A 56,813-nucleotide genomic window follows, 5' to 3' on the forward strand; every position below is an offset into this window, starting at 1 on the left:
AGCCGGTGACCGCGACGCCGACGCCAAGCAGCAGCAGCGACAGGTAGGCCAGAGTCTGTTCCCGCATCACCAGAAGCAGATAGACCGCCAGGAAGCTCAGAAATCCCGGGATCTCGCGGATCGACTGCTGGATGCCGATCTCGCGGCCGGTGAAGTCGAGCTCCTGGACGGCGAAATTGTTCATCAGGTTCCACCAGGCAGCAAAGGACAGCTGCATGGCGCCTGCCATGATCATCAGGAGAACCACCGGCGACCGCCAGCCTGTGGCTTCGCTCGGGTGGGCATTTTGGGTGAAGTAAGTCATTCCGTAGCCGTAGAAAAGTGAAACATACGACAGCGCTGTGGGATGCTTTTACTGCCGAACGAGGTTTGCGTGTTAGCGCTGTTTTGTCAGGAGATGTTTCCGACCCGCCAAATTGCGTGTGCCCGGGGCGTGTGACGGGTCAGCTCTGATTGCGCGATGGCCGCCGATCTGTTGGTGTAAAGGACGCTTTACAAGATCGGATCGCTGTGCAATGTAAAGGAAGCTTTACATTTGTGCGGAGCGATGGAAATGTCCCGGTTTGACCGTTTGTCCTTGAGATACACTGCCGAATGCCTCTCGGCCTCGGCTCTGTTCGTTCTGGTGAGCTACGCCGTCCATCCCTATCTCGACGCGGGCCGGTCCTTGGCCGGGCTGGTTGCGCTGGCGCTGGTCGCGACGCTGCCCATGGGGCTTGTCATGTGGTCCGTCTACCGTTTCTTTCGCGACGTGGACGAACGCGAGCGCCACATTCTGGCATCAGCGGGCGCCATAACGCTGCTCATCGGGGTCATCGCCGCGATATTTCTGGCAAAGCTCGGCGCGGTCGTGACGGTCAATTTCAATTTCTTCGCGGCCTTCCTGATGATCTTCTGGACGCTGGCAACACTGGTCGTGCGCTGGAAAAGCTGATGCACAACCACTTAAAGGAACTGCGGGGCGAGCTTGGCTGGTCCCAGGCCGAGCTTGCCGAAAAGCTGGATGTTTCCCGGCAAACGGTGATCGCGCTGGAAAAGGGCAAATACGATCCGAGCCTGCCGCTGGCCTTCCGGATTTCCAGAGTGTTCGGCAAACCAATCGAGGAGCTTTTCGTTCCTGATGAGAGCTGACGTGGCCGCGACGGAACGGAGCCAAAGACCCCTGTGAATTTCACAGGTGGCGGTATACGATCCGGGCCATGAGCATTCATCCCGAGCTTGCAGAGTTTCCGAAGGAGGCGATTGCCGCGCCGATTATCGGCTATGCGCGCACGCAGCTGCAGGGGCGCAACAACGGCTGGCACGCCCACGATGCGGCGCAGCTCTTTCATGTGATCCGTGGATCGATTGCCATCGACACGGAGATGGGCACCTATTTCGTGCCGCCGGAGCGGGCCGTCTGGCTGCCGCCCCGGGTCGGCCACCAGACCCGATACCTGACCGACACCGAGCTGCGCTACATCTATGTCCAGTACGAGCACACGAAGGATCTGCCGCAAACGCCGCAGGTGATGCAGGTGACGACGCTACTCAGAGCATTGATCCTGGAGTTCATGTCCTATCCGCGTTCGGAGACCGACAAGGGCCCGGCAGCGCGGATCGCCGCGGTGATCCTGGACCAGCTGAAAATGCTTCCCGCAGCTCCCCTGCAACTGCCGATGCCCCAGGAGGCTCGGCTGCGAGACCTTTGCGAAGGCGTCGTGCGCTGTCCAGCGCATATTCCCTCGCTTTCCGAGGCCGCCGAGCGTTGCGCCACCTCCGTGCGCTCCTTCGAACGGCGGATCAAGGCGGAGACCGGCCTCAGCTACCGCACCTGGTGCCGCCAGGTGAAACTGTTCCGGGCCCTGGAACTGCTGGCCTCCGGCCGCAGTGTTTCCGATGTCTCCCACAAGCTCGGCTACGAGGGACCGAGCGCCTTCGTCGCGACTTTCAAGAAGGCCTTCGGAGTAACCCCCGGCCGGTATTTCGGCGGCGCGGACACCGATTGATCCTTGTCATGGCGTCGCGGCGTCCCAAGGACCAAAAGGAAGTATCTACCTTTTGGGGAGACTGAGATGTTCAAGAAAATCCTCGTACCCGTTGATCCCGCGGAAACGGGTTTCGCCGATACCGCCCTGGCGAAAGCGGCACAGTTCGCCCGCGACTATGGTGCCAAGATCCACCTGATGGCGGTCTGCCCGGAAGTGCAGAGCTTTGTCGCCAGCCAGCTGCCCGAGGGCTGGCAGAAGCGCGAGATCGAGGAAACCGGGGTGATCCTCGACAAGATCGCTGCCGGTCTCGACGTGCCGGACGGCACTGTCGACCAGACGGTGCGCATGGGCTCGGTCTATCACGAGATTATCGAGGAAGCTGAGCGCGCCGGCTGCGACCTGGTGCTTATGACCTCGCACAAGCCGGGCCTGTCGACCTATTTCATCGGCTCAAATGCGGCCCATATCGTGCGCCACGCGCCGTGCTCCGTCATGGTGTTGCGCGGATAAGCAAATACCGTCATCCCTTCCGCGTCAGCAGCATGGCAACAGCGGCGTAGCGGAAGGGGTAGAGGCCGGTATCGGCCTTGAGGAGGTCTTCGGCGCGGGCATAGATCCGGCTGAGGAGATCCTCTCGTCCGGCATCGGCGGGAAGGGCCGCCCGCAGCACGGCTTCCGTGAAGGCGCGGAAGAAGTTGACATAGTCGCGGGCATAGCGGTCGAGATCGCGGTCCAGCTTGAATTGCTCGACGAACGGAACCCTGATCTCGTAATCCATGGCGCGGTCGAGCGAAAAAAGGCCGGCAGCGCTGTAGGCGGCGTCGGTGACCGGCCTGGTGAGTTCGTCGAGGTCGCGCATATAAACCGGCTGGTAATAGCGGTCATAGACGTCCTGGCCAATCTCACCAGACGCGACGAACTCCAGCACTGCGTCGTTCAATAGATCGTAGAGACCGTCACAGGTCCGGGCCGGGCCTTTAGAGCCGAAGACTTGCATCAGCAGCTTGCCGCCCGAAACGAGTTCCCTTGAGCGAACGCGCAGGAAACGGGCTATGTCGTGCCTGGCCAGTTCCGAAAAGGCATTCCGGTCTTCCTCTGCGACATAACCGTTTGCCCGGATGGCGCTCGGTCCGTTGGGAAGAATATAGCCCGGCAGCCTGTCGACCGGGCGGCAGGACAGAAAACCGATCGCGTTGAAGGTGGTGGCAAAGTGGAGGCTCTCCGGCGGGCAGAGCTGGTCGAACATCGAGCCGCCGATTGCCGAAGAGAAGACCCGGTCAGATCCAAAAACGGAACTCCCGTCCGGACGCAGGCTCCGGAAGAGGTTCGAGAAATCATTGGTCGGCAGGTCCGAATGGATCGTCCGGACCGGTCTCTCGGTCCGATCCAGAAGGGCCGGCAGGGCATGTTGCATCACCGCGATGGAATTGCGGCCCTCCGAGCAGCCATAGTCGGCGAGGCTGATTGAACCGGCGCCCTCGACCGGCAAGGTTGCGATCGCCTCGTCGATCAGTGGCAGCACTTTCTCGATGGCGTTCCACTGGGTGGCCGAATTGGCGTTGTAGAAGCCGCCGCCTGTCATGCCGGTGGTGGTCGCATGGGAGATGGAGGGAGGGGAGGCAAGACCGGGTTCCGTAGCTTGTTCCATGTGATCCCTTAAAGCTCACGCCGCTCGGGCAGATCTACCGCGCCAGTTCCTTCATCGCTTCGGTAAGGCCTTCCACTGTCATCGGGAACATGCGGCCTTCCATCAGTTCGTTCAGCATCTGGATGGAATGCGTGTAGTGCCAGTGTTCCGGACGGACGGGGTTGAGCCAGACGGCGCTTTTGTAGAGCCCGGTGATCCGCTGCATCCAGGCAGCACCGGCTTCCTCGTTCCAGTGCTCGACGGAACCACCCGGATAGGCGATCTCGTAGGGGCTCATGGACGCATCGCCGACGAAGATGATCTTGTAGTCGGCCGGATACTTGTGCAGCACATCCATGGTCGCCAGCCGTTCGGTGTGACGGCGCCTGTTTTCCTTCCAGACATACTCGTAAAGACAGTTGTGGAAGTAGAAGTGCTCCATGACCTTGAACTCGGAGCGGGCGGCGGAGAACAGTTCCTCGCAGACGCGAATATGATCGTCCATCGAGCCGCCGATATCGAAGAAGAGCAGCACCTTGACGGCGTTGTGCCGTTCCGGCCGCATCTTGATGTCGAGCAGGCCCTTGTGGGCAGTCGCGCGGATGGTGTTGTCGAGATCCAGCTCTTCCGCGGCGCCCGTGCGGGCGAAGTTCCGCAGCCGTTTCAGCGCGACCTGGATGTTGCGGGTGCCGAGGAGCTGGGTATCGTCGAGATCCTTGAACTCGCGTTTGTCCCAGACCTTGACCGCACGCCGGTGCCGGCTCTCGTGCTGGCCGATGCGCACGCCTTCCGGATTAAAGCCGTAGGCGCCGAAGGGGGAGGTGCCGGCCGTGCCGATCCACTTGTTTCCACCCTGGTGACGCTTCTGCTGTTCCTTCAACCGCTCGCGCAGGGTCTCCATCAGCTTTTCGAAACCGCCCAGGGCCTCGATCTGCGCCTTTTCCTCGTCCGTCAGATGTTTTTCCGCCAGCCGGCGCAGCCATTCTTCAGGGATGTCCGTCGCAGGGACCTCGCTCATCAGGTCGAGGCCTTTGAAAACATGGCCGAAAACCCGGTCGAACTTGTCGAGATTGCTCTCGTCTTTCACCAGCGACAGGCGGGCAAGATAGTAAAAGTCCTCGACGCTCTTTTCCGCCAGATCCTTGTCAAGCGCTTCCATGAGCGTCAGGTACTCCCGCAGCGAAACGGGAATGCCGGCGGATTTCAGTTCGGTGAAGAAGGTGATGAACATGGCAGGAAGGTAGCTGTGCGGCCGGGGGCTGTCGAGATGTCAAATCAGGATCCGAGGCTTCGCTCTGTTTGACGAGCGCACTGTCTCAGGATCGCCTGCCTGTCTGACCTGTTCGGAACTTGGATCCCGGTCAGATCTACCGAGGGGCAGCGGGCGCGGATGCCGGGCCGCTCAGAAATTGATCTTCGCACCAAGCCTGAGGGCAGCGGAAAGCGTGTCCTCGCTGTCATAACCGCCCTCGATGCCGGCCAGGAACTTCAGGCCGTTTTCCGCCTGCCAGACCGCATTGGCGGATGCAAAGCCGCGCACGACCGTGTCGGAGTCGGTCGAAAGATTGAGCGCGGTACCGGTGAAGCTCGCATCAAGTTTGTCATCCAGCGTGAAGATGCCGTCGACACCGGCATTCATGCTCACGAACAGCGTGCCGGTTTCGTGGACCTTCGGAGCGAAGTCATAGCTTGTCTCCGCACGCACTTCCAGAATGTGCAGGGATCTGCCGGAGACAGCGAAACCGGTGGTGTTCTCATTGGCATCGCCGGTCTGCCAGAGGCCGGAATAGCGGATGCGGGCGCTCGATGTCAGCGTGCCGCCCGCAAGCGGGATGGCATGGCCCAGCCGGGCGCTGGGGCTGAGATAGAGGTAATCGTAGTCGATCGAGAGGTCCTGCAGACCGCCTACCACCATGTTGTTGAGGATGGTGACGTCCTCGTCGCTTTTCAAATAACCGCCGAGGAGGCTGACCTGTGCAAAGGTCGCTTGCCAGTCCTTGGCGAGATAAGCGCCGCCGAAGATGCTGTAGCTGTCGGCGGTATGGATGTCGTCGTTGCTTTCCGTCCGTCCGAGCGAGAAACCGGCCGTCACGCCTGCGCGAAAGTCCGGTGCCAGGATGCGGTCCGCGCCGGCCATGATGCCGCCATAGGCATGGTTGTAGCCGTCATTGCCCTGCCGGTCGAGGACGCCGCCCATGGGAACGGCCCAGAGTGAATTGCGGTCCGACAGATCGACTGCAGGACCGCCATTCGTCGCGACACTGGCACTCGTTCCCTGCCGGTTCGCGTCCATCTGATCTTCCAGGCTGCCTGTGTAGGATCGTGTCAGCGCGTTGAAGGTGAAACTGGTGGTGCCGAGCTTGAAATCGTCCGGATTGAGGATGGTGATCGTGCTGCCGTTCGTGGACGAGACAAGGCCACCCGTCGACAGGGTTCCCGGAAAACCGCTGAAGGTCAGGATGGCGGTCCGGTTGGCGGAATAATTTAGCGTGGCGGTGGTCGGATCGGTAAACGTCAGGAGACCCTGAAGAACGGTGCCGTCCTGCAGCGTGACAATCGCGTCCGAGCCGTCGATATAGATGGAAGATCCGTTCGAACTGAAGATTTCGCCGGAGTTGATGACGATCGCATCGTTTCCAACGATGGAAATGCCGTGACCGACGTCGTCATCCAAACCTGAGACCGGGCCAGTGTTGTTGATCGTCCCGCTGTTGGTGACCATCGTAGCGGCGCCGGTGGACTCGATACCGTTGCTGTCCTCCCCGGAAACGCGAATGGTTCCGGAGTTGAGAATAGTGGCATTGTCACCGTCATTGTCGATGCCGTCAGCTTCGGTGCCGGAAAGCGAGATGACGCCGCTGTTGATGAGCGTGACATCGTCCCCGTCGCTGTCGAAACCGTCGGCGTCATCGCCAGTTGTCGTGATCGTACCCGAGTTGGTGACGCGGTTACCGTCGCCTTCACTGTCAATCCCGAAAGCCCCGTCGCCACTTGTGACAATGGTCCCGGAATTGATGGCGGTTACATTGTCCGCATTGACAAAAAAGCCGCTTGAGTTATCGGCCGTTGTCGTGATCGCTCCGGAGTTAATAAGGGTCGTATCGTCACCAAGCGAGCCAAGTCCGGCCGAACCTTCACCCGTGGTCGTGATCGAGCCGGAGTTCGACGCGGTCGAACCGGTTCCGGTGATACCAATGCCCGGGGCGACATCCCCCATGGTGACGATTGTTCCGGAGTTTGTAACAGTTGAGTCGTCACCTTCAGACTCGATGCCGAGCGCGCCGTCGCCGGCTACGTTGATCGTGCCGGTGTTGGAAATCGATGTACCGCTGCTGCTGTCTGAATCGATACCAGTGCTGCCGTCTCCCGTTGTGATGATCGTACCGCTGTTGACGACAACAGCGTTGTCGCCGTCGGCATCGATCCCGTGCGCGTCGTCGCCGGTCGTCGTGATCGTTCCGGAGTTGGTGACTGTAGAATCGTCGCCGGACGCATTGATACCGTCGGAATCATCACCCGTTGTCGTGATCGTGCCGGCGTTGGTGATGCTGGTATCGTCGCCGTCAGCGCCGATTCCGAAGCCGCTGTCGCCCGAGGTCGTTATCGTCTGATTGTTGACGAGTGTCGAGGAAGCGCCTTCCGAATAGATACCGAAGGCAAACACTCCACTCGCGTCGAGCGTTCCGTTGTTGGTTACGCTGACATTGTCACCAAAGACGTAGATCGCGTCCGAGACGATGCCGTTAGTAACGACGTTGCCGTTGTTGACGACGGTGGAATTGTCTCCGTCGACTTCGATGCCGCTGCCGAAATCTCCGGTGACTTCGATTGTGCCAGTGTTTAAGACGCTGGAACTGTTGCCCTGTGTGAAAATGCCGACGGATAAATCTCCGACGCCCTGAACGGTGCCGGTATTTACTATCACGGCGCCATCATCGACTGTGACAATTCCGATGATCTCATCCCCTGTCATCGAGATCGTGCCGTTGTTGGTGATGGTGGAATTCGCGCCAAGCGACCCGATGGCCGCGAGGTCCGTGCCACCGGTTCGCTCCACGAAAATATCGCCATTGTTGAGGGTTGTCTGGTCATCGTTGGCGAGAACCAGCCCGTCCTCGTCCGTCACGTCGATCGTGCCGCCGCTATCAACCGTGCCGGTGTCACCGACATCGGTCAGCGTCTGGGTCGTGGTCACGGTCGTACCGGAAGGGATCGTTATGTCGCCGGCCAGGGAGACGGAAGGCGCAAACAGGGTGAGGGCGCATCCTGAAAGGAGCGCCCGCATGAGCGAGGAGCCGGCCGGGCGGCAAAATTTGGTCTCGGTCGCCAAGGACTGTTTGCTGCGCAAGTTAACGTCTCTTAATTCTTATCTGGCTTTGCCGGCAAAAGCATCACTGCGGAGCCGGCAGGATTTGTCTGTGCGTCAGCTTTATGGCGGGTGTTGCGGGATTGCAATTATTTGCGAGGGGAAACCGTATAAACTTCCGGTCTATATTCTTTTATTTCAACAAGTTAGGTGTTTCCGGATGTTTCCTCTTTCTTTGCCAGGGAAACCAGTTCGCCCATGAAATCGGATACCGAGGGACCCCGGTCGGCAACAAAGGGGGCCGGGCGGCAGACGGCGATGGCAGCGATGCCGATCCGTGCGGTCAAAAGACCGTTGACAACGCCTTCACCGAGACGCGCCGAGAGGCGGGCGGCAAGACCATGACCCAGAACCTGGGAGGCCAGGCTGTCACCGGCCGCCATGCCGCCGGTCACGGCCAGATGCGCCAGTACGTGCCGGGCGAGACGGAAGAAACCGAGCGTCCCGGGCCGGCCGCCATAAAGGGCGGAGAGGCGGCGGATGGTTCTCAGGTTCTCGAAGAGGACCGCCAGAAGATCGACAAGGGCACGTGGGCTGACGGCAGTGACGATGGAAACGCGCTTGGCGCTGTTCATGACGATCCGCCTTGCTTCCAGGTCGAGGGAGGCGAGGAGGTCCCGCTCGGCGAGCTTCACGAGATCCCGTCCGTCGATGACCTCGCGCATGTGGCCGGCCAGCACCTTGCGGCCCTGGGCCGTCTCGGGACGATCCCGGTAGAGCGCCATCAGCTCCTTCAGCCCAGCGGAGGCCGCCCTGGCGTCATCGGCTTCGGCGGCCGACTGGAGCCGGTCGCGAAGCTGGTCGATCTTGCCGAGACGCATGAGACCCGCGAGCTCCCGTGCGATCAGGCCGATCAGGCCGAGGGCGGCGAGCGCCGCAAGAGTGACACCCACCCAGCCGAGCCAGTCGGTGCGGGCGAAGAGATCCCGGATCAGGCTGTCGATGGCCAGACCGGCCGCGAGGGAGACCAGGCCGGACAGGCCGATCGTCAGCCATTTGCCGAACCGGAAGCCGGTTCTGGGGGTGCTCGCGGCCCGGGGCAGGCGGGGTTCCTCGTCCTCGTGGAAGGCCTGGGTGATCAGCGCCTCGCCGGCAGTGGGCTGGCGGGTTTCGTCGTCTGTCATCCGCACCTTGGCATCGTCGAGGCGAAAGGCGGTAGGCTTGCGGCCGGTCGGGGTCTCGGGTCCGGTCATGCCAAGCGGTCTCCGATCAGGAATTCAAGGGCGCGGTCAAGGCGGATGTGCGGCAGGGACAGGGTCAGGCCTTCCGCCGTCCTGTCGAGCTCGGGCGGGCGGAACCTCAGGAATTGCAGGTCTGCCTGGGCGGTTTGAAGGCTTGGGCGAAGTCCTTCAGACTTTGATTCAAGACGGGCAAACAGTTTTTCAGGATTGTCCGGCAAGTCACCGGGAAACATGGCGATTTCGGTTTCGCCATCGTAGGTGTCGCCATTCAGCCGCTCGCCTGGAAGCGGCGTCCCGAGGATGGCGGGCAGCTCTTCGCCGCGATGCTTTACGGTTGCTTCCCGCGTCGCACGGACCGCTGCCATGGCGAGCACCTCGACGTCCGCACCCTTGAAACGGGCACGCTCTTCGGCCCGGGCAACGAGCCGCTTCAGGATCGCCTCCAGGCGGTCATGGTCCGACCGGTGCAGATGGTCCGCCTTGGTCGCTGCGAAGAGGATCCTGTCGATCCGGCGCGAGAGGATCGACGATAGCCAGCTGCGGCGGCCCGGCCGGAAGGCGCCGAGCACTTCGGCGAGCGCGATCTCCAGATCCGCGATCGCATGCGGGCCGGCGTTCAGTGCAGGCAGCACGTCCACCAGAACGATCTGACGGTCGAGCCGCGCAAAGTGATTGCGGAAGAAGGGGCGGACCACATGGGCCTTGTAGGCCTCATAGCGCCGCTCCATCATGGCGCGCAAAGTGCCCGTGCGGGCAGCTGCTGCGTCCGCAGGGATATCGAGTGGAGCGAAAGTGAGGGCAGGGGAGCCGTCAAGATCGCCGGGCATCAGGAAGCGGCCGGGTGGCAGCATGGAGAGTGCGTGCGCGTCGGCCCGGCAAGCGGCCAGGTAAGCCTTGAAGCGCGAAGCCAGCTCCTGGGCCACTTGCTCGTTTTCCGGCTTGTCCGGATCGGCGGCGGCAATGGCCTGCAGGAAGGTATCGGAAATAGCGGCCCGGTTGCCGGCCCGCGCACGCTGCATCGCTTCGGCGCTGAAGGTCGCATAATCCTTGGCCAGAAGCGGCAGGTCCAGCAACCACTCGCCGGGATAGTCAATCAGATCGAGATGCAGGCGGCCGGGGCCAAGCTTGCGGTAAAGATAGGACGCGCTTTCATAGGTAATGGTAAGGCGCAGCTCGGACACCTGCCGGGTGGAGTCCGGCCAGACCCGTTCGTTCACCAGCGCGGCGACATGGGTCTCGTAGTCGAAGCGCGGCACGGCATCGTCCGGCTGCGGCTGCAGTCTCGCGCCCGTCATGCGATGACCGGCCGCCGCCTGGAAGAGCGGCAGGCGGCCGCCATGGACGAGATTGTGCACCAGGGCAGTCAGGAACACGGTCTTTCCCGCGCGTGCAAGCCCTGTCACGCCGAGACGCACGCTGGGGACGGCGAGGTCAGTCGCAGCACCGGCAAGATTGACCAGCGTCAGCCGGGTTTCTTCAGTCAGGGCAGTCAATGGGTTCACGAGGCGCCTCCAGCGCGTTCATGTAAGCGCGGGCGGGGCGGAGTGCAATCTTGCAGCGGCTCAGCCAAGCTCTTCCTTGAGGTCCCGTGGCTTGACGAACCGCTCCAGGTGTCCGGTGCCCGGCTGAAGCTCGGCCCAGTCGACGATGTCGAAATCAACCACAGCCAATGCCGCGGTCGGGAATTTCTCCTGAAGATCCGCCATGGCGCCGGCAGCGCTTGTACCGGCCAGGGTCAGGGCCGTGTCTTCCGTCGCCGGATTGTGGCCGATCACCATCAGGTTCTGCGCCCGGCCACCGAACTTGCGGATTGTCCCGAGATAGTCGTCCTCGCTCTGCTGATAGAGATCGGAGATCAGGTGGATCTGGGCTTCCTGCGGCAGATGGAGCAGAAGGCGTGCGAGCGTTTCCCGTGTCCTTTGTGCCGTGGAGCACAGGATCTGGTTCGGCAACAGGCCCTGCTCCTTCATGTATCCGGCCATCCGGATCGCGGCAGCCTTGCCGCGACTGTTCAGCGGGCGGTCTATATCGGCCAGATTGGCATCGCCCCAGTCGGATTTGGCGTGTCGGAATAGCAAGAGCCGCATGTGGTTTCCAGGATCTCCTGTTGGCTGGCGGGCCGGGACCCGGCAGGTCTTGCTACCGGGATCAATTCTGGTTGGCAAGCGCCTGGGTGAAAGCGGTGACGGCGGGGCCGACCTCGATCTCCTGCGTCGGCAGGGAATAGGACAGCCACAGTGTATAGTCTGCCGTGTCACCGGAGAAATACCAGAGCGTCTCGCACAGGCTTGCCGGCGTCCAGTTGCGGGTGCGGAAGGAGATGCCGGTCGCGGCAGCACCGGTCAGCTTGACCGGTTCGAATCCGGCGGCCTTGTAATTGCGTGAAAAGGTCAGCGCCTCGCGGCGCCCCGTTCCCTGGAGGTGCTTGCGCAGCACCGCCGTTATACCGTCCCGGCCGGTATAGATACAGCCGGCCTGGCTGACCGCGTCGCCTTCCATCACCTTGATCCGGTAAAAGACGCCGATCATGTCCGGGCAGCGCAGACCCGTGAAATGGCGCAGCCCTCCGACATCACTCTGCCAGCCGGCATCCTGCTCGGGCGGTACCTGGGCCGGTGCCGTTGTAACGGGCGAGGCCAGCATCAGCGCCACCAGCAGCGGCAGGCAGGCATTTTGGCGAAGTCGCGTCAGGGGCAGTCTCCCGTCAGGTGCGTTCCCGGCGTGCCATGAACGCCAGGCGTTCGAACAGATGCACGTCCTGCTCGTTTTTCAAAAGCGCGCCGTGCAGCGGCGGGATCAGTTTGGAGCTATCTTGTTGACGAAGGGTTTCAGGGTCGATGTCTTCGTTCAACAGCAGCTTGATCCAGTCGATCAGTTCCGAGGTCGACGGCTTCTTCTTCAGGCCCGGCACATCGCGTACATCGTAGAACAGGCGAAGGGCTTCATTCAAAAGGCGCTGCTTGATGCCAGGAAAATGAACCTCGACGATCTCTGTCATCGTTTCCGCATCGGGGAACTTGATGAAATGGAAGAAACAGCGGCGCAGGAAGGCGTCCGGCAGGTCCTTCTCGTTGTTGGAGGTGATGATGACGACGGGTCGCTGGCGTGCCTTGACCGTTTCTCCCGTCTCGTAGACATGGAATTCCATGCGGTCGAGTTCCAGTAGCAGGTCGTTGGGAAATTCGATGTCCGCCTTGTCGATCTCGTCGATCAGGAGAACAGGACGCTCGGGAGCGTCGAAGGCCTCCCAGAGCTTTCCCTTGCGAATATAGTTGTTGATGTCTTTTACGCGCTCGTCGCCCAGTTGGCTGTCGCGCAGGCGTGAGACGGCGTCATATTCGTAAAGACCCTGCTGCGCCTTGGTGGTGGACTTCACATGCCATTCGATCAGCGGCGCCTTCAGGGCCGCGGCTACCTCTTCGGCCAGCACGGTCTTGCCCGTTCCCGGTTCCCCTTTCACGAGGAGGGGGCGTTCCAGGGCAACCGCGGCATTGACCGCGACCCGCAGGTCTTCCGTGGCGATGTAACTTGCAGTTCCTTCAAAGCGCATGGGGCCGTCCGTTTTTTCTCAGTCGGGCGCAAGGTGGCAGGCCCTGCGCGCGGGTGCAAGCCCGTAAAAAGCGGGACCTGTCCCGCACGGCAATTATGAACAGTCCCGAAGGTGCGGGCGGGTAGTTTTTGCCTGCCGCAGCGCGCATTGCCGGGTGGGAAATCTTTTCAATAGTGCTCCATATTTTTCTAAGTAACTGTTTTTAATTGAGAAAGTCTTTTCTTCAGGAAATTGGCACGGCCTTTGCGGAGCAAGCTCGATTTTGGGCGCAAGCCCGCGTCGCAGTGCCCGATCTATCAAGAGGACCGAAAATGGGTATTTATGGGGCTATCAACTCGGCCGTCTCCGGACTGGCTGCGCAGGCCAAGGCGCTGGAAAACATTTCCGGTAACGTCGCCAACTCGCAGACCACCGGCTACAAGCGGCTCGACACGACTTTCTCCGATCTGGTTTCCGGTGGCGGTTCCAAGCAGGCCCAGCAGGTCTCCGGAACCACCTTTGCCACCTCGCGTGCCACCAACACGGTGCAGGGGGATATCAAGTCCGTCGACGTCGACACCTACATGGCCATCAACGGCGCCGGCTATTTCGTCGTGACCAAGGCGTCCGACGTGGTCGACGGCTCGACAACCTTTGCCGATGAGACCTTCTATACGCGCGCCGGCGATTTCGAGCGCGACAAGGAAGGCTACCTGATCAACAGCTCGGGTTATTACCTGAAGGGCTTCCCGCTGGATCCGGACACCGGAAACGCGATCGGCGACAATCCGACGGTCATCCAGATCGAGAATCAGCCGCTGGCTGCTTCCGCTACGACGACGGTCGACTATCAGGCCAACCTGCCACGCGTTCCGGCCACTGACGACTATGACGGAACAGACGAAGACACCGCTCTCCTGAACGCAACCGTCGGTGCAGGCAACGTCGCGGTTGCCGACGAGGCCGACTTCCTCGCCAGCTCCATCTCCGGCGGCTCGGTCACCATCTACAACCAGAACGGCACCGCGATGAACGTCGAGGTCCGTTATGCCAAGACGCTGAACTATGATGCCGGTGTTCCCCAGAACGACACCTGGACGATGTATATCGGGTCGGGCGGTGATGCGACCGATGCCTGGTACGATGTCGGCGATATCGAATTCGACAATACCGGTGCCATGACCAACTTGACCGCCGGTGTGGCTGGCGCGGTCAATGGCACGAGCGACGGCTTCACGCTGGCCTCGCTGACCATCGGCGGCACCACGGCCAGCAATGTGGAATTCTCCTTTGCTGACGGATCGCTGACCCAGTATTCCGACCCGGACGGGACGGCAAGTTCCGTTTCCCTGAATCAGGACGGTTATGCGGCCGGTGAACTGACCGGTGTTGCCGTCGATGCCTCGGGCCGTGTCATAGCCAGCTACTCCAACAACCAGCAGCGCCCGGTCTACCAGATCCCGCTCGCGACGTTCCAGGCCGAGCAGGACCTGCAGCGTGTCGACGGTGCTGCCTTCGCCGCCACCGCCGGCTCGGGCGATGCGGATCTTTCCGGTGGCGGACAGATCCTCGCCAAGAAGCTGGAACTCTCCAACGCCGATATCGCTGACGAGTTCTCCAAGCTGATCATCACCCAGCAGGCTTATTCGGCAAACTCGAAGGTCGTCACGTCTTCCGACCAGATGCTCGACGACGCCCTGAACATGGTCCGGTAACACACATTGGGCCGGCGGGGTCTGACCCGCCGGCCTGAATGGCCAAGTCGCGTTTCACGAAGGAGAAGCCGCCATGGGTCTGACAAGCGCCCTCAATACCGCGGTTTTCGGAATTACCTACAATCAGCGTCAGCTGGACGTCACCGCGTCCAACATCGCGAACGCGGACGCGGCCGGCTATTCCAAAAAGATCATTTCGGCGAACGTCTATTTCGACGGGCTCGGCAATGTCGCGGGGATGAATGCGACGGAAGTCCGCCGCATCGTCAACGAACAGGTTCAGGCCGACTACTTCAACTCGCTCGCCGATACGAATTACTCGAGGCAGATCGCCGACTACACCGATCGGCTGGACGATATTTTCGGCACGATCGACGACAAGAGTTCCCTCTCCGCACTTGCCGGAAACCTCTCCTCCGCGCTTGCAAACCTGGTGAACAACCCCGGCAACTACGCCTCGCAGAAAGATGTTGTTGCGGCCGCGGAAGCCTTCGCCCGGGAAATCAGCTCTTCCTACGACCAGATCGCGGATCTGCGCCAGGAAACAGACGACATTCTCTCGCTGCAGACCAAGGCGGTCAACGATCTGCTCGCCGGCATCGAGGACATTGACGAATCCATAAAGAACGCCGCCCAGTCTGGAATTTCCACGGCGGACATGGAAGATGAGCGCGACCGTCTGATCGAGCAGCTGTCGGGTTATCTCGACATCGATGTGAGGGAGGGGACGAACAGTTCGCTGACCATCCGCACGGCCAATGGCAATCAGCTTTATGCGGACGGTCAGGCTTCCACGGTGACGTTCGATCCGACCCACCTTCTGCAGCCTGGCCAGGCTGGAAATTCGGTGATGGTGAGAACGCCGGGCGGCACGACCTACGATCTTCTGGCCTCGTCCAAATCCGGATCGATGCTTGCGATGGCCGAACTCCGTGACGACATTCTGGCCGAAGCGCAGACCCAGCTCGACACCATTGCCGCGGAAGCGTCCCTGGCCTTTTCCAATGTTACGGTGGACAGCACCGCAACCACCGTCGGTCTCGATAGCGGGTTTGACCTGGATGTTTCAGCACTGCAGCCCGGCAACAAGATTACGCTGGAATACACCGATGCGGGTGGTATTCCGCAAACCGTCACGCTTGTGGCGGTCAGCGATGCGTCGCTGTTGCCCCTGGACAATTCCGCGACCGCGAACCCGAACGACACTGTTTTCGGTATCGACATCTCGAGCGGCGTGCCGGCGACCTACATCACCAACATCACCGCCGCACTTGCCGGCACAGGGCTGCTGGTCAGCAATGACGGTTCGGACAATCTCCGCGTTCTGGGCGATAACACCGCGCCGACAAGTGTGGAAAGCCTCTCAGCCAATGTGACGGTAACCGCCAATTCCGATCAGGGCCTGGGTCTGGCGATATTCGTCGATCAGCGCGCGGGAACGGACCTTTTCACCGACTCCCTGGAAGATGGCGGCCAGCGGGTTGGGTATGCGGCCGGTATCCGCGTCAACCCGGATCTGCTGGCTGACAGCGCGCTTCTGGTGAACTACCAGACCACGCCGACGGCGAACACGACGAACGACCCGGCGCGCGCGCAATACTTGTCCGACGCCTTTAGCGTGGGCACGGGCTATTATTCCCCGTCGAGCGGCATCGGCAGTTCCTCCACTCCCTTCCAGGGATCCGTGATCGACTTCGTCAACCAGACCGTTGCCTATCAGGGCAACCAGGCGGAAGACGCTGCGACCTACGCAGACTCCAAGGAAGCGCTGACGACCAATTTGGCGATCCGATACGAGGAAAGCTACGCGGTCGACCTCGATACCGAACTTGCCTTCATGGTTCAGCTTGAAAATGCCTACGCGGCCAATGCCCGCGTGATGCAGGCCATCAAGGAGCTCTTCGAAGAGCTCCTGAACATCGTCTAAGGTGCGTCATGACCGTCTCTTCCATCACCACGTCCCGGACTTACCTGACACGGCAGCTTGGCGAGCTGAACGACCTTCTGGCGGACAAGACGACCAAGCTTGCCCGGGGCAAGGTGGGAACGACATATGGCGACGTCGGCGACCGGCGGCTACTCGATATCCAGCTGACCCAACGAGTGGGCATGATCGAGAGTTACCAGCAGACGATCACCATCTCGAACCTGCATCTGCAGACCATGACCATGTCACTGGAAAGGCTGGAGGATATCCGCCAGGACGCCAAGGGCGCGCTCGATACGAACGATTTCGTTCTGCAAAACGATGGCCAGACGCAGACGCAATCGCGCGCCAAACTGCTCTTGAGCGAAGCGCTGAACATTCTCAACACCGAGATTGCGGGCTTCTACGCCTTCGGCGGCACTGATGCCGTCCAGGACCCGGTTGCCAAGATCGACGCGATCCTGGACGGGGCAGGTGGGCTTGACGGCCTCAGGACCGTGATGAGCGAATATCAGCAGGCCAATCTCGGCGCCGGCAATACCGGCCGGACGACGACGTCTGCCCTGGTGACCAACTACGCCGGCGCAGTGCCAACGGATTCTACCTTCACCATTTCCGAGGATGGCGCGCACGATTTCGGGTTCGATATCTCCGCAGTCACCTCCACCCTGAGCAACGTTGCCATTACCGGCCCAGGCGGCACGGATCCGGACAGCTTCGACGTGCAGTTCACCGGACAGCCTGAACTTGGGGAAACCATCACGGTCGAATTCACGCTGCCGCCCGATCACACCGAGACGATTTCAATCGAGTTCACCGCGGCTGCCACTGACGAGGGGGACGGCTCCTTTGCAATCGGTGCCGACCTTGAAGAAACGGCGCAGAACCTTCGTGACGCACTGGAGGCGGAAATCCAGCGGCAGGCGGAAACAACGCTCAAGGCCGTTTCGGACGAGTGGGCGGCGGAAGAGTTCTTCAGCACCTATAATGGCGAAGAGCCGCAGCGCGTTGACGGTCCGCCCTTTGATACCGCAACGGCACTTGTCGGTGGCGGATCGACGACGCTCGCCTGGTATACGGGCCGCAACACGACAACCACCGATCCGCGTACCGACAAGAATGCGATCATCGACAGCAATCTGAGCGTCAGCTACGGCGTCAGGGCCAACGAAACCCCTTTGAAGGAATTGGTGCAGTCCCTGGCTGCATTCGTTGCCGCGGACTTTTCCGGCGGTACGACGATAGATGAGGAATATTACAACGCCTTGTCGACCAACCTCAGAACCACGCTGCAGCCCCCAGGGGTCGATCAGTCCGGGATCACCGATATTGCGACGGACATCGCAATCACCCATCGAACCGTATCGCTGACGAAAGACCGTCACGTGCAGACCAAGAGCACCTATGAGGCAACGATCGCGGAAATCGAGGGCATCGACCAGAACCAGATCGCCGCGGAGATCCTGCAGCTGCAGACGAACATAGAGGTCTCTTACCGGGCATCCTCGATCGTCTTCAGCCTGACGTTGTCGGATTATCTGTAAGAGGTCACGAGGGCGGGCACTGTCGCCGGTCCGGCAGGGTAATTTTTTCCGGAACCTTCAATCAGAAAGGCCGGCCGTTTTCACGGCCGGCCTTTCTTTTTGCGTCAGTCCGGTGCGCCGGATCAGGACCTGAGTCCCTCGGCGATCGACCGGTTGATGCTGATAAGGGTGTCCAGCTTGCTGGAATCGTCCGTCGTGATGACGGTCATTGTCTGCTTGAACACGAATACGCCGAGCGTGGCAATGTTGTTCTTGATTTCCTGGGGCAACTGACTTTCCGGGCTCGTCGCCGACGTTACCAGGATCGTCCAGAGCTTGCGGTTATAGACCAGTGCGTCGTCTTTTTCCGCGAGCGAAGACTCTGTCCATTCATCCTTGATCAACTGCAGCCGGGCTGCGGCTTTCATCAGCAGATTCGCTTCCAGCTCCCGCGGTGACACTGCCGCCACCTGGCTTGTTTTCTGGTAAGCCTGCGCTGCCTGCTTGTACATGACTGATCAGCGTCCCTTCATACTCGATGAGCTTGCGTGCTTCTTTCAGTGCTTTATAGAAGGCGCCGGTTAGGATGGCGTTACTAATCCTGGTAACATAAGGGATCGTACTCGGCGCGGCTTTCACGATGTCGTTGACAAGGACGAAGTAACTCTCCTGAATCTTTTCCATGTCAGTTGACAGATACATCAGCTGAACGGCGAGATAGACCCGTTTTGCTGGCGTATCCGCGGTGGCCGGCGTGAGAATGTCCTTTTCTCGCAGAATGGGAGCCTGGCCTTCGATAAAGAGGCGAGTCCGCTGATTGTCATTGGTGATGACACTTTCCCCAATGATAATCCGTTCGCCCGGTTTCAGCTCGACCTTGAGCGCCATTCCGTGACCTCCACGCATAAGTATCGCCGCGAAACGTTAACGAATTCGTTAATGAGTGCTGCTGACACCTTAATGAAAAATGTCATCGGTGTTAACCGAAGAGGCTCAAGACGCTCTGGTCTGCCTGGTTGGCCAGGGACAGGGCAGTGGACGAGAGTTGCTGGCGCGTTTGCAGAGCCAGCATGTTCGCGCCTTCCTCGTTCATGTCCGCGATGGTCAGGTGTCCTGCACCGACTTCGAGCGTATTGATCAGGTTTTGCGTGAAATCGGTCCGGATTTCAACCGTTGAAAGCGCCGTACCCATCGAACGTGCGGCAGACCGCAGTTCGTCCAGGGCCGCATTGATCGCCTGCAGCGTTCGGTCGATATCCGTGTCGGACTTGAATTCCGAAGCCGCGGCCGACAACGAGACGGTTCCAGAGGTTGTTCCGAGCGTCAGCCGATTGAAATCTGTATTGCTGCTCGAAACGTCAAAGGAAACTTCGCCGATAAGACTGATACTGCCGCCGGAGAATGTCGCGTCCAGGCCCTTCACGTTGTTGATGAAGGTCACAAGGTCACTGACAGTGGTTTCTTCATCGATCTCGATGGACGCCGGTTCAAAGCCGTTGCCGTCGGTAATGGTGATTGTGTCACCTGCCTGAAAACCACCCGAAGTGATCAGGGTTGCCGTAGAGCTGAGGGCCGAGACGGAAACAAGAGTTGCCGCACCCGTTGCTGCCCCGCCGCCGGTTGCGGTACTCGGCGCGCCGGCCGCGGCATCCTTGGCAATGCTTACCGAGGCATTCAGCCCGGAGACGATAGTGATCGAATCGGTCGCTTCGTCGAAATACGCATGAACGCCACTCAGTTCGTCGAGTGCATCGACATAGTCTTGAACCGTGACGATATCGGTGCCCACGGTCAGCGTCACGGTACCGGTTGCGCCGGCAATGGTGACATGGTCGCCTGCTTGCCAGTTCACAAGGTCGGTCAGGTTGGAAGAGGCCTGCAGCCCGGTCAGGGTCAGGGTGGCAGAGCCGCCATAAAGGTTGAAGGCCGAGGTGCCCGTGCCTCCCGCGTCGAGGTCGTCGAGGTTGAGACCGTCATCCAGCGTCGTATCGGTGAAATCGACCGGATTGACCGTCAGGTTCGACGTGCTGTCCTCGTTGAAGATGACTTCCAGCTCGTTGCCGGCGCCTGCCAGAAGGTTCTTGCCCTTGTAGCTGGAGTCGCGCGCCATGTCCTCGATCTGCTCCAGCAGATCGTTGTACTGGCTGGTGAACTGCTTGCGTTCGTATTCGCTGGACGTCTGAAGTGCCTGGTTGGCGATCGCCTTGGCCGATTCGACCAGCTTGGTGATCGAGGTGAGGCCCTTGTCGGCTGCCTTGATGGTCTGGACGGCCTGGCCCATGTTGTCCAGAAGGTTGGCGAGATCGCTCGCCCGGTCGTTCAGCGATTGTGCGGTAAAGTAGGAATTCGGATTGTCGAGGGCCGTATTGACCTTAAGCCCTGTTGCCAGGCGCGTCTGCGTAATCGACTGCAAATCCGCCGTCTGTTTCAGCGACAGGAGATTGTCCCGGACAGCACTGGAGAGAACAATATCAGGCATCAGACTTCACCGCTTTTCCTATCAGGGTCTCGCCAAGTGCGTTGTTCGGACTTCTGCAGTCGTTCCAACGGCTTTGACGAAAATCTAAATGGAAAGTTAATCACTGATGCACGAATTAACGTCCTGTAAATAAAAGTTACCAAAAGATTTCTCTTAAGGGACTGAAAAATATACGGAAATTTTTTTAACTGCGAACAGTAGTCGACTTGCAATAGAAAAACGGCGGGCTTTGGACCCGCCGTTTCTTTCGTATTTGCGTGAGTCGCGGCTGCGACTGATTCTCTTTGTTTAGAAGAGGGATAGCACGGTCTGGTCCGCCTGGGAGGCGAAGGACAGAGACGTGGAAGCAAGCTGCTGACGGGTCTGAAGGGCCAGCAGGTTTGCACCTTCTTCGTTGGTATCGGCCAGGGTCAAGAGACCTGCACCTTCCTGCAGAGTATTGATCATCGTCTTGGTGTAATCTTGACGGATCTCAACGGTCGACAGGTTGGTACCGAATTCGGAAGCCTGGGAGCGCAGGTTGCCGAGGGCGGTATTCAGGCGGTCGATCACCCGGTTGATGGCGCTGTCGGTCGCAAAGCCGCTGTCCGAAAGCGCGGAGAGCGTTACACCCGACGTGTTGGCCGTGAAGCCGCTGCTCGCGAAGTCTGAGTTGTCGCTGGTCAGGGACAGATCGACATCGGAGGTGATGTCGAGGCGCCCTGAGGTTGCGTTGAACGAAGCCGTGACACCGTTGAAGTCACCGATGAAGTTGACCAGGTCATCAACAGTGGAGTCGTCCTCGATTTCAAAGGAACCCAATTCGAAGCCGTTGCCATCTGTCAGGGTGAGCGTGTCACCGATCGCAAAGGACCCGGTATCGGCCAGGATAGCACCCGTGCTTGCCAGCGCGGTTGCAGCCACTTCGAAGGTCGACAGAGCTGCGGAGTGGGTATCGACCGTATCAGAGATATGGAAATCCTGATCGCTGTAGATGGTCAGTTCACCCGAGGTTTCGTCGAATTCTGCACGAACGCCAGCAATGCCGTTCAGGCTGTCGACCAGGTCCTGCACGGTCGCACCGGCGGTAACCGTACCGGCACCGGCGATGACTGCATTCGGAGATGCAATCGCGTTCACGAATTCCAGGGTGGTCGTGGTCGAGATCACGTTGGAGTCGGACAGCGAGGAGCTGGAGTTCAGCGTCGTCGTGCCGTCGGTCAGCGTTATCGTCGTCTTGCCGCCCTGAAGGTTGAACGAGGTCGTCGAGCCCTGGCCTTCAGCCAGATCCGACAGGTTCAGACCGGTGGACAGGGTGGTGTCGGTGTAGTCGACAGCCTCGATGGTCAGCTTGGAGGTCGAATCTTCGTTGAAGATCGTGGTCAGGTCGTTGCCGTCGCCTGCGAGCAGGTTCTTGCCCTTATAGGAGCTGTCCTTCGCGACGTCTTCGATCTGCTCGAGCAGGTCGTTGTACTGCTCGGTGAAGCGCTTGCGCTCGTACTGGCTCTGGGTCTGAAGGGCCTGGTTGGCTTTCGCCTTTGCGGTTTCAACCAGATCGGTGATCGTCTGGATACCTTTGTCCGCTGCCTTCAGGGTCTGCAGGGACTGGCCCATGTCGTCCAGAAGCGTGGACAGGTCGCTGGCGCGGGAGTTGAGGCCGGAGGCGGTGAAGAAGCTGTTCGGATTGTCCAGAGCGGAGTTCACCTTCATACCGGTCGCCAGTTTGTTCTGGACACCGGACATCAGATCGGCTGTGGACTGGAGAGTGAGGAGGTTCTGCCGCACGGCGGCGGACAAGGTAATGTCCCTCATGTGATTTATCCCTTTCCTGGGTCAAAATTTCATCTGCTCGTCCTGAGCAGGTTGGGACCGATCTTCATCCGTTAACCTTAATCATTGGTTAAACGCTTGAAAAATAGGGTTACTGAAACGTTAAGCGTTGGTGTGGCCCTGATAGAAATTGCAGCGGATTCTCGAATTGCGCAGCGTTGCGGATTTCAAATCCTGCCAGTGTCGGAAATGCGGGGGGAGGGATCGAGATCACCGCGGAGCTGAAGGGTTCCGCGATTTTTTATGCGGTGCCGGGTTCAAATCGGCGAGGGGACATAAATTTTCCGCCCGTTGCACGCTTTGGCCATCCACGTGGCCGGCCTTTGCAGGGATAATGGCGCGGTACAGGTTTGGCGGTAATCAAATTTCAAAAGCAGAAAAGCGGGCCGGGGCCCGCTTTTCAACGTTGGTGTGAAGTTCTTGTGGCTTAGAAGAGCCGCAGAACGTTCTGGTCTGCCTGCGCTGCGAAGGACAGCGAGGTGGAGGCAAGGCTCTGGCGAGTCTGCAGGGCCAGAAGGTTTGCACCTTCTTCGTTGGTGTCGGCCAGGGTCAGCAGGCCGGCGCCTTCTTCCAGCGTGTTGATCAGGTTCTTGGTGAAGTCCTGACGGTTTTCCACGATCGAAAGGTTGGTACCGAATTCGGACGCCTGGGTCCGAAGGCTGCCGAGGGCGGTGTTCAGACGGTCGACGACACGGTTGATGTCGCTGTCCGTTGCAAAACCGCTGTCAGACAATGCGGAGAGGGAAACACCAGTCGTGTTCGCCGCAAAGGCGCTGCTCGCGAAGTCCTCATTGTCGCTCGTCAGGGACAGATCGACTTCAGAAGTGATGTCGAGACGGCCCGAAGACGAGTTGAACGAGGCAGAAACGCCCTGGAAGTCGTTGATGAAATTGACCAGATCCTCAACGGAGGTGTCCGATTCGATTTCCAGTGCACCCAGTTCGTAACCGTTGCCGTCGGTGAGCGTCAGCGTATCGCCAACAGCGAAGGAACCGGTATCGGAGAGGAGCGAACTCGTGCTTGCCAGCGCGGTTGCAGCCACTTCGAAGGTCGACAGGGCTGCGGAGTGCGTGTCGACAGTGTCGGAGATATGGAAATCTTCGTCACTGTAGATGGTCAGCTCACCGGACGTGTCGTCGAATTCTGCGCGAACACCGGCAATGCCGTTCAGGCTGTCGACCAGGTCCTGCACGGTCGCACCGGCAGTAACCGTACCGGCGCCGGCGATGACTGCATTCGGAGATGCAATCGCGTTCACGAATTCCAGGGTGGTCGTGGTCGAGATCACGTTGGAATCGGACAGCGAGGAGCTGGAGTTCAGCGTCGTCGTGCCGTCGGTCAGCGTAATCGTCGTCTTGCCGCCCTGAAGGGTGAACGAGGTCGTTGCGCCCTGGCCTTCTGCCAGGTCCGACAGGTTCAGACCGGTGGAGAGGGTGGTGTCGGTGTAGTCGACTGCATCGATGCTGAGCTTGGAGGTCGAATCTTCGTTGAAGATCGTGGTCAGGTCGTTGCCGTCGCCTGCGAGCAGGTTCTTGCCCTTGTAGCCTGCGTCCTTCGCCAGGTCTTCGATCTGAGTCAGGAGTTCATTGTACTGGGCGGCAAACTGCTTGCGCTCGTACTGGCTCTGCGTCTGCAGGGCCTGGTTTGCCTTCGCCTTGGCGGACTCAACCAGCTTGGTGATGCTGGAGATGCCCTGATCCGCAGCCTTCAGCGTCTGAACGGACTGGCCCATGTCGTCCAGCAGAGTGCTGAGATCGTTCGCACGGGAAGTCAGGCCGGAGGCGGTGAAGAAGCTGTTCGGATTGTCCAGAGCGGAGTTCACTTTTTTACCGGTCGCCAGTTTGTTCTGGACGTCCGACATGAACTGAGCCGTGGACTGGAGGGTGTTAAGGTTCGCGCGAACTGCGCTGGACAGGGTGATATCGCCCATGATGTGTCCTTTCTAGGAGTACAAGATACAGGGGCCCTTCCTGGACCCGGCTCACATCTATCAACCTTCCGCGGTAACAAGTTCTAAACAAACATGGTTAGCGCTTGTTAACCTTAACAAGATGTTAAATGGTGTTGAGCAGCAGTGCGCCACGAATGATTGAGGATATTGTTTCGAAATACTTTTCCGTCCCTGATCGGGCGTGGATGAAGTCTGTTGCCGGAGCAGCAGAGCCTGGGAGACAGCCAGGCTCCGGCCATCAGGCAGTCTGCATGGGAAGGGGGCCGCAAGGCCCGTCGGCAGAAAGTGTTAACCGGGTGCTCCTGCGGCCCAGGGTGGCGCTGTCCGGTTTGCGCGCAACGCGTCCCCGGCAAACGTGAGGCGGCCGGCGTTCTGTGCCGAATTGGAGGAAGGTTTCCGGCGGCTGCCGCGATACCTATTAAAGAAGGGTCGAAAAACAAAAACAGCCCCGGCAAGGGGCTTCGGTAAACGCGCCGTGTAGGGAAGGCGTGCAGCGAAGGCAACACATATGAGCGTGCGGCGGTTGCTGCCGGAGAGAAACGGCCTGTCAGATCACCCGCTGGAAGGGGGCCGGCGTGTCTTGCGTCTGCTGGCTTTCTACCGTCTTGGTATAGGCGCGCAGCCGCAACAGCGTTTCGCTCGGGATTTGGCGAACGACCTGGCCTGTTTCCGTATTTGTGGCCACATAGATCAGGCTTTCGCTTTCCGGGTCCACTACATTGCGGCGTTCCACGGTCGGCGTGATCGGATCCTGAAGGCGGCGCGGATCGCGTTGGTTGTTCGCTGCACGCTTGCCGTTTTCGGTCTCGGCCGACGGTGCCACTGTCTCTTCGACCGGCAGGTCTGTCTGCGTGCTTGGGGCATTCCGCTCCGGAGCCCTCGTAACCGGCGTGATCGCCGTATACGTCGGCGATGGCGGCCGGGCTAGTCCCGTGTCCAACATCTTTCCCTCCGGGTGACAAGATACATATACCCGTTCACCCTCCAATATAACGTAAGGGAATGAATCCTCCGTTAACGGAATGATTAGAAATTTACAGGACGGAATCTATCCGCTTGTGGCCGTTCCTGATTCGTTGCCGCATCGGATCGATTGCCGGTATTTCGTGGCCTCGTCAGCTTTTCCGATATCTCAAAACGGCAAAAAGCCCCCGTTACGGGAGCTTTGCGGTTGTAAAGCCAAACCGGGCGGCCGGCTAGTGGAGCGAATTTGACATTTGAGTCCCGCTCGCGGCGAGGCTGATGCTCAAATGTCAAATTCAAAAGCTCCACTAGAATCATATATCTATCTAGTGGTTCTTATAATTCTGACATTTGCTCCAGCGCTAGCAGCAGGAGGATGCAAATGTCAGAATCGAACCACTAGTTCAGCCGTGGCGGTAGACTTCAGAGAGACTGATTGACTGCTATGCCCCGGGCTGACTGGGGACCCGTCGGTGCCGAGCCGTTGCGCCCGTAAGTCGTCGGTGCGTTCGCGTTCTTGGCGCCCGCGGCCTTGGCAACCGTCGCTACAATGGAGCTGGCGACGTCCCGGGCAGTCGACAGGACGGCGAGGTTGATGCGCAGCACGGGCTGGAATTCGCCGTGCTGACGCCGGAGTGACTGGGTTGCGGCGGGAGCCAGGTTGCCGAGGGCGACAGCGTGTTCCTTCGCCGTCAGCATACCGCGCGTGTATTCATGGATCAGCCGCGCCTTGTCGGCCTGAAGTTCGCCTGCTTCCCGCAACTTGCCGGCCCGCACAAGGTCGGTTTCCATTTCGATCACCGACAACAGGGCTTCCATCGTGCCGGAAAGGGCGGAACAGAACTGGTCGGCTTCCAGCGGACTGGTTGGCCGTTCCAGCGAGAACGGAAAGGCTGTTGTATTGGGTTGTGCGGTCATTGTGCCCCCTCCTGCAATTTGAGCAGTTCGCGTTCGACGCTATCGGCCAGGCCGATACCGCCGTTCTCGGCAATGTTGCGTGCATATTCATCGATCAGGAGGCTCTGCCAGGCATCCGCCCCGTGACCGCTGCCCCAGGTCCCGCCCTCCTGAAGGCCGGTGAACATGTTCTGGAGCATGGTGTTCAGGAAAACCGCCTCGAAATCCTCCGCTGCGGCCCGGACCGCGGTCTTGTCGGTCGGGTCGACACCGCGCAGCGTGTCGTGCGGCATCTGCTGGATCGAGGAAGGTGAAATCTGGGACAGCATCACAGCACCTCGATGTCGGCCTGGAGGGCACCGGCTGCCTTGATGGCCTGCAGGATCGAGATCATGTCGCGCGGGCCGATGCCGAGGGCGTTGAGGCCATCGACCAACTGCTTCAGCGTGACGGTTTCCGGAACGATGGCCAGCTTGGAGTCGCTCTCGTCGATGGAGACTTCGGAGCGCGGCACAACTGCCGTCTGACCGCCGGAGAAGGGCAGGGGCTGCGAAACTTGCGGAGATTCGGCGATCGTGACTGTCAGGTTGCCCTGGGCGACGGCGACCATAGACACTCTCACGTCCTGGCCCATGACGATGATGCCGGAATTTTCGTCAATCACGATGCGCGCGGCAAGGTCCGGTTCGACGATCAACTGCTCGATATCGGTCAGAAGATCGACAATGTTGCCGTCATATTGCTGCGGCAGGTCGATGCGCACCGTCGCCGGGTCGAGCGGTTCGGCCGTCGGCATGCCGATGAGTTCGTTGACGGAGAGAGCGATGCGGCGGGCTGTGGTCAGGTCCGGATTGCGCAGCGCCAGGCGAAGTGTGGTCAGCGACGCCAGCTTGAAGTCCAGTTCGCGTTCCACAAGACCGCCATTGGCGATGCGGCCGGCCGTCGGGACGCCCCGGACGACGGAAGCGGCATCCGCCTGGGCCGAGAAGCCGCCGATTGCCACCGAGCCTTGTGCGATCGCATAGACTTCGCCGTCTGCACCGACCAGCGGCGTGACCAGAAGCGTGCCGCCCTGGAGTGATTCAGAATCGCCAAGAGAGCTGACATTCACATCGATGCGCGTGCCCTGGGTGGAAAAGGGCGGCAGATTGGCGGTGACCATCACGGCGGCGACGGTGTTGGTGTTGAGGTCGACGTTGCGGGTGTTGACACCAAGCCGTTCCAGCATCGCCTGCAGGCTCTGCTGGGTGAAGGGCGAGTTGTTGAGGCTGTCACCGGTGCCGTTGAGACCGACCACGAGGCCATAGCCGATCAGCTGGTTTTCGCGGATGCCTTCGAAGTCGGCAATGTCCTTGATCCGGGACGCAGCGCTTGCCGGTTCCAGAAGCGCCACCGCTGCCAGCACGGCAGCCGCACCAAAAAGCGCGGCCCTCCTGAAGCCTCCGAAAATCTTGTCAGCCAGCTGTTGCATACCCGTCTCAGCCCGTTGTTCTCTCGTCCGGCTTGCGATGCCGGGGCATTATTGCTCGATTTGCGTAATGCGAGAGCCGTGCCATTTTCACCAAGGCACGGAATCTTTCCGGAAAAGTGACCGGATTCTGCGCCGTTTGCTGATAAGATGGTGAGCATATCCACTCAAAACTGTCGAATTGGGTTAATGAAACGCAGTCATTGGTCGGCAAATATTGCCTCATCCCCAAGGACTCATTTACCCTTCCCGGCAGATTCTGACGGGCCAACCGCAAAACGCGCGAGGATTGCTGTCAATCCGACTGGAAGATCGATCATGCGTATCACAGGCAACAAACCCATTACCGGCGTGCAGGGACGGGGTGCGAAGAAGCAGACATCGTCAGGCTCGGATACGTTCGCGCCCGATCTTGGCGGCGAGGTGTCCCACTCTTCCCAGACGGCCGGCGGTGCCGCTATCCAGGGGATGGATGCGCTGCTTGCCTTGCAGGAGGTCGACGACCGCGCAGAACGCCGTTCCAAGGCTGCCAAACATGGACATACCCTGCTTGATACCCTGGAATCCGTGCGGGCGGATCTGCTTGCCGGACATGTGTCGGAAGACCGCCTGGAGCTGCTCGCCCGGCAGGTCGCCAAGCGTCCTCCGAGTGGTGACGAGCGCATCGATTCGGTACTGGGGGAGATAGAATTGCGGGTGAAGGTCGAGCTCGCCAAGCTTGGCCGATTCCAGGATTGAGCGGGCCTGCACGGATTGCGGCTTTGCCGCCAAATGGTCCAAAAGTTACGCAACGGATTGAAAGGATTAACTTTTTTGTCACCTTATTTTTAACAAATCAACCGTTGTGGGCTGGCGGAAGCGGCTATATATTGCGCCCGGCATAACGGTAATCCGGAGCTATCGATGACGGTTGAAATTGAGTCTGAATATCGACCCTCGGAAGACGAGCCGTTCATGAATGACAGGCAGCGCGAGTACTTTCGGAACAAGCTGCTTGTATGGAAAGAAGAGATCCTGAAGGAAAGCAAGGAAACCCTCGCCAATCTTCAGGAGGAAAGCCAGAACCACCCCGATTTTGCCGACCGTGCGTCCTCCGAGACGGACCGTTCCATTGAATTGCGTGCAAGAGATCGTCAGCGCAAGCTGATTTCCAAGATCGACGATGCGCTGGAGCGTATCGCGGACGGCAGCTACGGCTACTGCGAGGAAACCGGTGAGCCGATCGCGCTCCGCCGCCTCGAAGCCCGGCCGATCGCAACCCTGTCGATCGAAGCCCAGGAAGCGCATGAGCGTCGGGAAAAAGTGTATCGCGACGACTGATTTCCAGAAAACGGCCGGTCTGCGGCGTAGTCTGCAGGCCCTCAACGACTTTCAAAACCTTCCCCTGAGCGGGAAGGTTTTTTTATGGGCTGGCCAATGAATGCCTGCAACCTGACATCAAACGCCACCTCATCCTGAGGAGGACCGTCAGGTCCGTCTCGAAGGATGGGCCGCAAGCTCCTGAGCAAGCGGCCCATCCTTATCTGTTCGGACTTTGGTAGAAGTTGACTTGGGAGAGCCGTTGAGTGCTCTCCCAAGCGGGCCGGAGACCGTACCATCCTCGGCACCTCGCAGTCCGTTCGAAGCAAGGCTCCCGGTCCGCTTTCCAACTTATCCCGAATGGTTGCTCGCACAAGAGTGCGTAGATAAGGCAGGGACAGATGGACGCGACAGTTTACTTTGTTGGCATTGATGTATCGAAAGCGACGCTGGATGTGCATGTGCTCCCGGGAGATACGCGAGAGCGCTTTGGCAACGACCCTGCCGGATGGGCAGAGCTTGTCGCGTTGTTGTCGCCCTTTGCCGTCGAACGCGTGGTGATGGAAGCGACCGGCGGCTACGAGCGCAAAGCAGCCCGGGAGCTTCAGAGGTGCGGGCTGCACGTTTGCGTGGTCAACCCGCGCCGTGTCCGGGACTTTGCCAAGGCTGCGGGCATTCTGGCCAAGACCGATCCGCAGGACGCGGCCGTTCTGGCCCGTTTCGCGCAGGTGTTCGATCCGCCGGCAGCTCCCCAGCCCGACGAGGCGGAAGCCAAACTGGCGCAATACGCCACCGTGAGAGAGACGCTGGTGGCCGAAAGGACCCGCCTTTCCAATCAGATCGGCCTCAATGACGATCCCGCTCTGCTGCAGTTGCTTCACAGGCTGCAAGAAGCAAACAAAGCCGCAATCGCTGATCTGGACCGCCTGATCCAGGCCTGCATTCGCGAAAAGGCTGACCTGCTCCGGCGCTACGAGCAACTGCAGGGCGTTCCCGGCATCGGGCCGGGCGCGGCTGTCTCGCTCCTGGCTTTCATGCCCGAACTGGGCCAGGTCTCGCGCCGTGCCATTGCCGCCCTCGTCGGCGTTGCCCCCTTCATCCGGCAAAGCGGTACCATGCGCGGTCAAAGCAGGATTGCAGGCGGCCGTGCCAGCGTGCGGCGGGCTCTCTTCATGGCAAGCCTGTCCGCAGTCCGCTTCAACCCGATCATCAAAACCTTCTACCAGCGCCTCACCAAAGGTGGCGCCAGCAAGAAAAAGGCAATCATCGCCTGCGTCCGTAAACTCATCACCATCCTCAACGCTATGGTCCGAGACGGTAAGGACTGGAGGCAAAAAACAATCTCATAAACATGGTCGCTTCGAGACAGCGCGTGCGCGCTTCCTCAGGATGAGGGGTAAGTCGGGGCAGTCGCCTCAACCGGCGGCCAAATGTCAGTTCAAGCCTATCAGAGCGTAATCCGGTACCGGGCGAAGCCGTCGGCGCCATCGCCGGCCGGTTCGATGCGCACACCTTCCACCGACGCTGCATGGTCCGTGCCGCCGGGGCCGGTTTCGAAGAGGACCGTGGTGTCCGGAACCGGCTTGAAGCGCCAGTTGGCGTCGGCAGAAGGGTTGATGGTGCCCTGATCGACGATGTAGCGGACGAGGGCGTCCCGGTTGGTGTCCGGGCCGACGAACACAACGACGTCGTCGGTCACCCCCGGGAAGTTGCCGCCGCCGCTGGCGCGGTAGTTGTTGGTCGCGACAATGAAGGTCTGGTCGAAATCGAGCGGCTTACCGTCGAATTCAATCTTCACGATGCGGTTTGCATCCGGATTGACGAGTTCGCCCTTGGAATCGTATTTCGACGGCTGGGTCAGGTCGATTTCATAGGTGACGCCGTCGATGACGTCGAAATTGTAGCTCGGGAATTCCGGATTGATCAGCGGCTGATCCGCCTTCCCCGGCTCGACCTGCAGGAAGATACCGGCCGAACGTTCCAGCCATTCCTTGACCGTGCTGCCCTTGACGGCGACGGCGCGTACCGTGTTCGGGTAGAGGTAAAGGTCGGAGACGTTCTTGATGGCGACGTCGCCGACCGGAACATCGGTGTAGTAGTCCGGACCACCGCGGCCGCCGGCCTTGAAGGGGGCTGCTGCCGACAGGATCGGCAGGCTTTCCCATTCCGTGCCCTTGAGCATCTGGTCGATGTACCAGATCTGCGCCTTTGAGACGATCTGCACGCTTGGATCGTCGGCAACGAGCGCGAAATAGGAATGAAGCGGCGCGGAGGTCTTGCCGACCGGGCGGCGGACATAGGCAAGCGTTGCCTCGTGGTCTTGCATCACCGCGTCGAGGACGTCCTGCTGGCTCTCCACCAGCGGCGTGACAGTGCGGCCATCCTTTTCGTAGATCGGCCGGGCCTCGGTCATGAAGTTCGCGACCCGCCAGCCATTTCCGTCGCGCTCGATCATCAGGTCGATGACGCCGAGATGCGAGCCCCAGAAACCACCCATGGCGGCAGGTTTGCCGAACAGCGTCCCCTTTTCACTGTCGATGCCGGGCAGGCCCTCATATTGAGAGCCCGGGAAGACGAGGTGCTGGTGGCCGGTAAAGACAGCGTCAATGCCTTCGACGGAGGCCAGGTGCAGCGACGCGTTTTCCATGCCTTCGGAATAGTCGGTTGCGTCGATGCCGGAGTGAGAGAGGGCGATGACGAGATCGCAGCCCTGTTCGCGCATTTCCGGAACGAAGGCTTTCGCCGCGGCGACGATGTCACGCGCATTGACGTTGCCTTCCAGGTGACGGCGGTCCCAGTTCATGATCTGCGGCGGCACGAAGCCGATGAAGCCGATCTTGACCGGATAGGACTTGCCGGCACCGTCGGTGACCTGCTTTTCGACGATCGCATAGGGCTTCAGGAAAAGGGCATCGTCGCGCGGATTGGAAGCCAGTGCAGTGCCGTTGACGAGGTTGGCGCAGACAACCGGGAAATTGGCGCCGGCGAGTACCTTGTTCAGGAAGTCGAGGCCGTAGTTGAATTCATGGTTGCCGAGGGTGGCGGCATCGAAATTCAGAACGTTCATGCCCTTGATGACGGGGTGCAGATCGCCCTCTTTCATGCCGCGCTCATAGGCGATGTAATCGCCCATGGGATTTCCCTGCAGGAAATCGCCGTTGTCGACGAGGACGGAATTGGTCGCTTCGTCGCGGATCTGGCGGATCAAGGTCGCGGTACGGGCAAGACCGGCCGTATCGACCGGCTTGTCGCCATAATAGTCATAGGGGAAGACATGCACATGCAGGTCGGTGGTTTCCATCAGCCGCAGATGGGCGGTGCCCTCTTTGGCCAGCACGGAATAAGGATGCAGGGCAGCGGTAAAGCCGGTTGCGGCGGCGCCCATCAAGAGGGTACGGCGGGAAATGGAAAAGTCTTTGAGCTTGGACATGAAATACTCCTGTGCGGCCGCAGGGCCGCATTGACTGCGTGCGGCGGGACCGGGACGAGGCCGGTCGCGCGCGGCAAAGCTTGCCTCGCGCGGTTCTGCGCCGCATGGATTACAATCGTATGACGGAAAAAGCTGTCCGGATAGTCAAATTTCACAGGTTGCGTCTAACCCTGCCGCATCGGACCAATCGCGTGCGAGCCTAAGCGAATTGTGCCGGTTCGCCAATGCCTCTCGACCTGGAACCGGCGCATTGCAGCGATGAATTTCAGAAGGCCTAATTGCCGATCTTCTCCGCCATCACCGATATCGTCTGCACGTAGACGCTGGCCTTGTTCCACTTCTGCAGGACCTTGTAGTTGGCGGTGCCCGGTCCCCAGCCCTGGCCGCGGCGCCAGCCGTTCTGAGCGAGGTAGTTGGCGGTGGAGGCAAGGACATCCGGTATCGAGCGGATCAGGTCACGGCGGCCGTCCCGATCATGGTCAACGGCGTAGCGGACATAACTGGAGGCCAGGAACTGGGTCTGGCCGATTTCACCAGCCCAGGCCCCCTTCATCTCCGAAGGTTGCATGTCGCGACGCTGCACGATCGTCAGGGCGGCGACCAGTTCGTTGGTGAAGAAGGCGGAGCGGCGGCAGTCATAAGCAAGTGTCGCCAGAGACTGCAGCACGGGCAGGTTGCCGGAGTAACTGCCGAAGTTGGTTTCCAGTCCCCAGATTGCCAGGATGACGGGAGCCGGAACGCCGTACTTCTTCTCAATGCTGTTGAAGATCCTTTGATAGGTCTGTCCGAGCTTCTGGCCACGGCGGATCATGGCATTGTTGACCCGCTTGGCATAGAACTGCTCGAAACTCAGCTTGAAGGAACGCTGGTTGCGATCCAGCTTGACGACTTTCGAACTGTAGCTCGCATTGGCGAGCGCGGATTGCACGGCACGCGGTTTGAGGCCGTACCCTTGAGCATTGGCGATGAAGGACTGTTTCCAGGCGTCGAAGCCGCCCGGGCCGTTGCCGCAGCTCGCGCTCCAGGCCGGCGCAGCCGTGAGGGTGGAAACTCCAAGAACGAAGGCAAAAAGCAGGCGCATCGAATCACCGCGGAAAAATGGTCAGCTTGGCGCCATTTTAGCTCATAACAACGTTGCGTCATGCTGAGCGTGAGCGAAAGCCGGGGCGCTTTCGTTCCCGTCTAGAGCCCGGCCGCAAACACCACTTCAAGAGGGGCGTGAGACCTTCAGGCGCACTTCCTGAAAATGAGAACGGGCACGGCACTCAGGGAGCGAGATGCCGTGCCCGTCATCAGCCAGGACCGGAAACGTTTCTAGAACACGTCTCCGGCTTTGGCCGGGGGACTGAATCTATGGGCAGGATCAGAACGGCAGCAGGATGTCGAGCACCTGGTTGCCGACACGCGGCTGCTGGACGTCGGTGATCTGGCCACGGCCGCCATAGCCGATGCGCGCTTCGGCGATCTGCTCGCTGGCGATACGGTTTTCGGAGGTGATGTCTTCCGGCCGGACAATACCGGCGACGATCAACTCGCGAACCTCGAAGTTCACCCGGATTTCCTGGCGGCCCTCGATGACCATGTTGCCGTTCGGAAGGACCTGGGTCACGACGGCAGCGACGGTTGTCTGCAGCGTTTCCTCGCGGTCGACACTGCCGTTGCCTTCGAAGCTGGAGTTGCTGTTGGTGTTGGCAATGTCGCTGGCGGCGACGCCGGCCGGCATGAATATCGTGTCGATGGCCGTGCCGAGTGCACCGCCGACACCGGCGCCGCTGCTTTCGGTCCGGCTGCGCTCGGTCGTGTTTTCGATTTCGGCCTGGTCATCGATCGTGACGACGACGGTGAGGATGTCACCGACCTGGCTGGCGCGCTGATCCTTGAAGAAGGCGCGGCTGCCGGACTGCCACAGCGAATTGGGATTGTAATGGACCTGCTGGGGTTCGGGCATCGGCATCTGCACCGGCCGGTAGCCCGGGGTGGTGGTCGGGTCCTGGATGGCGTTGAGGGCAGGCTGCTGGCCGACATTGGCCAGTTTGTCCGCAGTGCCGCAACCCGCGGCAAGCGCCGAGAGCGCGATGCTCGCCAGCAGGTGTTTGGGGAATGTGCTCAGCATTATTGTGTCTCGCTGTTCAAGCTTGCAACGACGGGATTGGCGGCGTGAACGCGTACATGGCCGCGGGAGGTGACGGTCGCCGGCACCATGCGCCGGGACGTAAGGTTCATGACATCGATGACATCGCCCTGGGCGCCGTCGTCCATGGCCTGGGCCCGGGAGCTCAGCTTCATGCCGGGCATTTCGAAGGTGACCGTGATCTTTTCGCCCTTGCGGATCAGAACCGGCTGCTGGAAGTCGCGGCGCGACAGCGGGGAGGCGGCGCGCAGGCTCGTCCTGGCTTCCATGCCGACGATTTCGCTGGCATCGGCGATGGCGCCGGACGGCACCTTGGTACGCGGCATGCGGATCACGTCGATATCGTTCTCTTTCAGAATGTCGCCGCGGCGCAGAGGCTGGGCCAGCGCCACGACCTCGACCATCTCCGTTGCGATGCCTGCAAGCAGCAGGGGTTCGGTCCCGAACTCGATGGCGACCGAGGCATACAGCGTGAAGCGGCCAGAAGCCTCGTTCCATTCGACCCGGTCGACGTGGATCGGATCCTGGACCTTCGGATCGGCGACGACCTTGTCGGGAGATTGCAGCAGCCGGATCTCGAGGCTTTCAGCGTCGACACCGGCATTGCGGTCGGCCAGCGCCTTGCGCACGAAACCGGCCAGCTGGTCGCGGTTGAGAGTGGTGGCGCCCCGATAGACGACGACGGTTCTGAGCCCGTCGGTGCCGGCGCCATCAAGGCCGGCGGCGCGCGCCCGCTCGGCAACCTGCGCGGCTGGAACATTGCCCGAGGTGCCCATGTCGGGTGAGCGGAACAGCGGCTTTGAGGCCAGCAGACCGGCATTGGAGTAGAAGTCGCCGATGGTGACGATTTCCGACAGGGTCATGACCTGCGAACGCAGCACCGGCGTTTCGTCCGCCAGAGCGGGCAGGGCGGCAATGCCTGCCAGGAGCAGGGCGGCTGCCATTTTCAGAAGATGTCTCATCATCCGGAAACCTTCAGTCCTAGCGCAGGTTGGTGGTGGTGGAGTACATCTCGTCGGCGGCCTGGATGATCTGGGAGTTCATCTCATAGGCACGCTGAGCCGAGATCAGGTCGGCGATTTCGGTCACCGCGTCCACATTTGCCATTTCCAGGAAATACTGCTGGATCGTACCGTAGCCCTCGTCACCCGGGTTGCTGGTTTCCGGGGCACCACTGGCGTCGGTTTCCAGGAACAGGTTGTCACCGATGGCTTCAAGACCCGCCTTGTTGACGAACCGTGCCAGCTGCACCTGGCCCAGCTGGACAACGGTGCCGTTCTGGTTGACGCCCTGAACGACACCGGTGTTGGAAATGGTGACGTCCTTGGTCGAGGAGGGAATGGTGATGCCCGGGTTGACGGTGTAGCCGTCAATGGTCACCAGCTGGCCATTGGCGTCGCGCTCGAAGGAGCCGTCGCGGGTATAGCCCGTTGTGCCGTCCGGAAGCTCGATCTGGAAGAAACCTTCGCCGCGGATGGCGAGATCGAGTTCCTTGCCGGTCTGCTCAAGCGAGCCCTGCGACATGATGCGGGCGGTGGAGGCGATCTTGACGCCGGAGCCGATCTGAATACCAGTCGGGACGATCGTGCCGCTGTCGGAGGTCTCCGTGCCCATGCGGCGCAGGTTCTGGTAGAGCAGATCCTGGAAGTCGGCGCGCTGTTTCTTGAACCCCGTCGTACGCATGTTGGCGACGTTGTTCGAGATCACTTCGACGTTCAGTTCCTGGGCCTTCATGCCGGTTGCGGCGATATGGAGCGCTTTCATCGTGTTCTTCCTTAAAGCCGATTAGGCCTGCAGCCTGCCGAGGGTCGAGATTGCCTGCTGACGCAGTTCGTCCAGGTCCTTGACCATTTTCGACGTCGCGTCATAGGCGCGTGTGACCTGGATCAGATGCGTGACTTCGGTGATGCCGTAGACATTCGAGCCTTCCAGGCCTCCCTGGACCAGGCGCACCTGGGCGGCGGGGGCGGGATTGTCGCCCTTGAACATGGTGTCGCCGATCTTTTCCAGGGTCCGGACGTCCTCGAAGTCGACAACCTTGATCCGGCCGCGGATGCCGAGCTCCGTCGCGACGGTGCCGTCTCCGGCGATCTGCACGTTGCCGTCGGTGGCCGCAAAGGTGATGGGTCCGGTGTCGGTGAGGACAGGAAGACCCTCGGCCGTGACGAGCTGACCGTTGTTGTCCAGCTGAAAGGACCCGGCGCGCGTATAGGCTTCCGTGCCGTCCGGCAGCTGAACCGCGAAGAAACCGTCGCTGTTGAGCGCCAGATCGAAATCGTTGCCGGTCATCTTGAGTGAGCCGTGCGTGAAGTCGGTCCTCGTGGTGAACATGTCCACATAGGAAATGGCACGGTCCTGCTGCTCGAATGCGGTGCCGTCGGCGACGGGCATGACATATTCCGCAAAATGCAGGTTCTGCGACTTGTATCCGGTCGTGTTGATGTTCGCCATGTTGTTGGCGATCACATCCAGATGGTTGCGCAGGATAGATTGCCTAGACAAGGCAACGAGTTGAGCGTTCTCCATGGCGAACGGTTCCCTTCATGCTCCCCGAAGAGCCTGCCTGTCTCCCCAGACCGGCGGGCTCGTTAAGGTTAATGCATGTGGCGTGCCAATTTTTAAATCCTTGGGAAATCTGGGTAAAAACCAAAGGCGACGGGTGCGTGCGGCAAGAGATTCCGGCAGAAGTTAACCACTTGGCAATTTTTGCCCAGTGACTCGCGTTAACGGTCCGGTAACCATTCGTTAACCTTTAACGCTTTAGTAATAATTAAGCGCGCGCGAGCGCCTGCTGGACGGAGTGCGGAATGACGGACGAAAACGCCGCAGCCGGTGATGACGGCGAAGACGGAGCCGGCGGCGCTGGTGGCGGCAAAAAGAAGAAGCTGATCCTCTTTGGCGGTCTTGGTCTGGTAGTTCTGCTCGCGGCCGGAGGAGCGGCCTATTATTTCCTGATGGAGCCGGGCGTCACGATGCCGGCGCCTGCCGAAGGCGAGCCTCCGATGGAAGTGCAAAAGCCGGTGGTGTTTTTCGACCTGCCGGAAATGACGGTGAATTTGGCGACCGAGGGGCGCACGACCTATCTGAAGGTCCGCATTGCGCTCGAAGTCGAAAACCGCGCGATGATCGCACAGATCGAGCCCTATCTGCCACGCATCCTCGATGCGTTTCAGATCTATCTGCGTGAGTTGCGCCCTGCGGACCTGGAAGGGTCTGCCGGTCTGTTCCGCCTGAAGGAAGAATTGCTCAGACGGATCAATGTGTCGGTCTATCCGGCAAAGGTTGAAGGGGTGCTGTTCAAGGAAATCCTTGTTCAGTGACGCAATGAATGGCTGATATCGACGACGATGACGACCTGTCCGAAGAGGATATGGCCGATGCCTGGGGTGCCGCTCTTGCCGAGCAGGGCGCGGGCAGCGACGACGACGAGGATCTCGCCGCCGCCTGGGGTGCTGCCCTAGAGGAGCAGGGCGCCGGAAGCTCCGACGACATGGCAGCCCAGTGGGCGGCCATGATCGACGACAGCGAGCCGGACCTGGAAAACGCCACCCGCGGCGCGGATCGTGTCCTTAATCAGGAAGAAATCGACAACCTCCTCGGCTTCAACATCGAGGATACGATCGCTGGTGACCAGAGCGGTATCCGTGCGCTGATAAACTCGGCGATGGTTTCCTATGAGCGTCTGCCGATGCTCGAAATCGTGTTCGACCGGCTGGTGCGCCTGACGACGACCTCGCTGCGCAACTTCACGTCGGACAACGTGGAAGTGTCACTGGATTCCATCAGCTCCGTCCGCTTCGGCGATTATCTGAACTCGATCCCGCTACCCGCCATCCTCGGTGTTTTCAAGGCCGAGGAATGGGATGGTTTCGGCTTGATCACGGTTGAGTCCAGCCTGATCTATTCCATCATCGACGTGCTTCTGGGCGGTGGCCGCGGTACATCGGCAGTGCGCGTCGAGGGCCGTCCCTATACGACCATCGAAACCGGTCTGGTTCAGCAGATGGTCGCCCTGATCCTGCAGGACGCCGAGCACGCCTTCGCGCCGTTGTCGCCGGTGCATTTCAACCTGGAACGTCTGGAAACCAACCCGCGCTTTGCCGCGATTTCCCGGCCGGCCAACGCTGCCATCCTCGTCGAGTTGCGCATTGACATGGAAGACCGCGGCGGCTCGGTCGAGATCATGATGCCCTATGCGACGCTGGAGCCGATCCGCGATCTGCTGCTGCAGATGTTCATGGGGGAAAAGTTCGGCCGCGATCCGATCTGGGAAGGACACCTTGCCACCGAGATCTCCGCCGCAGAGGTCGAGGTCGATGCCGTCCTTTACGAGACCTATCTGCCGCTTGGGCGCATTCTCAGTCTCGATATCGGCCAGACGCTGGTCTTCGACAAGGAGCCGACGGATCCGGTGACGATCAAATGCGGCAATATTCCGCTGACCGAGGGCACCCTCGGGAAGGTTGAGGATTCAATTGCCATCCGAGTCGCAAAGAACTTGCGCAAGCCGAAGATGACACTGGCCGCGTTCGAGCGTGCCATGCAGAGCGAAATGGGGGAACAATGAGCTCTTTGCCACTCGGAATGATCATTGAGGGGCTTGTCGCGGTCCTTCTGCTGATCACCATCGCATACTGCTATACGCTCAACAAACGCCTGCAGAGACTGCGTGCGGACGAAGAGGTGCTGCGGGCAACCATTTCCGAGCTGATGACGGCAACGGAAATCGCCGAACGAGCCATTCTCGGGCTCAAAACCACTGCGGGCGAAGCGGACAAGACCCTCGGAAGCCGTCTCAAGCAGGCTGAAACCATGTCGCATACTCTGGCAAAGCAGCTCGGCGAAGGCGAGAAGGTCTTCAGCCGAATAACGCAGATTGCCGAGGCTGCACGCATGGCGGGCCCGCAGCAGGAGGCGCAGCAGGAAGACTTCTATGCGGTGCAACCTCCTGCGGAGTCCGATCCCTACGCCTATCCCGCCCAGGGCTATCAGCCGGTGCAGGCGCCGGAACCGGAGCGCCGGCGGAACAGCCGGGCCTCCGATATTCGCAGCGCCGCCGCCGAGGCAACTGCCCGCCTTGAACAGTTCCGCAAGCGCAACGGTGCGGCTGCATGAATGTCAGGCTGCTGCCATTACTGGGATTTTCGGCAAGCGCCCTGCTGGCCCTGAAGCTGCTTGGCTTCGCGCTGGGGCCTGACGGCGCCGAACTTCCCATTAATGGTGCAGCCGCTCAGGAGACGCCGGCGGGTGGAACCGGCGGTGCGATGAAGGCGCCGGACGCGGAAACGGCAGCGGGCGGTCCGCCCCCGCCGCCGCCACCTGCGGCGCTGCCCGACCAGCCGGTTTTGCCGGACAGCCTGGAAATCGGTGGATCCGCGGCCGAGCGCGCGGTTCTGGAGAGCCTCGGCAAGCGGCGCGAAAACCTGCAGGAGCAGGAAGGGCAGCTGGACTTGCGCGAAAAGCTCCTGAAGGCAACGGAAGAGCGCATCGAAAAGCGCGTCGAAGAGCTGAAAAAGCTCGAAGAGCGGATTGAGCAGGCTGTCGACCAGAAGAAGAAGCAGGAAGAAAACGAGATTGCCGGTCTGGTGACGATGTATGAAAACATGAAGCCGAAGGATGCTGCCCGGATTTTCGACCGCCTCAGCCTGCCGATCCTCTTGAAGGTCGTCCGGCAGATGAAGCCGCGCAAGATGGCAGATGTGCTTGCCAAGATGGATCCGGAAGCAGCGGAACGGCTGACGGTTGCCATTGCCAGCAACGCCTCGGAACCCACCGCCATGGCAAAACCTGTCGAGGCCCAGGCACCTGCGCCCGACGCATTGCCGAAAATTCCATCGAACTGACCGAACAATGCGGATTCCGCGGTCTCGCGTAAGGGCACGTTAACAAGACCTGACTAACAATAGTGTGTTGGCGTCATCCGAGGACTAAGCACTGTGCCAGGACCGTTCCTGACATCGAACAAGAGCTGCAGACCCGCGTGGGCAGGCAGTGCGCATCTTCTGCGCCTGCTGGCCGCGGTGTGGCTTTGTGCGCTTAGCCTTGCCTCGGCCGCCGTTATGCCAGCTGCCGCGCAGACCCAGACACTCGAACCGGTCGATCTCAACGTTGCCCAGGAAGAAGGCTACGGCCGCATCGTGCTGACCTTCAAGGATCGTACCTTGCTGCCGATCTATGACGCGGTCATCACCGGCGGCGTGCTCAGGATTTCCTTCGAGGAACCGATCGACATCAATGTCGACGACGTTCCGCTCGATCTCGGCAAATACGTCACCATCGCCCGCCGCGACCCGGACGGCAGCGCGATCCGCTTTGCTTTGAAGAACCAGTTTCAGATCAATACGCTGGAAGCCGGCGAGAAGCTCTTTGTGGACATCCTGCCGATGGACTGGCAGGGGCTGCCGCCAGGTCTCCCCGATGATGTCGTGCGCGACCTCGCCAAGCGTGCCGAGGAGGCCATGCGCAAGGTGCGGGCGCTGGAACAGGCACGGCTGAAGGCCCAGGAAGGTCCGGAAGTGACCCTGCATGTCGGTGAGCATCCGACCTTCACCCGGCTCGTGTTCGACTGGTCGATCAAGTTCGATACCGCTTTCGTGCGCGAGAACGACATCATCAAGGTGACCTTCAACCATCCGGCCCAGTTGGACATTGCCCATCTTCGGGCACATCTGCCGCAGGGTGTGATCGATGCGACCTCGTTCCTGGATCAGGGCAAGCTGAAATTCCTGATGCGCGTCGAACCGTCCGTCGATATTCGTGCCTTCCGCGAAGAACAGACCTATGTCATCGACGTGACGCCGGAAAACATGGAAGTCAACGATCCGGCGAATGCCATGATCAACAGGGAACTGTCGGTCGAGGACAATGAGAACCGCAAGGACATGATCACGACCCCGGGCCTGCGGGACACCAGGGAGGTGAAGGACCCGCGCGGCTTGCCGCCGAAGGGGGCGACAACGACCGCGAGTGGTGGTGTCCTGAAGGAATCCAGGGCGGACGAGTCGGCCGCCTATACCGTTGTTCCGCTCGGGGGCGGCGAGACCGGGAACGGTGCCGAGGCACCGCAAGCCCCGCCGCCTGCGCAGACGTCCCCGGAACCGCCGAAAGACACGTCCGCATCGCTATCCGCAGACCCGCAGCCGGAGGCCGGACGCGCCGGCGGCCCGGTGGAGCCGCGGTTGGCCATGGTGCCGCGGGCGAAACCCGATCCCCGCGGCCTGGAGCCGCCGGGCATGCTGGCCGAAGCGGAGACGGGTCTCGAGGAGGCCAGTCCGGAAATCCTCGCCGTCAACGAGACCACGACCGCTCCGGCGGTCGAAACGCTTCCTGCACCCGAGGTCATAGCCGCCCTGTCGGTGGATGGCGAGAGCTCCGCCACGGCAGCCCATGACGGACTGACCACCGCAGCGATCCCGGTTCCGGGTGTTGTTTCAGATGGGCCGGTCGCCACGCCGGCTTCCTTCCAGGTGGCGCAAGCCGATCCTGGTGCCTTGCCCTTGTCGGAGGTAGCACCGGCGGAAGAGGAAATCATCCGGCAGGCACCGATGCTGGACCTTTCCACCCAGCAGATCGAAGAGCAGCAGGAAACCGCAGCGCCGGAGAACAACGGCATCCCGACCCTGCAGCCGGTCGAGACCAAAAACCAGGGCCTGCAGCCGAATGCCCCGTATACGGCCGCCCCGGTCCAGGTGGAAACCACGCCGACACTTGGCGGCAGCGATGTCCCGGCCGGGATCCAGCTGCCCGAGCAGGCTCCGGCGCAGCCGGAGGTCTGGCGGGCCCAGGGTGGCAACGATGCCGGCACTCCGCCGTCACCGGAACAGCCGCCGGAGAATTTCGCCCAGGAAGTGCGCAATTTCGTCTCGGCGGAGGCAAGACGGATCGGCAATACCGTCCGTGTGGTTTTCCCGTTTTCCGAGCCGGTCTCCAGTGCTGTCTTCCGGCGTAACGACAGCATCTGGCTGATCTTCGATACGGATGCCACGATCGACACGCGCGGCATGGTTTCCGCGCTTGCCGAAACGGCCGAGACAATCGAGGTGCAGCAGTTCGAGGACTATCAGATCCTGCGCATGGACATGAACGATCCGGTGCTGGCGACGGTCGGCGTCGACGGGAATGCCTGGTCGCTGGTGATTGGCGACCTGATCCTGGAGCCGTCCATTCCGCTGCAGCTTGAACGTAATGTCCGCGGGGACGGCGGTTCCGTCCTGCGCGTGCTTTATCAGGATCCGCAGAATATCCGTCAGATCACCGACCCGTTTGTCGGCGATACCATCGCTCTCGTAACCGGGTTCGGCCCGCCGCGCGGCCTCCTGAAGCCGCAGACCTTCGTCGATCTGGACGCTTTGAGTTCCGCGCAGGGTATTGCCGTCGTACCCAAGTCCGACGGCGTGAAGATGAAGATCCTTGGCGACGACGTCATCATCGAGAAGGAAGGCGGCCTGTCGCTTTCAAGCCAGCATCTGCGCGGCGGCACAGGTGCATTGCGCATGATTGTCGAACCGGACGAAAGCAATTTCATCGAGTTCGTGTCGCTGAGCACGGAGGGACCGGGAGCCTACAGGAAGCGGCTCCACGAGTTGCAGGACAAGCTGGCGAAGGCCCATGAAAGCAAGCGCCGCAAGCCTCTGCTGGCTCTGGCACGGTTCTATCTGGCGCACCAGTTCGCCCAAGAAGCGCTCGGCTTGATGAAACTGGCGCTGGAAGAGGAACCCGCTCTCGCCGAGGACAGTTCCTTCAACCTGATGATGGGCGCCGCCCAGACCCTGGCCGACCGGCCCGATGAAGCCTTTGCTCATCTGAACCGCCCCGAACTGAAAAACAGCCCGGATGCCGCCGTCTGGCAAACGCTTGTCGACGTCAAGCTGGGCAACTGGACGACCGCACGCATCGCCATGCCGCGCGGACGGGCCGTGGTCGGCAACTACCCGGCGGCCATCCAGACCGAATTCAAGCTTGCCGCCGCCCAGGCCATGGTCGAGGTCAACGATTTCGGCATCGCCAACTCCATCCTCGCCGAAATTGAACCGTCCGAGGTCAACCGCACCCAGGCAGCGCGCTACGACATCCTGCGCGGACGGGTCGCCGATGCTTCGGGCCGGTCGCAGGAAGCGCTGACCGTCTTCGATCTCGTGACCCGTTCGGACGACAGGCCGCGGGCTGCGGAAGCTGAATACCGGGCATTGCGGATTCGCTTCCGCGACGGCGAAACCGGCGTCGACGATACAATCGACCGCCTGGCGGGTCTGGCGACCTCCTGGCGCGGCGACGAGATCGAGTTAAAGACCCTGCGGTTCCTGGCGCAACTCTATGCAGAGCGGGGCCAGTACCGGGAAGCCTTCGAAGCGATGAAATCCGCTGTTCAGGCCGAGCCGGACGCGGACACGACACGTCTCCTCCAGGAAGAAATGAACGGCCTTTTCAGTTCCCTGTTCCTGGACGGCAAGGCCGATGAGATGCCGGCGGTGAAGTCGCTTGCCCTGTTCTACGATTTCCGCGAACTGGTGCCGATCGGCCGCCAGGGCGACGAGATGGTGCGCCTTCTGGCCAAGCGGCTGGTGGAGGTCGATCTGCTCGACCAGGCGACCGAACTGTTGCGCCATCAGGTCGACAACCGGCTCAAGGGCGCGGCGCGCGCGCAGATCGCCGCCGATCTTGCCGCGATCTATCTGATGGACCGCAAGCCGGAAGAAGCACTGCGCGTCCTGAACCGGACGCGGCAGGCTAGCCTGCCGTCGACGCTGGAGCGCCAGCGCAACATCGTCGAGGCGCGGGCGTTGACCGAAAGCGGCCGGCCGGACCTGGCGCTGGAGCTGGTGCGCAACATGCGCGGTTCGGATGTGGACCGGCTGAGAGCGGATACCTTCTGGGCAGCCGAGAGCTGGCGGGACGCGGGCGAGCAGCTTGAAGCCATGCATGGCTCACGCTGGTCGGACAACATTCCGCTGGATGATCTGGAGCGCCGGGACATCTTGCGTGCGGGTATCGCCTATTCGCTTGCCGGCGACCAGCTCAGCCTGGAGCGGCTGCAGACGAAGTACATGACCAAGATGGCCGACAGTCCGGAGGCCCTTGCCTTCGAGGTCGTCACCCGGCCGATTGAAACGCAGGGTGTGGAATTCCTGGAGGTCGCCAACGGCCTGGCGGATATCGACTCGCTCGAAACCTTCCTCAAGGAATACCGGCGGCAGTACATGTCTCCGGACCGCAGCCCGGACCAGTCGGCGACGGCGCCGGCAGGTGATGCGGCCGCGAGCTGAGGCTGATTGACATCAGCCGCGATCAGGCACATTCAGCTTGATTGAGATCAGTTGGCGACTTTTTGCAGGTGCTGCGCCGGGTTCTGGCGCGGCTTCTTGAGTTCGGCCTTGTAACGCATAACCAGTTCCGGAATGGAGCGGGTGCTGCGGTCGAGCCATTCGCAGCGGGCTTTCAGAAAGTCGCGGTAGGTCTTGTCGGTGATGCCCGTCTGCAGCATGAGGCGCATGATGGCACCGTCCGCGTCCGACTTGAGCGTATCTGAGACGACTTCGTCGGCCAGGTTGATCTTGCGGCTGATAAGCCAGATGGCGGCGTCCAGGCGTCCCTGCTCGAAGAGGGTCCGCAGGATCGCGTCGAAGGACAGTTCGCCATTTGCGATCTGGATGCTGGCCTCGTGGCGCGAGTAGGTGACGCCTTCCAGGTCGATGCTGCCGTCGTGCCGTTCCTCGATCGTCTTTGCCAGGCGCTGCAGGTCGCCGGTTTCCAGAGCCTTCTTCAGCGGCAGCGGGATCAGCGGGCAGTTGGTCTCCAGAATATCCATCTGGGTTTCCAGGAAATCCTCGTCCTGCATGGCGCGCCGGGCGATGCCGGCAAGAACGTCGGCTTCCGTGTTGGCGAAGATCAGAAGGGCGAGGGTGCCACGCACGGAAAAGGGCGCATCCATGTTGTGGAGCAACTCATGCACCACGTCACGGCTGGCGCGCGCGATCATCGTGTCGGTCATTTCCTCAGACAAATCCGAACGTTTGGCCGAGGACAGCCGCTTGTCATTGCCGCCGGTCTTGGCAATGCGCATGAGCGCTTCCTGGCTGATCATCGGTGAACTTTCAATCACCGGTTCGGAAAGGTCATAGTCTTCCTGGGTAAGGCGGTCTGCCAGATCGGGAATGATGCGGTCGGTCTTGGCAAGGCGCACCACAAGTTCATAACGCGCTTCCCGGTCGAGCTGGTCGAAGACGGACAGAACGATACGCGAAAACAGCTCCCGCTCCGTCTCGGTCGGCTCGTGGTCTTCCGACCGCGCATATTCGCCGACGAGCGTACGGATGAGTTTGGATCTCGCCTGCGGTTCTTTAATCCTGGCGAGCTGTTCAAGCTGTTCTCGTAACACGGACCTGCCACACAATTTCAGGGGGCGAAAGTTTCCCCAATCACGCCGTAATAATTACAGTCCTATATTAATTTTCCTCTACCTGTTTTGGTTCCGGTAACGGCTTCATCCGCCGCCGAAGCTTTTGACCAGCGAACCGGCGACCAGGTTCCAGCCATCCACCAGCACGAAGAAGATCAGTTTGAAGGGCAGCGAGATCACCACCGGCGGCAGCATCATCATGCCCATGGACATCAGAACGGAGGCGATCACCAGGTCGATGATAAGGAACGGCAGGTAAAGCAGGAAGCCGATCTCGAAGGCGCGCCGCAGTTCGGAAATCATGAAAGCCGGAACGAGGGTTGCCAGGGAGAGGTCTTCCGGGCCCTCGGGAGCCTCGTTGCCGGAGAGCTCCTGAAAGAGGGCGAGATCCTTCTCGCGCACCTGGGACAGCATGAAGCTGCGGAAGGGGTCGGAAGCGCGCTCGAACGCCTGCTCGATTTCAATGTCGCCGTCGATGAGCGGCTGGACCCCGGCATCGTAGGAAGCCTGCAGCGTCGGCATCATGATGAAGGCGGAGAGAAACAGCGCCAGGCTGACCATCACCATGTTGGGCGGCGCAGTCTGCAGGCCGATCGCCGAGCGCAGCAGCGACAGCACAACGACGATACGGGTGAAGCTGGTCACCATGACGAGGATCGAGGGGGCGAGCGAAAGGATCGTCAGAAGAATGACAAGCTGCACCGCGCGCTCGGTCAGGCTGGCGTCTTCTCCAAAGCCGACGGAAATCTGCTGCGCGGCCGCCGGGCCGGCAAGGAAAGCCAGCAAAGCAGCTGCCAGGAAAACCAGGCTTGCCAGGGCGCTGAAGCGCCGGAAACCGCCGCGCGACGTCATCTGGGTGACTGCCCGCCAAGTTCGTCCAGGATCTTTGCCATTTCTTCCTCGATCGGATTGCGGTCGCCGAGACCTGCGCCGGATCTTTGCACCGGCTTTACCGGCTCCGGAGGCCGGACCGCGGGGGCAGCGGGGGCAACTGCGGGAGCCGGGGTCGCTTGAACCGCAGTGGGGCCGGTCTCCGGTCCGGGTGACAGATCCTTTTCCGGGCTATCTTCATCCGCGTGCGCTTCCGGCAATGCCGCAGGTTCGGGAGCCGGGACCGGTTCCGCTTCGCTCTTCACTTCCTGCACGGGGACGTCTTCAAGCAGATCGTCAAGATCCAGCGTGATTTCACGGTGGACGGGTGACGCACCAGCGGACTGGTTGCCGGCATCAGCGGCCGGGGAGGCACTTGCAGTTTCGTTGTCTGTATCTGCCTCTGTTTCCCCGGCGGTCATCTCGGCCATGTCGATGGCCTCGGCAAGAGGTTGAACCGCATCCGTTTCCGGCTGGGTGTCCTTTGCTTCAGCGGCGGCTGTTTCGCTCTCGGCAGCGTCGGTACTTGTTTCCGGAGCGCTCGGTTCCACCAGCTCTTCAGGCTGAACCGCTGTCTCTGCGAAAAGCTGGCCGGACAGTTCAGATTGCTCGGCAGCCATCGAGCCGGCTGCGTGGGCGGCCGTGGCCAGAACCGGTTCTATCTTGGGTGCCGGCTGAACCGGATCGACCGGCTTGATCAGTGCGGTCTTGGCGCGTGCTGCCGGACCGGACGCCGGGGGGGTGATGGAGCCTCCATAGGATGGCCGGTCGCGCGCGGTAAAGGGACGGGTCAACGACTTGAAGGCGGAAGCGGTTCCGCTTTCTTGTTGCTCGGACGTTTCAGGGGCCGGTGCACGCACGGCGGGGGCCTGAACGGCGTCCGCGCCTGGTGCGCCTGGTGCGCCTGTGCCGCCGTCCCGGTCGTCAAAGACCGGCTGCTGTCGGGAGGCCGCCCTGTTGAAACCGTTCTGCGTTGCCGCGCGCAAGAGGTCGGCGGCACGGTTGAGGCCGCCACCGGACTCCGGCGACGTGGAAGGGGCGGTTCCTGCGGTGATCGCCGGGGCGGCGGTTTGCGGCCTGACAGGCGCAGCCTGAACCGGTGTGGGGGCAGCGGGTTTGGCCGCAGAAACCGGAGGGGCGGCTGGGCGAGAGGACGCCGGAGGGGCCGAGGCCGCGACGGGAGCGGACACGGCAGCTGATACGGGCGCGGAAACGGGCGCGGCATAGGCAGGCGGACGGGCCTGAACAGCCGGCGCTGGCGGTGCCGGCTCGTGCAGAGCCGCTACATCTTCAGGCGTCGGGGGGATTTCCGGCCCCGGTGCTGTTGCCGCCTTGACCGGCGCATGTCCCGGCATGGGCGGGACTGCCTGTGCGCCTGATCGGGTGGGCGTCATCGTCTGCTGGGTTAGCGGTGCATTGCGGATGATGTGCTGCTCCACGACCACGTCGCTCGGGCCACCGATAAGAATGAGGTGTTCGATATTGTCCCGGCGGATCAGCACCAGGCGCCGCCTGGCATCGACCTGGGCACTGTCCATGACCGCGATGCGCGGCTGGCGGTTCCGGTTCTGCGGCGCATTGGCCCCCATCAGCCGCTTGAGGATGAAAATGAAGAGTCCGAACAGCAACAAGACAACGGCGAGCGCCAGAATGACGGCGACCGCCTGGGTCACGCCCCCGCTCACATTAAAGGTGGTTTCAATCCAATTCTGCATTTTACCCTCTTGCCGCCCTGCCTGCGGTGGATCTGCGCTTGATCAAGCCTTGCGGCCGGTTATCCGGGAAACTTGCCCCAATTGCGGAGGATTGCCTTTATCCCCAGTAATTCCGGCTCCTGCGTCGCCCTGGACTGCTGTCGCGCAAACCTCTCGGTTCTTTCGGTTTTCCTGCCGCCGGAAACCCTCGGGGCTTGCCTGGAGGCCGGTTCGGCTGCTTGCTGATCCGCTTCGAATCTCACTAGGAGTTAAAGTTAACAGAAGCAGGCAATTATTGCCCGCCGGGGGCGGTGCTCATTTTGCGAAATGCAAAGGAATGTTGCCTCTTCCACTGGTTTTTGAATGGCTTGCCGCCTCAATGGTTAAGGCGCATTAACCTTTCATTAACCTTTTGAGCGGCAATCATTGCCTAGTTGGTTAACGAACGGTGAATCGGATGGCTGTCACGGACCTACCGCTGTTTCAGGCGCTGAAGTCGAAGATGCAGTGGCACCAGACCCGTCAGACTGTACTGGCGGAGAACATTGCCAACGCGGATACGCCCGGCTTTAACGCGCGGGAAGTGAAGGAATATTCCTTCAAGGACCATATCGGGCGCCAATCGCTTGGGCTGGCGACTTCGACGACCAGGGCGGGGCATATCTCGGCGACGCTCGGCGGTTCGGCGAATGCCAAGGTCGAAGAGATGGACAGCTTCGAGGTCACACCGAGTGGCAACAGCGTCAATCTGGAAGAGCAGATGATGAAGCTCACCGAGAACCAGATGGACTACCAGGCGGCCACGACGCTCTACACCAAGGGGCTCGGTCTCATACGCACCGCCCTGTCGAAGAGCGTGTAACGCGAAGGCCAGAAGAGGACCGGCACTATGGATCTGATGAAATCCCTGTTCATCTCGGCCAGCGGGCTGAAGGCCCAGAACGGGCGTATGCGCGTGATCGCGGAAAACATCGCCAATGCCAATTCCACCGCGAAGACGCCGGAGGAATTGCCCTATCGCCGCAAGATCCCGACTTTCCAGAGCCATTTCGACCGGGAACTTGGAGCGGATGTCGTCGAGCTGGGCAAGGTCGCGGAAGACAATTCCGACTTTCAGTCCGTGCACATGCCCGGCCATCCGGCGGCGGATGCAAACGGTTATGTGCTGCATCCCAATGTCAACACCCTGATCGAAACCACCGACATGCGCGAGGCTCAAAGGTCTTACGAGGCCAACCTCAATGTCATCGATTCCACGCGCAAGATGCTGCAGCGGACCATCGACATTCTGCGGGGCTAAGCCGCCCTCCTAAACAAGGCCTTTGAACGGGCCGCACTCACGGAAGGAAAACCGGGCCATGTCCACCCCTTCGATTGCCAGCAATGCCTATCAGTTGGCAGCAAAACTGCAGCAGCAGGCGCGTGCGATAGAGGACAATGCTGCCGGTCCGGTCGCATCGGCCGGGCTCGACTTCAGCAAGATGGTGCAGGAAGCCGTCGGCACGGTGGTCGACCAGGGCAGGGTAGCCGACACCAAGGCTGTCGGCCTTGTCGAGGGCAAGGCGGATGTGGTGGACGTCGTGACCGCGATCGCCGAAACCGAAGTGGCGCTGGAAACCATGGTCGCCGTACGCGACCGGGTGATCTCCGCCTATGAAGAAATCATGCGGATGCCGATCTGACCGGCATATCGGGGGCGTAACATGACTGGTGGAGAAGTGCTCGATCTTGCCCGGGAGGCGGTCTGGACGATGATCCTGGTCGCCGGACCGGTGATGGTTATCGGCCTGCTCGTCGGTGTTGTCATCGCACTGTTCCAGGCGCTCACCCAGATCCAGGAAATGACGTTGGTCTTCGTGCCGAAGATCCTGGCGATCTTCGTGACCATTCTGGTCGCACTGCCCTTCATGGGCCAGGTTCTTCAGGCCTTCATGGCGCGTATCGCCGAAACGATCCTGACGACGGGTTAGGACGCGGCCCCCGATGACCATCGAGCTCGATTATCTACCGAATGTCGCGGCAATGTTCATGCTGATGTTTGCGCGTCTCGGTTCGATGATGATGCTGCTGCCGGCCTTTGGGGAAAGCACCATTCCGACCCGTTTCCGCCTGACCATCGCGCTCGCCGTCACCTTGGTGCTCTATCCCGTCGGAGCGCCGCTCTATCCGGCCGATCTGACTGCCAGCACGCCAAGGCTTGTCGCGCTCCTGGCCGGCGAAATCGCCATCGGCCTTGGCATCGGTCTGTGCGCCAGAATGATTACTTCGGTGCTGCAGATCGCCGGTGTGATCATGGCCAACCAGTCGGGCCTTGCCTTCGCGCTGGGGTCTGACGTCACAAATTCCGGTCAGCAGGGTGCGCTTTACGGCAACTTCCTGTCGATCCTCGGTATCACGCTCGTCTTTGTGACCGACACCCATTATCTGGTGGTGGCCGCGCTGCATGACAGCTTCACCATCTTTCCGCCCGGGCTGGCGCCGCCCGTCGGCGATTTTTCCCAATACGCCACGGAAACCGTTGCCCACGTCTTTTCCATTTCGGTGCGCATGAGCGCGCCTTTTCTGGTTGTCGGTCTCGTCTTCTATTTCGGTCTCGGCCTTCTCAACAAGCTGATGCCGCAGATGCAGATCTTCTTCATCGCCATGCCCGTGAATATCGCGGTCGGGCTGTTCATGCTCATGGCTCTCATCGCCACGCTGATGATGTTCTATCTGGACCATTTTCAGCAGGCGATCGGCAAGTTTGTCGCGGGGTAGCATCTCGTTATGGCAGACGATACCGACCAGTCAGAGAAAACAGAGGACCCCACGCACAAGCGCCTGAAAGAGGCGCATGACAAGGGGGACGTAGCGAAATCTCAGGAAGTCAGCACCTGGTTCACACTGGTCGGGGCGACCCTGATGATTGCCATTTTTGCCCCGTCAACGACTGTTTCGCTCGGCAACTTGATGAAAGGGTATCTGGAGCATTCGCACCAGATCCCGGTCGACGGAAACGGGCTGACGTCGCTTTGGCAAAATACGGGCGAGTCGGTTGCGCTGATCATCGGCGTGCCGCTGCTGGCTCTGGTCTTGATGGCGGTTGCCGGCAACCTGATACAGCACCAGCCGCTGTTGACCGCAGAGACGATCAAGCCGAAGCTGTCCAAGGTCTCGCCCGCCTCCGGCTTCAAGCGCCTGTTCTCCGCCGACAGCCTGGTGAACTTTGCCAAGGGCATGCTCAAGATCCTTATCGTCGGGGCGGTCATGGTGGCGGTGCTGTGGCCGCACAGGGACGAGGCGGAGGTGATGATCTTCGCCGATGCCACAGTAATTCTGCTTGAATCGCGCGTGCTTATCCTGCAGTTGCTCGCGGCCGTCCTGGCCGTCATGACCGTCGTTGCCGCCGCCGACTTCATCTATCAGAAGAACAAATGGTTCAATAAGCAGAAGATGTCCATGCGCGAGGTCAAGGACGAATACAAGCAGACGGAAGGCGACCCGCTCATCAAGGGCAAGATCCGGCAGCTGCGCATGGAGCGCTCGCGCAAGCGCATGATGGCCTCCGTTCCGATGGCGACCGTGGTCGTCACCAACCCGACCCACTATGCGGTCGCGCTGAAATACGAGGACGGCATGGGCGCACCGCTCTGTGTGGCCAAGGGCACCGATGCGATCGCGCTCAAGATCCGCGAAATCGCCAAGGGCAACAACATTCCGGTGATCGAAAATCCGCCACTCGCCCGTGCTCTCTATGCCACTGTCGAGATCGATCAGGAAGTGCCGGAAGAACACTACAAGGCGGTCGCCGAAGTCATCGGCTTCGTTTATCGCATGCGCAAACGCGCCGCCTGGCGGGCCAACTGAAGTTCGCCAAAGGAAAGCGGCATGAAAAAGTCCGCGGCAAACAGGTGAATTTCAACAGGACTTGGTCGCATATCAGTTGAAATCGGCTATTAAGCACAGAATGCTTATGTACGGCCCCTTCACCTACCGAATCGGGCCCGGGAGACAGGATTGATGAGTGACATGGACGGAGCGCCGAGCGGGCCGATGATCAGCCGCCCGGAACGTTCCGGAAATATAGGCCTTCTCATTGGCCTCGCGCTATTGCTCGTCGGCGCGGCAGCTGCCTTTGCGGTCATGGACCGCGAAGTCGCGCAGCCGTTCATCCTTGCCCTGCTCGGTATCCTCGCCGTTGTCGGCGTCTTCTGCCTTTTTGCCGGAGCTATCGGCTTCCTGCGCCTCTCCGCCCGTCCGGGGGAAGCCAATCCGCTGGCGTCCGCCTTTGTCGATACACTGGAAGAAGGCGCGCTCATTACAGATCTGGAAGGCCGGCTGGTCTATGCCAACAAGGCCTATGCGGATCTGACGAGCGCCGAGACCGCCGCCGACATCCGCGTGGTCGAACGGGTGTTCTCCTCCGATCCCGATGCCGCAGACGCCATCTTCCGCCTGTCGCAGGCCATGCGGGACAGCCGCAGGGCGCAGGAAGAGATCCGCATGCCTTTCCCGCTCGGCCGCTCGGACGGTACCGCGCGCTGGTACCGGGTCTCGGTGCGCCCACTGCAGGTTTCCAAGGAACGCGGCGGCGGCAAGCCAATGGCTGTCTGGCAACTGGCCGATATCACCCGCGACCGGGCCGAACAGGAAAATTCCTTCCAGGAACTGCAGCGCGTCATCAACTTTCTCGACCACGCGCCGGCCGGTTTCTTCTCCTGCGATGCGGAAGGCCGCATCGTCTATCTCAACGCCACGCTCGCCGACTGGCTCGGCTACGACCTCGCCCAGTTCGACGCCGGTGACCTGGATCTGTCCAGCATCGTGCGCGGCGACGGTACCGAGCTGATCCGCTCACTCAAGGGACAGGCGGGCGAAGTCAAGAGCGAGACCTTCGATCTCGACTTCGTCACCCGCAACGGCCGCGGCCTGCCGGTGCGCCTGCTGCACCGGGTGCCCTTCGGCGAAAACGGCCAGCCCGGCGACAGCCGTACGCTGGTGCTCAACCGCTCCCGCGGCGAAGAAGTTTCCGAGGCGCTGCGCGCAGCGGAAGTCCGCTTCGCCCGCTTCTTCAACAACACGCCGATCGCCATTGCCTCGCTCGACAAGGAAGGCCGGGTGCTGCGCACGAACGCCCCGTTCCTGAAGCTTTTCGGCGCCGTCGACACGAGCGACGAGTCGCCGAAGCTCGAGGCCTATGTGGCCGAAAGCGGGCGCCAGGAACTGTCCAAGTCGCTGCAGGCGGCCGCCAACGGCATCGGCGAGATTGCCCCGATCGACATTCCGCTGGTGGAAGGCAACGATCCGCGATCCGCAACCTTCTATGTCTCCGCGGTGCAGGAAGGCGAGGGGGACGGTGAGGCCGCCATCGTCTATGCGCTGGAAACGACCCAGCAGCGGGCGCTGGAAGCCCAGTTCGCCCAGAGCCAGAAGATGCAGGCAATCGGCCAGCTTGCTGGCGGCGTCGCCCACGACTTCAACAACGTCCTGACCGCGATCATCGGCTTCTCGGACCTGCTGCTTGCCAGCCACCGGCCGACCGATCCGTCCTTCCAGGACATCATGAACATCAAGCAGAACGCCAACCGGGCCGCAGGCCTGGTGCGCCAGCTTCTCGCCTTCTCCCGCCGCCAGACGCTCCGGCCGCAGCAGCTTGAGCTCAACGACGTTCTGGCTGATCTTTCCATCCTGCTCGACCGTTTGCTCGGCGAGAAGGTGGAACTGAAGGTGATACACGGCCGCGATCTCTGGCCGGTCATGGCCGACCTCAACCAGCTGGAACAGGTGATCGTCAACCTGGCGGTCAACGCGGGCGATGCCATGTCCGACGGTGGCCGGCTAACGATCCGCACCCGCAATGTCACGGAAGCGGAGAGCACCCAGTTCGACAACACGCGCGGCATGCCGCCGGGCGAATATACGCTGATCGAGGTCGACGACACCGGCCACGGCATTCCACCGGATGTGATGGAAAAGATCTTCGATCCGTTCTTCTCCACCAAGGAAGTCGGCAAGGGCACGGGCCTCGGCCTTTCCACCGTCTACGGTATCGTCAAGCAGACCGGCGGCTTCATCTTCTGCACGTCGGAAGTCGACGTCGGCACCACCTTCCGCCTGTTCCTGCCGCGGCATATCCCCAAGGTCACGGAAAAGAAGAAGCCGGAACCGAAGGACGTCGAGCCGGAAAAGGTCAAGGATCTCACAGGTTCCGCTTCCATCCTGCTGGTGGAGGACGAGGAAGCGGTGCGCGCCTTCGGCGCCCGTGCACTGGCCTCCCGCGGCTATACGGTCTACGAGGCCGGCTCGGGCATGGAAGCGCTTGAGGTGATGGACGAGACAGATGGCAAGATCGATCTCGTCGTTTCGGACGTCGTCATGCCGGAAATGGATGGTCCGACGCTCCTGGTCGAGCTGCGCAAGACCCGGCCGGACCTGAAGATCATCTTCGTTTCCGGATATGCGGAAGACGCCTTCGAAGAGAACCTGCCACCCGGCGAACAGTTCTTCTTCCTTCCCAAGCCCTTCACACTGAAGCAGCTGGCAACGACGGTGAAGGACGTGTTGAACGGGTAGCGATGGTGCTTCTACCAGTTCCGAGGCTGACCGTGCTCCAACCTCTACCCTCATCCTGAGGAGCGAGCCTGCTCGCGTCTCGAAGGATGGGCAGCACATTCCGGACAAGCGGCCCATCCTTCGAGACAGCGCTGCGCGCTTCCTCAGGATGAGGTCAAGGTGAGGCAAAGCCGTCGTCAATTGCATCACCTTGACAGCAAACCTCCATTTTGGCACCTAGTAGGCATGGGGCGAGCGAACACCCCGTGAGGCGTCAGCTGAAGTTTCGCGTCCGTAAACCCCGATGAATGGGAGGACGCGCCATGCCGTCTCCGAATACAATCACCGTTTCCCAGCTCCAGCGACTGATCGGCCTTCCGGATTGTCCCGTCATTGTCGACGTGCGCAATGACGAGGATTTCAACGACAATCCCTTCTTCATTCCCTCCGCCTTCCGCCATCCCTTCGCCGAGATCGATGCGCTTGCCGAACGGCTCGCCGGCCGGAAGGTGATCGTCGTCTGCTGGAGGGGGCTTAAGCTCAGTGAAGGCGCAGCGGCGATCCTGCGCACCACCGGCATCGAGGCGGAAACGCTCGCCGGGGGGACGACAGCCTGGAAGGAAGAAGGCCTGCCATGCGTGCCGGCCAGCATCATTCCGGCGCGCAATGCTCAAGGTCAGACTGTCTGGGTGACGCGGCACCGGCCGAAGATCGACCGGATCGCCTGTCCGTGGCTGATCCGCCGCTTCGTCGACCCAACGGCCCGGTTTCTCTATGTGACGCCGTCGGAGGTTGCCGGCGTTGCGGAACGCTTCAACGCCACGCCTTTCGACGTTGAAGGCGTCTTCTGGAGCCATCGGGACGAAAAATGCAGCTTCGACACGATGGTCGAGGAATTCGGCCTTGCGAGCGAACCGATGAACCGGCTGGCGACGATCGTGCGCGGTGCCGATACCAACCGGCACGACCTGGCACCGGAAGCGGCCGGGCTGCTGGCAGCCTCGCTCGGACTGTCGCGCATGTACAGGGACGACCTGAAACAGCTCGAAGCGGGCATGGTGCTCTACGATGCCTATTACCGTTGGGCCCGCGATGCGGTAGAGGAAGGCCATGACTGGCCGGCCGCGAGCAAGAAGGGCTGACCCCGTGACCGCACATCAAACTTCGACGCCTGATGCATCCGGCGGAACCACGCTGCCACAAGAGCGGGACACCTCCTGGCCGCGGCTGTTTTCCGTATTCGGCGGCATCGGGCTCATGTCATTCGGCGGACCGGCGGCCCAGATCGCTCTGATGCACAGGAAGCTGGTCGACGAGACCAGCTGGCTGAACGAAAAGAGCTACGTCAACGCCCTCGGCTTCTGCATGCTGCTGCCGGGACCGGAGGCAATGCAGCTTGCCACCTATTGCGGCTGGAAGCTGCGCGGCACCGCCGGAGGCCTGCTCGCCGGACTGCTCTTCGTCATTCCCGGCGCGCTGGCCATTTTCGCCCTGGCGACGATCTACGCGGTCTTCGGCAATGTACCGCTGGTCAACCAGCTGTTTCTCGGCATCAAGGCGGCCGTCCTGATCGTGGTGCTGGAGGCGCTGCTGCGCCTTTCCAAACGGGCCCTCACCGAAAGGCGGCAGTGGCTGATCGCCGGGCTTGCCTTTGTCGGCATCTTCTTCCTGGACTTGCCGTTTCCGCTGATCGTGCTGGCCGCCGGGCTCTATGGCGCGGCATTCAATGCTGCGCATAAAGGCGGGACCGCGGCCGCACCAGTTTCGGTGGAGACTTCAGCTCTCAAAACGTTGAGGACCGTGGCGGTCTGGCTCGCCGTGTGGATCGGCCCCCTGGTGCTGCTGGAATGGGCAACCGGCTTGCCGATCCTGAGCGATCTCGGCTGGTTCTTCTCCAAGCTCGCCGTTGTCACCTTTGGCGGCGCTTATGCGGTGCTGGCCTATATGGCCCAGGACGTCGTCACAATTCACGGCTGGCTCAGCGCAGGGGAAATGATGGACGGGCTCGGCCTTGCCGAGACGACACCGGGGCCCTTGATCCTGGTGACGCAGTTCGTC

At 60.9% G+C, this 56,813-nt stretch carries 51 protein-coding genes (2 of these 51 running past the window's edge); 24 read left to right on the top strand and 27 right to left on the bottom strand.

Features of this window, described 5'->3' with window-relative positions:
- On the bottom strand, positions 1 to 304 hold the 5' portion of the coding sequence (locus tag ACX3M4_RS28935) for an MFS transporter (protein WP_459356386.1). 923 nt of this gene lie to the left of the window's left edge; 304 of the gene's 1,227 nt are visible here — the first part of the coding sequence; it begins with the start codon at positions 302 to 304; its stop codon lies off the left edge, out of view.
- 249 nt (positions 305 to 553) lie between these two features.
- Here ACX3M4_RS28935 and ACX3M4_RS28940 point away from each other — a divergent pair, with 249 nt between their 5' ends.
- The 4 genes from ACX3M4_RS28940 (at position 554) to ACX3M4_RS28955 (ending at position 2,480) form a co-directional block, all read left to right on the top strand.
- Positions 554 to 934 carry a hypothetical protein gene (locus ACX3M4_RS28940; protein ID WP_459356387.1) on the top strand — a complete coding sequence of 127 codons (381 nt, stop codon included), beginning with the start codon at positions 554 to 556 and terminating at the stop codon, positions 932 to 934.
- A complete protein-coding gene (locus ACX3M4_RS28945) occupies positions 934 to 1,131 on the top strand; it encodes a helix-turn-helix transcriptional regulator (RefSeq protein ID WP_459356388.1) in 198 nt (65 codons plus the stop codon). Before ACX3M4_RS28940 ends, ACX3M4_RS28945 begins: the two co-directional genes overlap by 1 nt.
- Before the next feature lie 68 nt (positions 1,132 to 1,199).
- Positions 1,200 to 1,988 carry an AraC family transcriptional regulator gene (locus ACX3M4_RS28950; protein WP_459356389.1) on the top strand — a complete coding sequence of 263 codons (789 nt, stop codon included), beginning with the start codon at positions 1,200 to 1,202 and terminating at the stop codon, positions 1,986 to 1,988.
- Positions 1,989 to 2,054: 66 nt separating this feature from the next.
- Positions 2,055 to 2,480: a universal stress protein gene (locus ACX3M4_RS28955; protein WP_459356390.1), complete on the top strand. Its 426-nt coding sequence runs from the start codon at positions 2,055 to 2,057 to the stop codon at positions 2,478 to 2,480.
- 10 nt (positions 2,481 to 2,490) lie between these two features.
- Here ACX3M4_RS28955 and ACX3M4_RS28960 read toward each other — a convergent pair whose 3' ends face one another.
- From ACX3M4_RS28960 to ACX3M4_RS28995, 8 genes are all read right to left on the bottom strand, one after another.
- Entirely contained in the window at positions 2,491 to 3,618 is a 1,128-nt protein-coding gene (locus tag ACX3M4_RS28960; protein ID WP_459356391.1) for a class I SAM-dependent methyltransferase, read from the bottom strand.
- A 34-nt stretch (positions 3,619 to 3,652) separates the two neighbouring features.
- Positions 3,653 to 4,828 (bottom strand): vWA domain-containing protein, encoded by a 1,176-nt coding sequence (locus ACX3M4_RS28965; protein WP_459356392.1) that lies wholly within the window; start codon positions 4,826 to 4,828, stop codon positions 3,653 to 3,655.
- 171 nt (positions 4,829 to 4,999) lie between these two features.
- Positions 5,000 to 7,945 (bottom strand): autotransporter outer membrane beta-barrel domain-containing protein, encoded by a 2,946-nt coding sequence (locus tag ACX3M4_RS28970; RefSeq protein WP_459356393.1) that lies wholly within the window; start codon positions 7,943 to 7,945, stop codon positions 5,000 to 5,002.
- Positions 7,946 to 8,109: 164 nt separating this feature from the next.
- Positions 8,110 to 9,156, bottom strand: a complete 1,047-nt coding sequence (locus ACX3M4_RS28975) for a YcjF family protein (protein ID WP_459356394.1) — start codon at positions 9,154 to 9,156, stop codon at positions 8,110 to 8,112.
- Entirely contained in the window at positions 9,153 to 10,646 is a 1,494-nt protein-coding gene (locus tag ACX3M4_RS28980; RefSeq protein ID WP_459356395.1) for a YcjX family GTP-binding protein, read from the bottom strand. Before ACX3M4_RS28980 ends, ACX3M4_RS28975 begins: the two co-directional genes overlap by 4 nt.
- A gap of 60 nt (positions 10,647 to 10,706) precedes the next feature.
- Positions 10,707 to 11,231: a SixA phosphatase family protein gene (locus ACX3M4_RS28985; RefSeq protein WP_459356396.1), complete on the bottom strand. Its 525-nt coding sequence runs from the start codon at positions 11,229 to 11,231 to the stop codon at positions 10,707 to 10,709.
- Positions 11,232 to 11,292: 61 nt separating this feature from the next.
- A complete protein-coding gene (locus ACX3M4_RS28990) occupies positions 11,293 to 11,787 on the bottom strand; it encodes a hypothetical protein (protein WP_459356397.1) in 495 nt (164 codons plus the stop codon).
- Between the two features lie 61 nt (positions 11,788 to 11,848).
- Positions 11,849 to 12,694, bottom strand: coding sequence for an AAA family ATPase (locus ACX3M4_RS28995; protein WP_459356398.1), 846 nt, complete (start codon positions 12,692 to 12,694; stop codon positions 11,849 to 11,851).
- Positions 12,695 to 13,005: 311 nt separating this feature from the next.
- On the opposite strand from ACX3M4_RS28995, the gene ACX3M4_RS29000 reads away from it, so the two are divergent.
- From ACX3M4_RS29000 to ACX3M4_RS29010, 3 genes are all read left to right on the top strand, one after another.
- Complete coding sequence (locus ACX3M4_RS29000) at positions 13,006 to 14,388, top strand: flagellar hook protein FlgE (RefSeq protein ID WP_459356399.1); 1,383 nt, start codon at positions 13,006 to 13,008, stop codon at positions 14,386 to 14,388.
- Positions 14,389 to 14,461: 73 nt separating this feature from the next.
- A complete protein-coding gene (gene flgK / locus ACX3M4_RS29005) occupies positions 14,462 to 16,315 on the top strand; it encodes a flagellar hook-associated protein FlgK (protein ID WP_459356400.1) in 1,854 nt (617 codons plus the stop codon).
- An 8-nt stretch (positions 16,316 to 16,323) separates the two neighbouring features.
- Positions 16,324 to 17,859, top strand: a complete 1,536-nt coding sequence (locus tag ACX3M4_RS29010; RefSeq protein ID WP_459356401.1) for a flagellar protein — start codon at positions 16,324 to 16,326, stop codon at positions 17,857 to 17,859.
- 122 nt (positions 17,860 to 17,981) lie between these two features.
- Here ACX3M4_RS29010 and flaF read toward each other — a convergent pair whose 3' ends face one another.
- The 9 genes from flaF to ACX3M4_RS29055 all read right to left on the bottom strand — a co-directional run bounded on the left by flaF (position 17,982) and on the right by ACX3M4_RS29055 (position 27,408).
- Entirely contained in the window at positions 17,982 to 18,308 is a 327-nt protein-coding gene (flaF, locus tag ACX3M4_RS29015) for a flagellar biosynthesis regulator FlaF (protein WP_459356402.1), read from the bottom strand.
- Complete coding sequence (flbT, locus tag ACX3M4_RS29020) at positions 18,229 to 18,726, bottom strand: flagellar biosynthesis repressor FlbT (RefSeq protein WP_459356403.1); 498 nt, start codon at positions 18,724 to 18,726, stop codon at positions 18,229 to 18,231. The genes flaF and flbT overlap by 80 nt, the downstream gene beginning before the upstream one ends.
- 91 nt (positions 18,727 to 18,817) lie before the next feature.
- Positions 18,818 to 20,317 carry a flagellin N-terminal helical domain-containing protein gene (locus ACX3M4_RS29025; protein ID WP_459356404.1) on the bottom strand — a complete coding sequence of 500 codons (1,500 nt, stop codon included), beginning with the start codon at positions 20,315 to 20,317 and terminating at the stop codon, positions 18,818 to 18,820.
- A gap of 288 nt (positions 20,318 to 20,605) precedes the next feature.
- Positions 20,606 to 22,108 (bottom strand): flagellin N-terminal helical domain-containing protein, encoded by a 1,503-nt coding sequence (locus ACX3M4_RS29030; protein ID WP_459356405.1) that lies wholly within the window; start codon positions 22,106 to 22,108, stop codon positions 20,606 to 20,608.
- Between the two features lie 445 nt (positions 22,109 to 22,553).
- Positions 22,554 to 24,056 carry a flagellin N-terminal helical domain-containing protein gene (locus ACX3M4_RS29035; RefSeq protein ID WP_459356406.1) on the bottom strand — a complete coding sequence of 501 codons (1,503 nt, stop codon included), beginning with the start codon at positions 24,054 to 24,056 and terminating at the stop codon, positions 22,554 to 22,556.
- Positions 24,057 to 24,624: 568 nt separating this feature from the next.
- On the bottom strand, positions 24,625 to 25,020 hold the full coding sequence (locus ACX3M4_RS29040) for a hypothetical protein (protein WP_459356407.1): 396 nt from the start codon (positions 25,018 to 25,020) through the stop codon (positions 24,625 to 24,627).
- A 443-nt stretch (positions 25,021 to 25,463) separates the two neighbouring features.
- Complete coding sequence (locus tag ACX3M4_RS29045; protein ID WP_459356408.1) at positions 25,464 to 25,958, bottom strand: flagellar protein FlgN; 495 nt, start codon at positions 25,956 to 25,958, stop codon at positions 25,464 to 25,466.
- On the bottom strand, positions 25,955 to 26,266 hold the full coding sequence (locus ACX3M4_RS29050) for a rod-binding protein (protein WP_459356409.1): 312 nt from the start codon (positions 26,264 to 26,266) through the stop codon (positions 25,955 to 25,957). Before ACX3M4_RS29050 ends, ACX3M4_RS29045 begins: the two co-directional genes overlap by 4 nt.
- Positions 26,266 to 27,408 carry a flagellar basal body P-ring protein FlgI gene (locus ACX3M4_RS29055; protein WP_459356410.1) on the bottom strand — a complete coding sequence of 381 codons (1,143 nt, stop codon included), beginning with the start codon at positions 27,406 to 27,408 and terminating at the stop codon, positions 26,266 to 26,268. The genes ACX3M4_RS29050 and ACX3M4_RS29055 overlap by 1 nt, the downstream gene beginning before the upstream one ends.
- A 315-nt stretch (positions 27,409 to 27,723) precedes the next feature.
- Here ACX3M4_RS29055 and ACX3M4_RS29060 point away from each other — a divergent pair, with 315 nt between their 5' ends.
- The 3 genes from ACX3M4_RS29060 to ACX3M4_RS29070 all read left to right on the top strand — a co-directional run bounded on the left by ACX3M4_RS29060 (position 27,724) and on the right by ACX3M4_RS29070 (position 30,053).
- Complete coding sequence (locus ACX3M4_RS29060; protein ID WP_459356411.1) at positions 27,724 to 28,143, top strand: flagellar assembly protein FliX; 420 nt, start codon at positions 27,724 to 27,726, stop codon at positions 28,141 to 28,143.
- A 165-nt stretch (positions 28,144 to 28,308) separates the two neighbouring features.
- Positions 28,309 to 28,725 carry an RNA polymerase-binding protein DksA gene (gene dksA / locus ACX3M4_RS29065; RefSeq protein WP_459356412.1) on the top strand — a complete coding sequence of 139 codons (417 nt, stop codon included), beginning with the start codon at positions 28,309 to 28,311 and terminating at the stop codon, positions 28,723 to 28,725.
- Between the two features lie 380 nt (positions 28,726 to 29,105).
- On the top strand, positions 29,106 to 30,053 hold the full coding sequence (locus tag ACX3M4_RS29070; protein WP_459356413.1) for an IS110 family RNA-guided transposase: 948 nt from the start codon (positions 29,106 to 29,108) through the stop codon (positions 30,051 to 30,053).
- Positions 30,054 to 30,151: 98 nt separating this feature from the next.
- Here the strand turns inward: ACX3M4_RS29070 and ACX3M4_RS29075 are convergent, their stop codons facing one another.
- From ACX3M4_RS29075 to flgF, 6 genes are all read right to left on the bottom strand, one after another.
- The gene (locus ACX3M4_RS29075; RefSeq protein ID WP_459356414.1) at positions 30,152 to 32,134 is read right to left on the bottom strand and encodes a bifunctional 2',3'-cyclic-nucleotide 2'-phosphodiesterase/3'-nucleotidase; all 1,983 of its coding nucleotides are present in this window, start codon (positions 32,132 to 32,134) and stop codon (positions 30,152 to 30,154) included.
- A 274-nt stretch (positions 32,135 to 32,408) separates the two neighbouring features.
- Positions 32,409 to 33,215, bottom strand: coding sequence for a lytic murein transglycosylase (locus tag ACX3M4_RS29080; protein ID WP_459356415.1), 807 nt, complete (start codon positions 33,213 to 33,215; stop codon positions 32,409 to 32,411).
- Positions 33,216 to 33,497: 282 nt separating this feature from the next.
- On the bottom strand, positions 33,498 to 34,247 hold the full coding sequence (flgH, locus tag ACX3M4_RS29085; protein WP_459356416.1) for a flagellar basal body L-ring protein FlgH: 750 nt from the start codon (positions 34,245 to 34,247) through the stop codon (positions 33,498 to 33,500).
- A complete protein-coding gene (gene flgA / locus ACX3M4_RS29090; RefSeq protein ID WP_459356417.1) occupies positions 34,247 to 35,230 on the bottom strand; it encodes a flagellar basal body P-ring formation chaperone FlgA in 984 nt (327 codons plus the stop codon). The genes flgH and flgA overlap by 1 nt, the downstream gene beginning before the upstream one ends.
- Positions 35,231 to 35,246: 16 nt before the next feature.
- Positions 35,247 to 36,029, bottom strand: coding sequence for a flagellar basal-body rod protein FlgG (gene flgG / locus ACX3M4_RS29095; RefSeq protein WP_459356418.1), 783 nt, complete (start codon positions 36,027 to 36,029; stop codon positions 35,247 to 35,249).
- A gap of 21 nt (positions 36,030 to 36,050) precedes the next feature.
- Positions 36,051 to 36,791: a flagellar basal-body rod protein FlgF gene (flgF, locus tag ACX3M4_RS29100; RefSeq protein WP_459356419.1), complete on the bottom strand. Its 741-nt coding sequence runs from the start codon at positions 36,789 to 36,791 to the stop codon at positions 36,051 to 36,053.
- Between the two features lie 281 nt (positions 36,792 to 37,072).
- Between flgF and ACX3M4_RS29105 the strand changes: the two genes are divergently transcribed.
- The 5 genes from ACX3M4_RS29105 (at position 37,073) to ACX3M4_RS29125 (ending at position 44,527) form a co-directional block, all read left to right on the top strand.
- The gene (locus tag ACX3M4_RS29105; protein WP_459356420.1) at positions 37,073 to 37,585 is read left to right on the top strand and encodes a flagellar basal body-associated FliL family protein; all 513 of its coding nucleotides are present in this window, start codon (positions 37,073 to 37,075) and stop codon (positions 37,583 to 37,585) included.
- 50 nt (positions 37,586 to 37,635) lie between these two features.
- Positions 37,636 to 38,832, top strand: a complete 1,197-nt coding sequence (gene fliM, locus ACX3M4_RS29110) for a flagellar motor switch protein FliM (RefSeq protein WP_459359517.1) — start codon at positions 37,636 to 37,638, stop codon at positions 38,830 to 38,832.
- Complete coding sequence (locus tag ACX3M4_RS29115) at positions 38,829 to 39,380, top strand: DUF6468 domain-containing protein (protein ID WP_459356421.1); 552 nt, start codon at positions 38,829 to 38,831, stop codon at positions 39,378 to 39,380. The genes fliM and ACX3M4_RS29115 overlap by 4 nt, the downstream gene beginning before the upstream one ends.
- Positions 39,377 to 40,108: a MotE family protein gene (locus tag ACX3M4_RS29120; RefSeq protein WP_459356422.1), complete on the top strand. Its 732-nt coding sequence runs from the start codon at positions 39,377 to 39,379 to the stop codon at positions 40,106 to 40,108. Before ACX3M4_RS29115 ends, ACX3M4_RS29120 begins: the two co-directional genes overlap by 4 nt.
- 216 nt (positions 40,109 to 40,324) lie before the next feature.
- Positions 40,325 to 44,527 (top strand): tetratricopeptide repeat protein, encoded by a 4,203-nt coding sequence (locus ACX3M4_RS29125; protein WP_459356423.1) that lies wholly within the window; start codon positions 40,325 to 40,327, stop codon positions 44,525 to 44,527.
- A gap of 47 nt (positions 44,528 to 44,574) precedes the next feature.
- On the opposite strand, the gene ACX3M4_RS29130 is transcribed toward ACX3M4_RS29125, so the two are convergent.
- The 3 genes from ACX3M4_RS29130 to ACX3M4_RS29140 form a co-directional block, all read right to left on the bottom strand.
- Complete coding sequence (locus ACX3M4_RS29130; RefSeq protein ID WP_459356424.1) at positions 44,575 to 45,639, bottom strand: DUF2336 domain-containing protein; 1,065 nt, start codon at positions 45,637 to 45,639, stop codon at positions 44,575 to 44,577.
- Positions 45,640 to 45,744: 105 nt separating this feature from the next.
- Positions 45,745 to 46,512 carry a flagellar type III secretion system pore protein FliP gene (fliP, locus tag ACX3M4_RS29135; RefSeq protein WP_459356425.1) on the bottom strand — a complete coding sequence of 256 codons (768 nt, stop codon included), beginning with the start codon at positions 46,510 to 46,512 and terminating at the stop codon, positions 45,745 to 45,747.
- Positions 46,509 to 48,245, bottom strand: a complete 1,737-nt coding sequence (locus ACX3M4_RS29140; protein ID WP_459356426.1) for a flagellar biosynthetic protein FliO — start codon at positions 48,243 to 48,245, stop codon at positions 46,509 to 46,511. Before ACX3M4_RS29140 ends, fliP begins: the two co-directional genes overlap by 4 nt.
- A gap of 436 nt (positions 48,246 to 48,681) precedes the next feature.
- Here ACX3M4_RS29140 and flgB point away from each other — a divergent pair, with 436 nt between their 5' ends.
- From flgB to chrA, 9 genes are all read left to right on the top strand, one after another.
- Positions 48,682 to 49,086, top strand: coding sequence for a flagellar basal body rod protein FlgB (gene flgB, locus ACX3M4_RS29145; protein WP_459356427.1), 405 nt, complete (start codon positions 48,682 to 48,684; stop codon positions 49,084 to 49,086).
- 27 nt (positions 49,087 to 49,113) lie between these two features.
- Positions 49,114 to 49,524 (top strand): flagellar basal body rod protein FlgC, encoded by a 411-nt coding sequence (gene flgC / locus ACX3M4_RS29150; protein ID WP_459356428.1) that lies wholly within the window; start codon positions 49,114 to 49,116, stop codon positions 49,522 to 49,524.
- Positions 49,525 to 49,582: 58 nt separating this feature from the next.
- Positions 49,583 to 49,906, top strand: coding sequence for a flagellar hook-basal body complex protein FliE (locus tag ACX3M4_RS29155; RefSeq protein WP_459356429.1), 324 nt, complete (start codon positions 49,583 to 49,585; stop codon positions 49,904 to 49,906).
- Positions 49,907 to 49,927: 21 nt separating this feature from the next.
- Complete coding sequence (fliQ, locus tag ACX3M4_RS29160; RefSeq protein WP_459356430.1) at positions 49,928 to 50,194, top strand: flagellar biosynthesis protein FliQ; 267 nt, start codon at positions 49,928 to 49,930, stop codon at positions 50,192 to 50,194.
- 13 nt (positions 50,195 to 50,207) lie between these two features.
- On the top strand, positions 50,208 to 50,981 hold the full coding sequence (gene fliR / locus ACX3M4_RS29165; protein WP_459356431.1) for a flagellar biosynthetic protein FliR: 774 nt from the start codon (positions 50,208 to 50,210) through the stop codon (positions 50,979 to 50,981).
- A gap of 9 nt (positions 50,982 to 50,990) precedes the next feature.
- Complete coding sequence (gene flhB, locus ACX3M4_RS29170; protein WP_459356432.1) at positions 50,991 to 52,070, top strand: flagellar biosynthesis protein FlhB; 1,080 nt, start codon at positions 50,991 to 50,993, stop codon at positions 52,068 to 52,070.
- 150 nt (positions 52,071 to 52,220) lie between these two features.
- The gene (gene cckA / locus ACX3M4_RS29175; RefSeq protein WP_459356433.1) at positions 52,221 to 54,776 is read left to right on the top strand and encodes a cell cycle histidine kinase CckA; all 2,556 of its coding nucleotides are present in this window, start codon (positions 52,221 to 52,223) and stop codon (positions 54,774 to 54,776) included.
- A 302-nt stretch (positions 54,777 to 55,078) separates the two neighbouring features.
- Positions 55,079 to 55,897 (top strand): chromate resistance protein ChrB domain-containing protein, encoded by an 819-nt coding sequence (locus ACX3M4_RS29180; RefSeq protein ID WP_459356434.1) that lies wholly within the window; start codon positions 55,079 to 55,081, stop codon positions 55,895 to 55,897.
- 4 nt (positions 55,898 to 55,901) lie between these two features.
- A protein-coding gene (gene chrA, locus ACX3M4_RS29185; RefSeq protein ID WP_459356435.1) for a chromate efflux transporter crosses the window boundary here: on the top strand, positions 55,902 to 56,813 show its 5' portion. Its footprint extends 417 nt past the window's final position; 912 of the gene's 1,329 nt are visible here — the first part of the coding sequence; it begins with the start codon at positions 55,902 to 55,904; its stop codon lies off the right edge, out of view.

The sequence above is a fragment of the Roseibium sp. M-1 genome (genome assembly GCF_054515675.1).

What these genes read in the sequence shown, in the direction of transcription:
- ACX3M4_RS28945 (WP_459356388.1), top strand. Translation starts at nt 934, where the DNA reads ATGCACAACCACTTAAAGGAACTGCGGGGCGAGCTTGGCTGGTCCCAG.
- flgH (WP_459356416.1), bottom strand. Translation starts at nt 34,247, where the DNA reads ATGCTGAGCACATTCCCCAAACACCTGCTGGCGAGCATCGCGCTCTCG.
- fliQ (WP_459356430.1), top strand. Translation starts at nt 49,928, where the DNA reads ATGACTGGTGGAGAAGTGCTCGATCTTGCCCGGGAGGCGGTCTGGACG.
- ACX3M4_RS29155 (WP_459356429.1), top strand. Translation starts at nt 49,583, where the DNA reads ATGTCCACCCCTTCGATTGCCAGCAATGCCTATCAGTTGGCAGCAAAA.
- ACX3M4_RS29070 (WP_459356413.1), top strand. Translation starts at nt 29,106, where the DNA reads ATGGACGCGACAGTTTACTTTGTTGGCATTGATGTATCGAAAGCGACG.
- flhB (WP_459356432.1), top strand. Translation starts at nt 50,991, where the DNA reads ATGGCAGACGATACCGACCAGTCAGAGAAAACAGAGGACCCCACGCAC.
- flgK (WP_459356400.1), top strand. Translation starts at nt 14,462, where the DNA reads ATGGGTCTGACAAGCGCCCTCAATACCGCGGTTTTCGGAATTACCTAC.
- ACX3M4_RS29000 (WP_459356399.1), top strand. Translation starts at nt 13,006, where the DNA reads ATGGGTATTTATGGGGCTATCAACTCGGCCGTCTCCGGACTGGCTGCG.
- ACX3M4_RS29075 (WP_459356414.1), bottom strand. Translation starts at nt 32,134, where the DNA reads ATGTCCAAGCTCAAAGACTTTTCCATTTCCCGCCGTACCCTCTTGATG.
- flgB (WP_459356427.1), top strand. Translation starts at nt 48,682, where the DNA reads ATGGCTGTCACGGACCTACCGCTGTTTCAGGCGCTGAAGTCGAAGATG.
- ACX3M4_RS29180 (WP_459356434.1), top strand. Translation starts at nt 55,079, where the DNA reads ATGCCGTCTCCGAATACAATCACCGTTTCCCAGCTCCAGCGACTGATC.
- ACX3M4_RS29030 (WP_459356405.1), bottom strand. Translation starts at nt 22,108, where the DNA reads ATGAGGGACATTACCTTGTCCGCCGCCGTGCGGCAGAACCTCCTCACT.
- fliR (WP_459356431.1), top strand. Translation starts at nt 50,208, where the DNA reads ATGACCATCGAGCTCGATTATCTACCGAATGTCGCGGCAATGTTCATG.
- ACX3M4_RS29035 (WP_459356406.1), bottom strand. Translation starts at nt 24,056, where the DNA reads ATGGGCGATATCACCCTGTCCAGCGCAGTTCGCGCGAACCTTAACACC.
- ACX3M4_RS28975 (WP_459356394.1), bottom strand. Translation starts at nt 9,156, where the DNA reads ATGACCGGACCCGAGACCCCGACCGGCCGCAAGCCTACCGCCTTTCGC.
- ACX3M4_RS28940 (WP_459356387.1), top strand. Translation starts at nt 554, where the DNA reads ATGTCCCGGTTTGACCGTTTGTCCTTGAGATACACTGCCGAATGCCTC.
- flbT (WP_459356403.1), bottom strand. Translation starts at nt 18,726, where the DNA reads ATGGCGCTCAAGGTCGAGCTGAAACCGGGCGAACGGATTATCATTGGG.
- flgF (WP_459356419.1), bottom strand. Translation starts at nt 36,791, where the DNA reads ATGGAGAACGCTCAACTCGTTGCCTTGTCTAGGCAATCTATCCTGCGC.
- ACX3M4_RS29140 (WP_459356426.1), bottom strand. Translation starts at nt 48,245, where the DNA reads ATGCAGAATTGGATTGAAACCACCTTTAATGTGAGCGGGGGCGTGACC.
- ACX3M4_RS28950 (WP_459356389.1), top strand. Translation starts at nt 1,200, where the DNA reads ATGAGCATTCATCCCGAGCTTGCAGAGTTTCCGAAGGAGGCGATTGCC.
- fliP (WP_459356425.1), bottom strand. Translation starts at nt 46,512, where the DNA reads ATGACGTCGCGCGGCGGTTTCCGGCGCTTCAGCGCCCTGGCAAGCCTG.
- ACX3M4_RS29050 (WP_459356409.1), bottom strand. Translation starts at nt 26,266, where the DNA reads ATGCTGTCCCAGATTTCACCTTCCTCGATCCAGCAGATGCCGCACGAC.
- ACX3M4_RS29120 (WP_459356422.1), top strand. Translation starts at nt 39,377, where the DNA reads ATGAATGTCAGGCTGCTGCCATTACTGGGATTTTCGGCAAGCGCCCTG.
- flgA (WP_459356417.1), bottom strand. Translation starts at nt 35,230, where the DNA reads ATGATGAGACATCTTCTGAAAATGGCAGCCGCCCTGCTCCTGGCAGGC.
- dksA (WP_459356412.1), top strand. Translation starts at nt 28,309, where the DNA reads ATGACGGTTGAAATTGAGTCTGAATATCGACCCTCGGAAGACGAGCCG.
- ACX3M4_RS28960 (WP_459356391.1), bottom strand. Translation starts at nt 3,618, where the DNA reads ATGGAACAAGCTACGGAACCCGGTCTTGCCTCCCCTCCCTCCATCTCC.
- ACX3M4_RS29105 (WP_459356420.1), top strand. Translation starts at nt 37,073, where the DNA reads ATGACGGACGAAAACGCCGCAGCCGGTGATGACGGCGAAGACGGAGCC.
- fliM (WP_459359517.1), top strand. Translation starts at nt 37,636, where the DNA reads ATGGCCGATGCCTGGGGTGCCGCTCTTGCCGAGCAGGGCGCGGGCAGC.
- ACX3M4_RS29025 (WP_459356404.1), bottom strand. Translation starts at nt 20,317, where the DNA reads ATGCCTGATATTGTTCTCTCCAGTGCTGTCCGGGACAATCTCCTGTCG.
- ACX3M4_RS28985 (WP_459356396.1), bottom strand. Translation starts at nt 11,231, where the DNA reads ATGCGGCTCTTGCTATTCCGACACGCCAAATCCGACTGGGGCGATGCC.
- ACX3M4_RS29125 (WP_459356423.1), top strand. Translation starts at nt 40,325, where the DNA reads ATGCCAGCTGCCGCGCAGACCCAGACACTCGAACCGGTCGATCTCAAC.
- ACX3M4_RS29010 (WP_459356401.1), top strand. Translation starts at nt 16,324, where the DNA reads ATGACCGTCTCTTCCATCACCACGTCCCGGACTTACCTGACACGGCAG.
- flgG (WP_459356418.1), bottom strand. Translation starts at nt 36,029, where the DNA reads ATGAAAGCGCTCCATATCGCCGCAACCGGCATGAAGGCCCAGGAACTG.
- ACX3M4_RS28955 (WP_459356390.1), top strand. Translation starts at nt 2,055, where the DNA reads ATGTTCAAGAAAATCCTCGTACCCGTTGATCCCGCGGAAACGGGTTTC.
- ACX3M4_RS29045 (WP_459356408.1), bottom strand. Translation starts at nt 25,958, where the DNA reads ATGACCGCACAACCCAATACAACAGCCTTTCCGTTCTCGCTGGAACGG.
- ACX3M4_RS29040 (WP_459356407.1), bottom strand. Translation starts at nt 25,020, where the DNA reads ATGTTGGACACGGGACTAGCCCGGCCGCCATCGCCGACGTATACGGCG.
- flgC (WP_459356428.1), top strand. Translation starts at nt 49,114, where the DNA reads ATGGATCTGATGAAATCCCTGTTCATCTCGGCCAGCGGGCTGAAGGCC.
- ACX3M4_RS28995 (WP_459356398.1), bottom strand. Translation starts at nt 12,694, where the DNA reads ATGCGCTTTGAAGGAACTGCAAGTTACATCGCCACGGAAGACCTGCGG.
- ACX3M4_RS28965 (WP_459356392.1), bottom strand. Translation starts at nt 4,828, where the DNA reads ATGTTCATCACCTTCTTCACCGAACTGAAATCCGCCGGCATTCCCGTT.
- ACX3M4_RS29080 (WP_459356415.1), bottom strand. Translation starts at nt 33,215, where the DNA reads ATGCGCCTGCTTTTTGCCTTCGTTCTTGGAGTTTCCACCCTCACGGCT.
- ACX3M4_RS29055 (WP_459356410.1), bottom strand. Translation starts at nt 27,408, where the DNA reads ATGCAACAGCTGGCTGACAAGATTTTCGGAGGCTTCAGGAGGGCCGCG.
- ACX3M4_RS28990 (WP_459356397.1), bottom strand. Translation starts at nt 11,787, where the DNA reads ATGCTGGCCTCGCCCGTTACAACGGCACCGGCCCAGGTACCGCCCGAG.
- ACX3M4_RS29060 (WP_459356411.1), top strand. Translation starts at nt 27,724, where the DNA reads ATGCGTATCACAGGCAACAAACCCATTACCGGCGTGCAGGGACGGGGT.
- ACX3M4_RS29115 (WP_459356421.1), top strand. Translation starts at nt 38,829, where the DNA reads ATGAGCTCTTTGCCACTCGGAATGATCATTGAGGGGCTTGTCGCGGTC.